The sequence below is a fragment of the Shewanella sp. UCD-FRSSP16_17 genome (assembly GCF_001675935.1).
Classification (GTDB): domain Bacteria; phylum Pseudomonadota; class Gammaproteobacteria; order Enterobacterales; family Shewanellaceae; genus Shewanella; species Shewanella japonica.
Map to the genome: position 1 here is coordinate 115344 of NZ_LZFV01000001.1, position 57671 is coordinate 173014.

50 protein-coding genes (2 of these 50 cut by a window edge) are annotated in these 57671 nt (G+C 38.6%); 32 read left to right on the forward strand and 18 right to left on the reverse strand.

The window, feature by feature from the left end; translation table 11 throughout:
- The 6 genes from sucA to A9267_RS00515 form a co-directional block, all read left to right on the forward strand.
- A protein-coding gene (sucA, locus tag A9267_RS00490) for a 2-oxoglutarate dehydrogenase E1 component (protein ID WP_055023357.1) crosses the window boundary here: on the forward strand, window positions 1–2420 show its 3' portion. 403 nt of this gene lie to the left of the window's left edge; only the last 2420 of its 2823 coding nucleotides appear in the window; the start codon falls outside the window, past its left edge; it ends in the stop codon at window positions 2418–2420.
- 27 nt (window positions 2421–2447) lie between these two features.
- Window positions 2448–3635, forward strand: a complete 1188-nt coding sequence (gene odhB / locus A9267_RS00495) for a 2-oxoglutarate dehydrogenase complex dihydrolipoyllysine-residue succinyltransferase (RefSeq protein ID WP_065107844.1) — start codon at window positions 2448–2450, stop codon at window positions 3633–3635.
- Window positions 3636–3713: 78 nt separating this feature from the next.
- Window positions 3714–4880 (forward strand): ADP-forming succinate--CoA ligase subunit beta, encoded by a 1167-nt coding sequence (gene sucC / locus A9267_RS00500; protein WP_065107845.1) that lies wholly within the window; start codon window positions 3714–3716, stop codon window positions 4878–4880.
- The gene (gene sucD, locus A9267_RS00505; protein WP_055023354.1) at window positions 4880–5752 is read left to right on the forward strand and encodes a succinate--CoA ligase subunit alpha; all 873 of its coding nucleotides are present in this window, start codon (window positions 4880–4882) and stop codon (window positions 5750–5752) included. Before sucC ends, sucD begins: the two co-directional genes overlap by 1 nt.
- A 219-nt stretch (window positions 5753–5971) precedes the next feature.
- Window positions 5972–6472, forward strand: coding sequence for a GNAT family N-acetyltransferase (locus A9267_RS00510; RefSeq protein ID WP_055023353.1), 501 nt, complete (start codon window positions 5972–5974; stop codon window positions 6470–6472).
- A 158-nt stretch (window positions 6473–6630) separates the two neighbouring features.
- Complete coding sequence (locus A9267_RS00515) at window positions 6631–7554, forward strand: hypothetical protein (RefSeq protein ID WP_065107846.1); 924 nt, start codon at window positions 6631–6633, stop codon at window positions 7552–7554.
- 81 nt (window positions 7555–7635) lie between these two features.
- Here A9267_RS00515 and fur read toward each other — a convergent pair whose 3' ends face one another.
- Window positions 7636–8067: a ferric iron uptake transcriptional regulator gene (gene fur, locus A9267_RS00520; protein WP_055023351.1), complete on the reverse strand. Its 432-nt coding sequence runs from the start codon at window positions 8065–8067 to the stop codon at window positions 7636–7638.
- Between the two features lie 324 nt (window positions 8068–8391).
- Between fur and cobB the strand changes: the two genes are divergently transcribed.
- Complete coding sequence (gene cobB, locus A9267_RS00525; protein ID WP_055023350.1) at window positions 8392–9150, forward strand: Sir2 family NAD+-dependent deacetylase; 759 nt, start codon at window positions 8392–8394, stop codon at window positions 9148–9150.
- Window positions 9151–9186: 36 nt separating this feature from the next.
- Window positions 9187–9645 carry an AAA family ATPase gene (locus A9267_RS00530; protein WP_065107847.1) on the forward strand — a complete coding sequence of 153 codons (459 nt, stop codon included), beginning with the start codon at window positions 9187–9189 and terminating at the stop codon, window positions 9643–9645.
- A gap of 92 nt (window positions 9646–9737) precedes the next feature.
- Here A9267_RS00530 and A9267_RS00535 read toward each other — a convergent pair whose 3' ends face one another.
- The 7 genes from A9267_RS00535 to ggt all read right to left on the reverse strand — a co-directional run bounded on the left by A9267_RS00535 (window position 9738) and on the right by ggt (window position 22821).
- Window positions 9738–11807 (reverse strand): bifunctional 2',3'-cyclic-nucleotide 2'-phosphodiesterase/3'-nucleotidase, encoded by a 2070-nt coding sequence (locus tag A9267_RS00535; protein WP_065107848.1) that lies wholly within the window; start codon window positions 11805–11807, stop codon window positions 9738–9740.
- A gap of 526 nt (window positions 11808–12333) precedes the next feature.
- The gene (locus tag A9267_RS00540) at window positions 12334–14400 is read right to left on the reverse strand and encodes a bifunctional 2',3'-cyclic-nucleotide 2'-phosphodiesterase/3'-nucleotidase (RefSeq protein ID WP_065107849.1); all 2067 of its coding nucleotides are present in this window, start codon (window positions 14398–14400) and stop codon (window positions 12334–12336) included.
- 293 nt (window positions 14401–14693) lie between these two features.
- Complete coding sequence (locus tag A9267_RS00545) at window positions 14694–16874, reverse strand: M3 family metallopeptidase (protein ID WP_065107850.1); 2181 nt, start codon at window positions 16872–16874, stop codon at window positions 14694–14696.
- A gap of 263 nt (window positions 16875–17137) precedes the next feature.
- Entirely contained in the window at window positions 17138–17533 is a 396-nt protein-coding gene (locus A9267_RS00550) for a phosphate ABC transporter substrate-binding protein (RefSeq protein ID WP_065107851.1), read from the reverse strand.
- Window positions 17534–17544: 11 nt separating this feature from the next.
- Window positions 17545–18747 (reverse strand): hypothetical protein, encoded by a 1203-nt coding sequence (locus A9267_RS00555; protein WP_065107852.1) that lies wholly within the window; start codon window positions 18745–18747, stop codon window positions 17545–17547.
- 68 nt (window positions 18748–18815) lie between these two features.
- Window positions 18816–20432: a methyl-accepting chemotaxis protein gene (locus A9267_RS00560; protein WP_065107853.1), complete on the reverse strand. Its 1617-nt coding sequence runs from the start codon at window positions 20430–20432 to the stop codon at window positions 18816–18818.
- A gap of 634 nt (window positions 20433–21066) precedes the next feature.
- Complete coding sequence (gene ggt, locus A9267_RS00565) at window positions 21067–22821, reverse strand: gamma-glutamyltransferase (RefSeq protein WP_065107854.1); 1755 nt, start codon at window positions 22819–22821, stop codon at window positions 21067–21069.
- An 89-nt stretch (window positions 22822–22910) separates the two neighbouring features.
- On the opposite strand from ggt, the gene A9267_RS00570 reads away from it, so the two are divergent.
- Together A9267_RS00570 and A9267_RS00575 are read left to right on the forward strand one after the other, a co-directional pair.
- Complete coding sequence (locus A9267_RS00570) at window positions 22911–24119, forward strand: GNAT family N-acetyltransferase (RefSeq protein WP_082972147.1); 1209 nt, start codon at window positions 22911–22913, stop codon at window positions 24117–24119.
- Window positions 24120–24261: 142 nt separating this feature from the next.
- Window positions 24262–25350 (forward strand): GGDEF domain-containing protein, encoded by a 1089-nt coding sequence (locus A9267_RS00575; protein WP_082972148.1) that lies wholly within the window; start codon window positions 24262–24264, stop codon window positions 25348–25350.
- Between the two features lie 68 nt (window positions 25351–25418).
- Here the strand turns inward: A9267_RS00575 and A9267_RS00580 are convergent, their stop codons facing one another.
- From A9267_RS00580 to sbcB, 3 genes are all read right to left on the reverse strand, one after another.
- Window positions 25419–26042 (reverse strand): LysE family translocator, encoded by a 624-nt coding sequence (locus A9267_RS00580; RefSeq protein ID WP_065107856.1) that lies wholly within the window; start codon window positions 26040–26042, stop codon window positions 25419–25421.
- Between the two features lie 197 nt (window positions 26043–26239).
- Complete coding sequence (gene cdd, locus A9267_RS00585) at window positions 26240–27130, reverse strand: cytidine deaminase (RefSeq protein ID WP_065107857.1); 891 nt, start codon at window positions 27128–27130, stop codon at window positions 26240–26242.
- Window positions 27131–27183: 53 nt separating this feature from the next.
- Entirely contained in the window at window positions 27184–28596 is a 1413-nt protein-coding gene (gene sbcB / locus A9267_RS00590; RefSeq protein ID WP_065107858.1) for an exodeoxyribonuclease I, read from the reverse strand.
- Between the two features lie 150 nt (window positions 28597–28746).
- Here sbcB and A9267_RS00595 point away from each other — a divergent pair, with 150 nt between their 5' ends.
- From A9267_RS00595 to A9267_RS00605, 3 genes are all read left to right on the forward strand, one after another.
- The gene (locus tag A9267_RS00595) at window positions 28747–29727 is read left to right on the forward strand and encodes a hypothetical protein (RefSeq protein WP_065107859.1); all 981 of its coding nucleotides are present in this window, start codon (window positions 28747–28749) and stop codon (window positions 29725–29727) included.
- Between the two features lie 98 nt (window positions 29728–29825).
- Window positions 29826–30644: a 23S rRNA (guanine(745)-N(1))-methyltransferase gene (rlmA, locus tag A9267_RS00600; protein WP_065107860.1), complete on the forward strand. Its 819-nt coding sequence runs from the start codon at window positions 29826–29828 to the stop codon at window positions 30642–30644.
- 278 nt (window positions 30645–30922) lie between these two features.
- Window positions 30923–31129 (forward strand): cold-shock protein, encoded by a 207-nt coding sequence (locus tag A9267_RS00605; protein ID WP_012155714.1) that lies wholly within the window; start codon window positions 30923–30925, stop codon window positions 31127–31129.
- 573 nt (window positions 31130–31702) lie between these two features.
- On the opposite strand, the gene A9267_RS00610 is transcribed toward A9267_RS00605, so the two are convergent.
- The 4 genes from A9267_RS00610 to A9267_RS00625 all read right to left on the reverse strand — a co-directional run bounded on the left by A9267_RS00610 (window position 31703) and on the right by A9267_RS00625 (window position 35119).
- Window positions 31703–32605 (reverse strand): ABC transporter ATP-binding protein, encoded by a 903-nt coding sequence (locus A9267_RS00610; protein WP_065107861.1) that lies wholly within the window; start codon window positions 32603–32605, stop codon window positions 31703–31705.
- Window positions 32602–33435: an ABC transporter permease subunit gene (locus A9267_RS00615; protein ID WP_065107862.1), complete on the reverse strand. Its 834-nt coding sequence runs from the start codon at window positions 33433–33435 to the stop codon at window positions 32602–32604. Before A9267_RS00615 ends, A9267_RS00610 begins: the two co-directional genes overlap by 4 nt.
- Before the next feature lie 113 nt (window positions 33436–33548).
- The gene (locus A9267_RS00620; protein ID WP_065107863.1) at window positions 33549–34208 is read right to left on the reverse strand and encodes a YceH family protein; all 660 of its coding nucleotides are present in this window, start codon (window positions 34206–34208) and stop codon (window positions 33549–33551) included.
- 77 nt (window positions 34209–34285) lie between these two features.
- A complete protein-coding gene (locus A9267_RS00625; RefSeq protein ID WP_065107864.1) occupies window positions 34286–35119 on the reverse strand; it encodes a CvfB family protein in 834 nt (277 codons plus the stop codon).
- Window positions 35120–35608: 489 nt separating this feature from the next.
- Here A9267_RS00625 and speE point away from each other — a divergent pair, with 489 nt between their 5' ends.
- The 9 genes from speE to A9267_RS00670 all read left to right on the forward strand — a co-directional run bounded on the left by speE (window position 35609) and on the right by A9267_RS00670 (window position 43754).
- On the forward strand, window positions 35609–36487 hold the full coding sequence (gene speE, locus A9267_RS00630; RefSeq protein WP_065107865.1) for a polyamine aminopropyltransferase: 879 nt from the start codon (window positions 35609–35611) through the stop codon (window positions 36485–36487).
- 27 nt (window positions 36488–36514) lie between these two features.
- Complete coding sequence (gene speA, locus A9267_RS00635; protein ID WP_055023330.1) at window positions 36515–38428, forward strand: biosynthetic arginine decarboxylase; 1914 nt, start codon at window positions 36515–36517, stop codon at window positions 38426–38428.
- Between the two features lie 51 nt (window positions 38429–38479).
- Window positions 38480–39409: an adenosylmethionine decarboxylase gene (locus A9267_RS00640; RefSeq protein WP_055023329.1), complete on the forward strand. Its 930-nt coding sequence runs from the start codon at window positions 38480–38482 to the stop codon at window positions 39407–39409.
- A 31-nt stretch (window positions 39410–39440) separates the two neighbouring features.
- On the forward strand, window positions 39441–40373 hold the full coding sequence (gene speB, locus A9267_RS00645) for an agmatinase (RefSeq protein ID WP_065107866.1): 933 nt from the start codon (window positions 39441–39443) through the stop codon (window positions 40371–40373).
- A gap of 235 nt (window positions 40374–40608) precedes the next feature.
- Window positions 40609–41247 (forward strand): pyridoxamine 5'-phosphate oxidase, encoded by a 639-nt coding sequence (pdxH, locus tag A9267_RS00650; protein ID WP_065107867.1) that lies wholly within the window; start codon window positions 40609–40611, stop codon window positions 41245–41247.
- 53 nt (window positions 41248–41300) lie between these two features.
- Window positions 41301–41750, forward strand: a complete 450-nt coding sequence (locus A9267_RS00655) for a YaiI/YqxD family protein (RefSeq protein WP_065107868.1) — start codon at window positions 41301–41303, stop codon at window positions 41748–41750.
- Window positions 41751–41840: 90 nt separating this feature from the next.
- Window positions 41841–42431: a YceI family protein gene (locus A9267_RS00660; protein WP_065107869.1), complete on the forward strand. Its 591-nt coding sequence runs from the start codon at window positions 41841–41843 to the stop codon at window positions 42429–42431.
- 53 nt (window positions 42432–42484) lie between these two features.
- Window positions 42485–42835 (forward strand): DUF3802 family protein, encoded by a 351-nt coding sequence (locus A9267_RS00665; RefSeq protein WP_055023324.1) that lies wholly within the window; start codon window positions 42485–42487, stop codon window positions 42833–42835.
- A gap of 40 nt (window positions 42836–42875) precedes the next feature.
- Window positions 42876–43754 (forward strand): putative ATP-dependent zinc protease, encoded by an 879-nt coding sequence (locus A9267_RS00670; RefSeq protein ID WP_055023323.1) that lies wholly within the window; start codon window positions 42876–42878, stop codon window positions 43752–43754.
- Window positions 43755–43831: 77 nt separating this feature from the next.
- Here A9267_RS00670 and A9267_RS00675 read toward each other — a convergent pair whose 3' ends face one another.
- From A9267_RS00675 to A9267_RS00685, 3 genes are read right to left on the reverse strand one after another with little or no spacing between them, the layout of a single operon-like run.
- The gene (locus A9267_RS00675; protein WP_065107870.1) at window positions 43832–44275 is read right to left on the reverse strand and encodes a hypothetical protein; all 444 of its coding nucleotides are present in this window, start codon (window positions 44273–44275) and stop codon (window positions 43832–43834) included.
- A gap of 21 nt (window positions 44276–44296) precedes the next feature.
- Window positions 44297–46357: a bifunctional diguanylate cyclase/phosphodiesterase gene (locus tag A9267_RS00680; RefSeq protein WP_331711987.1), complete on the reverse strand. Its 2061-nt coding sequence runs from the start codon at window positions 46355–46357 to the stop codon at window positions 44297–44299.
- Window positions 46358–46367: 10 nt separating this feature from the next.
- On the reverse strand, window positions 46368–46964 hold the full coding sequence (locus A9267_RS00685; protein WP_065107872.1) for a transglutaminase-like cysteine peptidase: 597 nt from the start codon (window positions 46962–46964) through the stop codon (window positions 46368–46370).
- A 1215-nt stretch (window positions 46965–48179) separates the two neighbouring features.
- Here A9267_RS00685 and A9267_RS00690 point away from each other — a divergent pair.
- The 10 genes in view from A9267_RS00690 to A9267_RS00735 are tightly spaced (at most 37 nt apart) and all read left to right on the forward strand, a layout consistent with a single transcriptional unit that may run on beyond the window.
- Window positions 48180–49175, forward strand: a complete 996-nt coding sequence (locus A9267_RS00690; RefSeq protein ID WP_065107873.1) for an acyltransferase family protein — start codon at window positions 48180–48182, stop codon at window positions 49173–49175.
- A gap of 28 nt (window positions 49176–49203) precedes the next feature.
- A complete protein-coding gene (locus A9267_RS00695; protein WP_065107874.1) occupies window positions 49204–50169 on the forward strand; it encodes a glycosyltransferase family 2 protein in 966 nt (321 codons plus the stop codon).
- Window positions 50166–51080: a polysaccharide pyruvyl transferase family protein gene (locus A9267_RS00700; protein WP_065107875.1), complete on the forward strand. Its 915-nt coding sequence runs from the start codon at window positions 50166–50168 to the stop codon at window positions 51078–51080. The genes A9267_RS00695 and A9267_RS00700 overlap by 4 nt, the downstream gene beginning before the upstream one ends.
- 17 nt (window positions 51081–51097) lie before the next feature.
- Entirely contained in the window at window positions 51098–52513 is a 1416-nt protein-coding gene (locus A9267_RS00705; RefSeq protein WP_156669073.1) for an oligosaccharide flippase family protein, read from the forward strand.
- On the forward strand, window positions 52500–53645 hold the full coding sequence (locus tag A9267_RS00710; protein WP_065107877.1) for a glycosyltransferase: 1146 nt from the start codon (window positions 52500–52502) through the stop codon (window positions 53643–53645). The genes A9267_RS00705 and A9267_RS00710 overlap by 14 nt, the downstream gene beginning before the upstream one ends.
- Entirely contained in the window at window positions 53642–54535 is an 894-nt protein-coding gene (locus A9267_RS00715; RefSeq protein ID WP_055023314.1) for a glycosyltransferase family 2 protein, read from the forward strand. The genes A9267_RS00710 and A9267_RS00715 overlap by 4 nt, the downstream gene beginning before the upstream one ends.
- 1 nt (window position 54536) lies before the next feature.
- Complete coding sequence (locus tag A9267_RS00720; RefSeq protein ID WP_065107878.1) at window positions 54537–55646, forward strand: glycosyltransferase; 1110 nt, start codon at window positions 54537–54539, stop codon at window positions 55644–55646.
- Window positions 55643–56374 carry a WecB/TagA/CpsF family glycosyltransferase gene (locus A9267_RS00725; protein WP_065107879.1) on the forward strand — a complete coding sequence of 244 codons (732 nt, stop codon included), beginning with the start codon at window positions 55643–55645 and terminating at the stop codon, window positions 56372–56374. The genes A9267_RS00720 and A9267_RS00725 overlap by 4 nt, the downstream gene beginning before the upstream one ends.
- A gap of 37 nt (window positions 56375–56411) precedes the next feature.
- Window positions 56412–57098 (forward strand): heparin lyase I family protein, encoded by a 687-nt coding sequence (locus A9267_RS00730; RefSeq protein WP_197495491.1) that lies wholly within the window; start codon window positions 56412–56414, stop codon window positions 57096–57098.
- Window positions 57089–57671: the 5' portion of an O-antigen ligase family protein gene (locus A9267_RS00735; RefSeq protein ID WP_156669074.1), read on the forward strand. The gene runs 662 nt beyond the window's last position; the window shows 583 of its 1245 coding nt (coding positions 1–583); the start codon lies at window positions 57089–57091; its stop codon lies off the right edge, out of view. Before A9267_RS00730 ends, A9267_RS00735 begins: the two co-directional genes overlap by 10 nt.

Genomic DNA, 57671 nt, shown 5'->3' on the forward strand with positions numbered 1-57671 from the left:
TAGATGCTGAAGATATGCAACGTGAATTCAATACAGGTTCGTTTGCATACGGTAGCGACACATTGAAATTAGCCGACATCGTTAAAGCACTTAAGAGCACTTACTGTGGCTCAATCGGTGCTGAGTACATGCATATTACTGATACGGATGAAAAGCGTTGGATTCAACAACGTCTTGAACCATCTTTAGGTAAAGCTAATTACGACATCAGCACCAAAAAACGTATCTTAGAAGGCCTAAATGCTGCTGAAGGTATGGAAAAATACCTTGGCGCAAAATTTCCAGGCGCAAAACGTTTTTCTCTTGAAGGTGGCGATGCATTAGTACCAATGATGCGCGAAATTTTATACCGCGCAGGTGAAGCTGGAACGAAAGAAATCGTAGTTGGTATGGCTCACCGTGGTCGTTTAAACGTACTTGTAAATGTACTGGGTAAACGTCCTGCAGAATTATTTGATGAATTCGCTGGTAAACACGATGAAGTTCAAGGCTCTGGTGACGTTAAGTATCACCAAGGTTTCTCATCAGATTTTGAAACACCAGGTGGTAATGTTCATTTAGCCTTAGCGTTTAACCCATCTCACCTTGAGATTGTTAATCCTGTTGTTATTGGCTCTGTTCGTGCTCGTCAAGACAGACGTGGTTGTAAAGATGGCTTACAAGTTATGCCAATTACTATCCATGGTGATTCAGCAATAACAGGCCAAGGTATTGTTCAAGAGACATTCAATATGTCTCAAGCTCGTGGCTTTAAGGTTGGCGGTTCGATTCGTATCGTTATTAACAACCAAGTTGGCTTTACCACTTCTAACCATGAAGATGTGCGTTCGACAGAGTACTGTACTGACATCGCTAAAATGGTGCAGGCACCCATTTTCCACGTTAATGCTGACGATCCAGAGGCTGTTGCCTTTATTTCTCAGTTAGCCGTTGATTACCGTAACGAATTTAAACGTGACGTTGTTATCGATTTAGTTTGTTACCGTCGACATGGACACAACGAAGCTGATGAGCCAAGTGCAACGCAGCCGTTGATGTATGCAAAAATCAAAAAACATCCTACGCCACGTAAGATTTATGCCGATCGATTAATTGAAGAAAGCAGTATTTCAGCGGATGATGTAACTGGTTTAGTTAATACGTACCGTGACTCATTAGATGCCGGTGATTGTGTTGTTAAAGAATGGCGACCAATGACATTACATACTGTTGACTGGACGCCATACCTTAACCGTGAGTGGGACGAAAGCTACCAAGCGTCAATGGAACTTGAGCGTTTAAATAATTTAGCGCAAAAGATCGTTGATATCCCTGAAAGCCACAAATTACAGTCTCGTGTCGCTAAGATTTACAAAGACCGCGTATCTATGGCCGATGGTGAAAAACCAGTTGATTGGGGTTTTGCTGAAACCTTGGCTTATGCGTCAATCTTGGAAGATAAAAAACGTGTTCGTATTACAGGTCAAGATTCTGGCCGTGGTACTTTCTTCCATCGTCATGCGGTTCTTCATAATCAAAATGACGGTACCACTTATTTGCCATTACGTAATGTGGCTGATGAGCAAGGTGAAATTGATATTACTGACTCAGTATTATCAGAAGCATCAGTACTGGCATTTGAATACGGTTACGCAACAGCTGAGCCAGGCGGTCTGACTATTTGGGAAGCACAGTTTGGTGACTTTGTTAACTGTGCCCAAGTGGTCATCGATCAGTTCTTATCATCTGGTGAGCAAAAGTGGGGTCGTTTATGTGGTCTAACTATGTTGCTACCTCATGGTTATGAAGGCCAAGGTCCTGAGCATTCATCTGCACGTCTAGAACGTTTCTTACAACTTTGTGCAAACCATAATATGCAAGTGTGTGTTCCTTCTACGCCTGCACAGGTTTATCACATGTTGCGTCGTCAAGTTGTACGTCCTATGCGTCGTCCACTTGTTGTTATGTCGCCTAAATCATTATTGCGTCACCCATTAGCTGTTTCAACTTTAGATGAATTAGCTAACGGAAGTTTCCAAAGTGTCATTGGTGAACTTGATGCATTAGATGCAAGCAAAGTAGAACGCGTTGTCTTCTGTAGCGGTAAAGTGTATTTCGAGTTACTCGACAAGCGTCGTAAGCAAGAAATTACCAATATTGCTATTTTACGTGTGGAACAACTGTACCCGTTCCCACAAGAAGAAATGCAAGCAGCACTCGCTGATTATCAGCATGTTAAAGATTTTGTATGGTGTCAGGAAGAACCTCAGAACCAAGGTGCTTGGTATTGTAGCCAACATCATTTCTGGGCAGCGATTCCAGCTGGAGCTCAATTAACTTATGCGGGCCGTGAAGCATCTGCTGCACCAGCTTGCGGTTATCCAGCGCTTCATGCTCGCCAGCAAGAAGAATTAATCAATAGCGCATTAAAACTGTCGTAATAAAATTTATAAAAAGGAAAGCTTTCCATGAGTATCGAAATTAAGGTACCCGTTTTGCCAGAATCAGTTGCTGATGCAACTATCGCGACATGGCATGTGCAGCCTGGAGAACAGGTTTCTCGTGACCAAAATCTAGTTGATATTGAAACTGATAAAGTCGTACTTGAAGTTGTTGCGCCAGAAGATGGTTCTATTAGCGAATTATTATTCCAAGAGGGCGATACTGTCCTTGGCGAACAAGTTATTGCTAACTTTGTTGCTGGTGCAGTTTCTGGTCAAGAAGTGACTAAAGCTGAAGCGGAAGCAGCATCTCCTGCTGTTGAATCTGATGAATCAAACGATGCACTAAGCCCATCAGTGCGCCGTCTAATTGCTGAGCATAATGTTGATGCTAGCCAATTGAAAGGTTCTGGTGTTGGCGGACGTATTACTAAAGAAGACGTTGAAGCATTTGTTAAGTCTACTCCAGCAGCGAAACCAGCAGCTGCATCAGCACCTGTTGCGCCGCTTGAAGGTCGCAGTCAAAAACGTGTACCTATGACACGTTTACGTAAAACAATTGCTAACCGTCTGCTTGAAGCGAAAAATTCAACGGCAATGCTAACAACGTTTAACGAAGTTAACATGCAGCCAATTATGGACATTCGTAAGCAATATCAAGAAATCTTTGAAAAGCGCCACGGAATCCGTTTAGGTTTTATGTCTTTCTATGTGAAGGCTGTAACTGAAGCGCTGAAACGTTTCCCAGAAGTCAATGCTTCTATCGATGGTGACGAAATTGTTTACCACAACTACTTTGATGTGAGCATTGCAGTATCAACTCCACGTGGTTTGGTTACACCAGTATTACGTGACACTGACACAATGAGCCTTGCTGAAATTGAGAAGAACGTCCGCGAATTAGCGATTAAAGGCCGTGATGGTAAATTATCAGTAGATGATATGACCGGCGGTAACTTTACTGTAACTAATGGCGGTGTATTTGGCTCATTAATGTCAACACCTATTCTAAACCTTCCACAAAGTGCAATCTTAGGCATGCATGCTATTAAAGATCGCCCAATGGCAGTGAACGGTGAGGTTGTTATTCAACCTATGATGTACCTAGCACTATCTTACGACCATCGTATTGTTGATGGGCGTGAGTCAGTTGGATTCTTGGTTGCTATTAAAGACTTCCTTGAAGACCCAACTCGTCTATTGCTTGACCTTTAAGAGTCAACTAGACAATACCCTCGTAGCTGGCTCATAAGAGCCAGTAGGATTTTTTAAGAAGTATATGGATAGATCATCATGAATTTGCATGAGTATCAGGCAAAATCCTTATTTGCCGAATATGGTTTACCAGTTTCTGAAGGCTTCGCTTGCGATACAGCCCAAGAAGCGGTAGAAGCTGCTGGTCACATTGGCGGTGATATGTGGGTTGTTAAGTGTCAAGTACACGCTGGCGGCCGTGGTAAAGCAGGTGGCGTTAAAGTTACCGGCGATAAAGAAGAAATCAGAGCATTTGCTGAAAACTGGTTAGGTAAGAACTTAGTCACTTATCAAACTGACGAAAAAGGTCAGCCAGTTGCTAAAATCTTAGTAGAAAGCTGTACTGATATCGCAAACGAATTATACCTTGGTGCTGTAGTTGACCGTGCAACACGTCGTGTTGTTTTCATGGCATCAACTGAAGGTGGTGTTGAGATTGAAACTGTTGCTGAAGAAACGCCTGAGTTAATTCACAAAGCAATCATCGATCCACTAGCGGGCCCACAACCATACCAAGCACGTGATCTTGGCTTCAAGTTAGGTTTAAACCCAACTCAAATGAAGCAGTTCACTAAAGTGTTCATGGGCTTAGCTAAAATGTTCGAAGACCATGATTTCGCTTTACTTGAAATCAACCCACTTGTTATCACTGACGAAGGCAACATTCACTGTCTTGATGGCAAAATTGGTATCGATGGTAATGCTTTATTCCGTCAACCAAAAATCCGTGAAATGCACGATCCATCACAAGATGATGCTCGTGAAGCACACGCAGCTAAGTTTGAACTTAACTACGTTGCACTAGACGGTAATGTTGGTTGTATGGTTAACGGTGCAGGCCTAGCAATGGGTACTATGGATATCGTAAACCTACACGGCGGCAAGCCAGCTAACTTCTTAGACGTGGGCGGTGGAGCAACCAAAGAACGTGTTGCTGAAGCATTTAAAATCATTCTTTCTGATTCAAATGTTAAAGCCGTTCTAGTGAACATCTTTGGTGGTATCGTTCGTTGTGACATGATCGCAGAAGGTATTATCGGCGCTGTTAAAGAAGTGGGTGTTGAAGTACCAGTTGTTGTTCGTCTTGAAGGTACTAACGCTGAATTAGGTCGTGAAGTTTTAGCTAACTCAGATCTTGATATCATTGCAGCTACCAGTTTAACTGACGCAGCTGAGCAAGTTGTTAAAGCTGCGGAGGGCAAATAATGTCTGTATTAATTAACAAAGATACTAAAGTTATCTGTCAAGGTTTCACTGGCGGTCAAGGTACTTTCCATTCTGAGCAAGCAATTGCTTACGGTACTAAAATGGTTGGCGGTGTTTCTCCAGGAAAAGGCGGTCAAGTTCATTTAGGTCTGCCAGTCTTTAACACTGTTAAAGATGCTGTTGCTGAAACAGGCGCGACTGCTACTGTAATCTATGTACCAGCTCCTTTCTGTAAAGATGCTATCTTTGAAGCAATTGACGGTGGCATCGAGCTAATCGTTTGTATCACAGAAGGTATCCCTACGTTAGATATGCTTCAAGTTAAAGTTAAGCTTGAAGAAACTGGCGTTCGCATGATCGGTCCTAACTGTCCAGGTGTTATCACTCCTGGTGAATGTAAGATTGGTATCATGCCTGGTCATATCCACAAGCCTGGTAAAGTCGGGATTGTTTCACGCTCTGGTACATTAACGTACGAAGCGGTTAAGCAAACTACTGACGAAGGTTTCGGCCAATCAACTTGTGTTGGTATTGGTGGTGACCCAATTCCTGGTACTAACTTCATTGACGTATTGGAAATGTTCCAAAACGATCCACAAACTGAAGCAATTGTAATGATTGGTGAAATTGGTGGTACTGCTGAAGAAGAAGCGGCTGAATACATTAAAGCTAACGTTACTAAACCTGTTGTGTCTTACATTGCTGGTGTTACAGCACCAGAAGGTAAGCGTATGGGGCATGCTGGCGCAATTATCGCTGGTGGTAAAGGTACTGCAGAAGATAAATTTGCTGCACTAGAAGCTGCTGGCGTAAGCACAGTTCGCTCTTTAGCTGATATCGGTAAAGCGTTACGTACTAAAACTGGCTGGTAAATACTAGCAAGTGATATAAAAGGCGCTTCGGCGCCTTTTTTGTTGGGCAACAAACGGTTGATGATGAAATATTATTCATTTTATCATGTGGTTATTGATAAATAGTCAAATCTTGATAAGGTTATTTTACTAAAGTTAAACATGTAGTTAGCCCACAACAATTCAGAATAATAAAGGTTAAGGATAATCGTGTCTCATATAACGCCCGTGATCCCCGCTGTGATTGCAGAAACAGATCGTCTACTCATTCGTCCATTTAATCAGCACGATATAGAAGCTATTTTATTAATGAATAGTAACCCTGATGTGCTGACTTACATCCCACAATCGCCCTTAAAAAGCCTATTAGAGGCTGAACAAGTTTTCAAAGAGGTGATACAAGCAGACTATAACGATAAAGGTTTTGGACGCTGGGCGGTGTACCATAAAGAAGATAAAAAAGTGATTGGTTTTTGTGGGCCTAAATACATTCCCGAATACGATAAAGTGGAACTGGGATATCGCTTTCTTCCAGAATATTGGGGGCAGGGAATTGGTACAGAAGCAGCAAAAGCGGTAATGGATACCCTTAAGCCAATGTTTGATATTGATGAAGTTATTGCGCTCATCTTACATGGAAACGTAGGCTCCGAAAAAGTTGCAGTAAACAATGGCATGTCGTTGTATGAACAAAACATATACAAAGGCCATAAGGTACAGGTGTATCAAAGAATGCTATAAATTATCAACCTATCTGATTGCAATTTAATTTATACTTCGTTAGTTTATAGTCTTCTAAGTAAAGGTAGATATTGTTATTTCTATCTTTGCCTTAGAAGTATCCCCCAAAAACTCTAAGGAAAGAGTCGATCGCAACATTGCGATTTAGGAATAAAGATATGGATATTATCTTTTATGGCTCTTTCTTGTTATTTAAACAAGGAACAAATATGATTCAAAAAGGTTTATATTTAGCCATTCTCACCGCATTTTCTTCTTCTTTATCTACATTAGTGATGGCAGATGATGATTACCAACATGACGGCACAGTGACATATTTTGATCAAACAGAATCAAGTTCAGACGGAACCTTTAAACTCGATTACCGCTATTATTTCTCGTCGATAAATGACAATAAAATCCCTTATTTGCTATCAGGCTATCTTGGTCAGGTGTCAAATATAGGCGGGTTTTACTCAGGAATTGGGAATGATTTTGACCAATACAATATTTCTGGTGAATATGTGTTTGATTCAAAATGGTTTATCAAAGCACAATATTCTAATTTTGAAGCCGACTCTAGTTTCGAAAATGATAATTATGGTGCAACGCTTGGGTACTATTTCAATCCATCTAGTTCTTTTTATATTGAGTATATTCGTAGTTCAGGGGGCTATGATATCAGTGAATCATCATCTTTTAGAAAGTCTGATACTGAGCAAGATAGTATTACTTTAGGTGCTGATACTTACGTTCAATTTGATTGGACTGAAGGTTTGTATTTAAGTGGTCGATATACTTACAGTGATTACACCGTAGATTCAGTGTTTAACGACCCTGACATTAGTGATAGTGGTGGTTCCTATAGCGATAGTAATTCTACCGCTTTAGTGGAAGCGGATTGGTATGTCACTAATTCTTGGTCTGTAGGTGCTTCATATTTTTATGATTTTGATGAAAGTGAGTATGACAGCTGGTTATTAAGCACCGATTATTATTTACCTATAACTGACACAATGGCAGCGGTGTTTACCGCAGCAAAAGAGCTGGATTCTGATATTGATGGTTTCTCTTATAGTATTGGAGTGAATGGTCGATTTTAGTCGAGTCATTTTAGCGATAAAAAAAGCCAGCTTAATGCTGGCTTTTTATTTGTTAAAGTCAATTAACTAAAACAATAAATACTATTCGTCTGCATGATCACAGGTATCATTTGTGCAGTGACCATAGAGATATAAACTATGGTGCGTCAGTTTGATATTGTGGCGCATAGCGATTTCGTCCTGACGACGCTCAATAACTTCATCAGAGAACTCAATAACTTTGTCACATGTTAAACAAACAAGGTGATCATGATGTTTTTGAGTCGACATTTCAAAAACTGCTTTGCCGCTTTCAAAATGATGACGGTTTAAAATACCTGCATCGTCAAATTGGTTTAATACACGGTAGACAGTTGCTAAGCCAATTTCTTCACCAACATCGAGCAATTTTTTGTATAAATCTTCAGCACTGATATGTTGATTTTCAGGGGCTTGCATTAATTCTAGGATTTTAACTCGTGGCAGTGTAATTTTTAAACCTGCTTTTTTGAGTGCTTGATTTCCATCTGTCATTGCTAATCTCTTGATTGCAGAACCTAAAGGTTCATCCGTGGATAGTTAAGTTTATTATATGTGTTGAAATCAGAAACTGGAACCTTTGTTGAAGGTTAATCGACAATATAACTAGATTTTTCTGTTATCTACTAAATAAGCAGCTCATTTTAGTTAAAAAATACACAATAGTCTTACTTATACTAAGGGATTATTGTGAGTTTGCAGCATTTATATCACTATAGGGTTAGTATTTTACTCATGATTAGCAATATAAAATTTACAGTGATCTTTTGCTAAGCTAGTGATTGAGTTGCTTCATATTATAACAATAAGGAAATCAATATGTATCGGCAGATTGTAGTCTTAACTGGCGCAGGAATTTCAGCTGAGTCGGGGATAAAAACCTTCCGAGATCAAGATGGGTTGTGGGAGCAGCATCATATTGAAGATGTCGCCACACCAGAAGGCTATGCTCGAGATATTGATTTAGTGGAACGCTTTTATAATAGCCGTTGGGATAACCTTAACAGTGATGAAATTACGGTCAATCCAGCCCATGTTGCTTTAGCAAAACTTGAAGCGGAGTTTTCTGGCAAGCTACTTGTTATTACACAAAATGTGGATGATTTGCATGAGCGTGCTGGTTCTAAACGTTTATTACATATGCATGGAGAATTAAACAAAGGTCGTTGCCCTCAATCGCAGCAAACGTTCGTGTTACGCGAACCATTTAGTGAAGATAATTGCTGCACCTGTTGTATTCCAGCTAAACGCTTACGTCCTCACATCGTATGGTTTGGTGAAATGCCTTTTGGCATGGACAGAATCCATGATGCACTGGACAATTGTGACTTATTCATTGCAATAGGTACTTCTGGTACTGTCTATCCTGCAGCAGGTTTTGTCGATAGTGCTAATCATCATGGTGCACAAACCGTTGAGGTTAATCTGGCGAAGCCAGATCGACACAGTCAGTTTCAATATCACTTGACTGGAAAAGCAGGGGATATTGTGCCGCAATTAGTAGAAACTATTTTAGCAGGCGAAGTTGTAGGTAACCCATCATTCAATGAACAATTAGCCAATGCTTTATCGGCTTAAGTATTTAGACGTATGTCACTTTCGAAATAAGAATTAATGAATCAAACCAATATAAAGTTAGCCATTATCATGCGAGGTTTACCTGGTAGTGGTAAGTCATACTGGGTGAATGAATTTTTAACAAACCAGGGTATTGATACCGCATTACATGTAAAACAATATGGATATTTTTCAACGGATAAATACTTTGAGAAAGAAGGTCAGTATCTATTTAATCCTAAGTTATTAAGCCAATATCATCAGGCTAATTTAACGGCATTTATCAATGCGTTGGCAAGCAATGAACCATTAGTCATATGTGATAATACCAATGTGGCAAAATGGGAATATATGGCTTACGAGGCTGCTGCTAAAGCCCTAGGATATCAAGTTCGTGTCGTAGTTATCGGTGATCCTAAAGATAGTCAGCACCAAGCTTTGTGTGCTCAAAGAAATACACATAAAGTGCCACTGAACCATATCAAAACAATGGCGAGGTTGTTTGAACTTGATTAAGTTTTAATGAGAAAAAAGGCGCATTATGCGCCTTTTTAGTTAGCAGAAGTAATTAACTTTACAGGTAATTAGGTTAATAAACTGATTCTTATTTAGTTAGATACAGGCGTTTGCAAATCAATATTGTAAATTGCAAACCCAAACTCATCAGTTAAGTCAGTTCGTTTTGTCATTGGGCGCACTTGATAGTCTTCAACAAACTTATCGGCGATTGCACTGTCTTGAGTTTCAAAGCGAATATCAAGTGTAGTAGCAGTGTCGATAGTAACAAAGTCCCAATTATTATCCGCACTTGGGTCAACTTCGCCATGAGTCTCTGATTCTTCAGAAATATATTGAGCTAACGCCTCGCGGTTAGTATCTGGTAGCTCCATTACAACAAATTCAGCTCCCGTACCAGCAAATTTACCACCAAATGCTCGGTAGTTATTCGAAGCAATAATAAATTCTTTACTTGCTAGTTCATCCCCTGTAAATGTCATGCCATCAGCGTCTGTATAGCTTAAATCAACAATACGACTTGCATCAGCATTGACTACTGCGCAATCACCGTCAAATTTATTAGGCTGAGTCACATCTATCTTATAGTTAACGCCGTCGATAACATCATAGTTATATGTTCTATGAGTATCCCAGTTAATTAAGTTTTGAGCGGCAGTAGAAGTAGGATCAATTTGATTAAATTGATTCGCACTGCACTCAAGCCAATCTTTAACTTCAGCGCCTGTTACTTTAACTGCGACCATGGTATTTGGATAAAGATAAAGATCTGCGGCATTCTTATAAGTTAAATCCCCAGCAGGGACTTGCACATAACTGTCAGCATCAGATGTTGTACTGTGACGCCCACCGGCTTTAAACGGTGCAGATGCTGATAAAACTGGAATGCCTTTTAGAGCATCAACCTTTGAGGCTGCTTCAGCTACAGCGTCAATTTGGGCATTTGATACGATTTGCACGGTTGGATCATCTTGAACAAGCGAGAGGAAGCTGTACATGTCGGTAGATGATTTACCGATTGGCGCATTCACATAATCAAGGGTGGCGTTATGTTCAATTTCAACCATAGCGTGTATATCTGCATCAGGCTCAACAGCGAATTCTTCTGTGGTATCAGTCGCTTTTATAAAAATTGGCCGAGCATCAGATTGGCTGTTGACTACAGTCCAAGCACCATCTTCTTGGGTTAGCGTTAAATCGACTACACCTAAATTATCTCCCCAGCGGCCAGGCATGACCGCTGCAACACCATTAATGGTACCTTTGTCTAAATCAACATTTTCAACGTCAGCAAACTGAGAGCTTGGAAATACAGAGTGACTGTGGCCAAACATGATGGCAWCAATACCCTCAACAGTGGTTAATGCCCACGTTGCATTTTCTGCATTCATGTCACTTGGGTTTTCTGATGAGCCAATACCTGAATGTGGAATCGCGATAATAACGTCTGCTCCAGCGGCCTTCATTTGAGGTACGTAACGCTCTGCTGATTCAACGATGCCGCGTGCAATGACTTTGCCGTCAAGGTTTTGTTTGTCCCAAATTTTGATTTGTGGCGGAACGAATCCAATGTAACCAATTTGAATCGTATGCTCGTCACCATTTTTATCAACGACAAGTTGATCTTTAATGATGAAGGGGTCAAACAATGGTTCACCTGCTTTAACGTCTCTGAAGCAATCATCAACTTCACAATAGACGTTGGCACTGATATAAGGAAAGTTTGATTCTGCTGTGGCCTGATCTAAAAAATCTAAACCGTAGTTAAATTCATGATTACCTATGTTACCCACTTCATAATTTAAAGTATTCATTGCTTTATAAGCTGGGTGAGTATCGGCTAATTGGTTAGTCGATTTAAATTCATGAGCAATATAATCGCCCATAGGGCTGCCTTGAAGTAAATCACCATTATCGACTAACACACTATTACTGACTTCAGTACGTGCTTCATGAATTAGTGCTGCAGTGCGGGCTAAACCGATAGTTTTATCGGTTTGACCACTATAGTAATTATAATCCATGATATTGGCATGGATATCGCTGGTTTCCATGATACGCAAATCAACTTCAATGGTTTTAACATCGTCATCTGATGAGCTACAACCAGTAATACCTAATGCACCCGCAATAACAACTGCTAAAAGCTTTTTGTTCAACATAATAGTCTCTCTTTTAAACGCTTTTTTCTGACCCCGGAGCTTATTATTCTTTTGCTCCATATTGTTGTGAGCAATTTACAGAGATGAAATGTAAATTAATCAATAAAGATTGTATTCAAAATAAATCACTGTGTTGTGATCTAGGAACGATAATGTAAAGATAAGTTATTTAAGCTGCGATTGTGTTAACGGTTGAAGTTTGTGGTAGCTATTTAGCATTTTTTTAGTGTTTTAAACTTGAGTGTTCACTTAATTACCTTGCTAATCGCAATTGGTGTTAAATAAGAGGGCGTGTTTGAGTGATGAAGTAATGGAAAAGGGTTGATGACAATGCTCCTGATGTATAGGAGCATTGTCGTTAGCCTGTGGGTTTATCTTGGAAATTTTATTATCGCGCCTTGTTTAAATACTACTTAGGCACTCAAAAGTCGTTCGTATGAATATTGACATTAAACTATTGATTAAGCAGATTTTTATAGTTTTTAGCCAAAATGTCATCAAGTATTGTTGACATATTATTGACGCATTAATTTAAGTCGATACTTAAGTCGATACTATAAATCGCGAAACCAGAAATTATATTATCAGCTTCAAGTTTGGTCATAGGTCGCTGCTGGTTCTGTTTTATAAATGTATCTGCTAAAGGGGAGTCTTGAGTTTCAAAGCGAATATCAAGCTTAGTGCTTGATTCAATTGTTTTGAATTGCCAGTTGTTATTAGCGCTAGGATCCACTTCACCATTGAGCTCTGATAATTGTGTAATGTATTGAGTTAAGGCTTCTCTGTTAGTATCTGGTAGTTCCATCGCGATATAATCAGCGCCAGTGCCGGCAAACTTATTACCAAATGCGCGGAAGTTATTGGTCGCGACAAGAAAGCTTTTATTTGCAAACTCTTCGCCTTTAAAAATAGTGCCAAAATCATCTGTGTAACTTAACTCAACAATTCGATTTGCATCAGCATTGACCATAGCGCAATCACCATCAAATTTATTAGGTTGAGTCACATCAATTTTGTAGTTAACGCCATCAATGACATCAAAGTTATATGTTCGATGAGTTTCCCAATTAATTAAACTTTGGCTTGCTGCGGAATTTGGATCAATTTGATTGAACTGATTTGCACTACACTCTAACCAATCTTTAACTTGTTTACCTGTTACTTTTACCGCAACTAGGGTATTGGGATAAAGGTATAAGTCGGCAGCATTTTTGTATGACAATTCTCCCGCTGCTACTTGTACATAACTGTCAGCATCAGAACTTGTACGATGACGCCCGCCCGCTTTAAATGGCGCAGCTGCGGATAAAACAGGAAGGTGTTTTAATGTATCAATTTTTGCTGCGGCTCTAGTGACTGCATCTATTTGAGCATTCGACACAATTTGCACAGTAGGATCATCTTGAACAAGCGAGAGGAAGCTATACATATCCGCAGATGATTTGCCTATTGGGGCATTAACATAGTCGAGTGTGGCTTGATGGTCTGGAGCAACCTTTGTATGGATTTCTTTGTCTGGATTGACAGAGAACCCTGCTACTTTATCGGTCTCTTTTATAAAAATAGGGCGAGCCTGTGACAAGCTGTTGGATACTCGCCATTTACCTTCCTCTTGGCGTAATGTTAAATCGATAATACCTAAATTATCTCCCCAACGGCCTGGCATCACAGCGGCGACACCATTAATCGTGCCTGTTTCAATATTGACGTTAGCGACATCAGAAAACTGTGCACTTGGGAAAACAGAGTGGCTGTGACCAAACATGATGGCATCAATGCCTGCAACCGTGGTTAATGCCCAAGTGGCGTTTTCAGCATTCATGTCACCTGGGTTTTCTGATGAGCCAATGCCTGAGTGTGGAATCGCGATAATGACGTCTGCGCCTTGAGCTTTCATTTTAGGTACGTAACGCTCTGCTGATTCAACAATGCCTTTTGCGATAACTTTGCCGTCTAAATTTTGTTTATCCCATACTTTAATTTGTGGTGGTACAAAACCTATGTAGCCTATTTTGATGGTGTGCTTAGCGCCCTGATTATCTATAGCTTCTTGTTCTGTAATGATATAAGGCTTAAATAAAGGTTCACCAGCTTTGACGTCTCTAAAGCAATTATCAATCTCACAATAAACATTGGCGCTTATGTATGGAAAGTTGGCTGCTGCTGTTGCTTGATCTAAAAAGTCTAAACCATAGTTAAACTCATGATTACCAATATTACCCACAGCATAGTCGAGAGTATTCATGGCTTTATAAGCTGGGTGAGTATCGATTAGTTGATTATTTGCTTGGAAAGTATGCGCAATATAATCCCCCATAGGGCTGCCTTGGAGTAAGTCACCGTTATCGACTAACACACTGTTTTTAACTTCAAGGCGTGCTTGTTTTATCAAGGAAGCGGTTCTTGCTAAGCCAATGGTGTTATCGACTCGGCTCGTATAATAATTGTAATCCATGATATTGGCATGGAGATCACTGGTTTCCATGATTCGCAATTCGACTTCTACAGCTGATTTAATTTCATCAGATGAGTTGCATCCACCCAGCGTTAGTGAACTGGCGATAACAATGGCTAAACAGGTTTTATTTAACATAGTTTTTCTCTTACTTGACCCCAGAGCATGCTTTTAGTGCTCTTATTATGTTGATTAATCACATTTTTGTATTCTTTTTAATCGCTAGGAATTATATACAAAGTTAATTACAGAATGATAATTTAGCCAAAATAAAATTAACTATGTCGATTGAACGTACAAACGTCTATTTCATTAGGTTATTACTCTTATTTTTAAAGCATTTCAGGATTTAATGTTGCAGGCAGGGTTAAAAGAAAAATAATTAAGACAATAAAAAAGGCGCCGAAGCGCCTTTTAAAGGTTGAGATAAATTACTTATCTTCTAATAAACCACGGCTTCTTAACAATGGCTCAATACCCGCATCTTTACCACGGAATTGACGGTAAAGTTGCATAGGATCGGCGCTACCACCTTTAGACAGAATATTATCTCTGAAGGCTTGTGCCGTTGCTGGGTCGAAAATACCATTTTCTTTAAACGCTTCAAATGCATCTGCGCCTAAGATATCTGACCAAAGGTAACTGTAGTAACCCGCTGAGTAGCCACCCGCGAAAATGTGCGAGAAATACGTACTACGGTAACGTGGAGCAATTTCTTTAATCAGCCCCATATTGGCTAATGATTCAGCTTCAAATTTTGCTGCATCACGTACAGTGTTATCAGTTAATGTGTGCCAATCTAAATCCAGTTTTGTTGCTGCCATATATTCAACTGTCGCAAAACCTTGGTTAAATTTACTTGCTGCTTGGATTTTTTTGACTAATTCTTGCGGGATAACTTCGCCTGTTTGATAGTGCTTAGCAAATTGCGCTAATACTTCAGGTTGGGTCATCCAGTTTTCCATGACTTGTGATGGGAATTCAACATAGTCACGTGGTACTGATGTACCAGCTTGTGAGCGATATTCTACGTCAGACAAAATCCCGTGTAGTGCATGGCCGAACTCGTGGAATAAGGTGCTTGCTTCGTCAAACGTTAGCAGTGCTGGCTCATCACCCGTTGGGCGAGGGTAGTTCAGTACGTTTACAATGATAGGCTTTGATTCAACGCCATTCATGTTGTATTGCTGGCGGTATGAGTTCATCCAGGCGCCACCACGTTTACTGTCACGTACGTAGTAATCACCCATAAATACAGCTAAGAATGAACCATCTTTATCATAGACTTCCCATGTTCTAACATCTGGGTGATATTTTGGTAAATCAGTACGTTCTTTCACTGTGATGCCAAATAGACGGTTGGCTGTATAAAATACGCCATCTAAGGTTGCTTCAAGCGAGAAGTATGGACGTGTTTGTTGTTCATTGAAACTGTATTTAGCAACACGGATTTGATCTGAGTAATACCACCAATCCCACGCTTCTAATTTGAAGTCGCCACCTTGTGAGTCAATGAGCTTTTGCATTTCGACAACTTCAGCATTTGCTTGAGCAAGTGCTGCTGGCCAAACTTTGTCTAATAATCCATATACATTTTCAGGTGTTTTAGCTGTGCGCTCTTCTAGTACAAAATCAGCGTGGGTTTTGTACCCCATTAATTCAGCTTTTTCTGCACGTAATGAAGCAATTTTCGCTAAGGTTTTTTTGTTGTCATTCGCGTTGTCGTTATTAGCGCGTTCGATATAACCTTTAAATATTGTTTCACGCAGCTCACGGTTTTCTGCATAGGTTAAAAATGGTGTGATAGAAGGGCGTTGCGTTGTGAAAACCCATTTACCATCATGGCCACGTTTAGTGGCTGTCGCAGCAGCACTATCAATAATATCTTGTGGTAAACCTGCTAAATCAGCTTTGTTATCAATAATTAGCTCAAAAGCATTGGTTTCAGCTAATAAGTTATCGCCAAACTCAAGATTAAGCTTACCAATTTGCTCATTTAGTGAACGTAATGTGGCTTTGTCTTCAGCTGATAAGTTAGCACCGCCACGGGTAAAACGTTTGTAGGTGTCTTCAAGCAATTTAGCTTTAGCTGTATTGAGGTTTAAGCTGTCTTTTTGTAAATAAACGGCTTTAACACGCTTAAACAACTCATCATTTAATAAAATGTCATCGCTTGCTGCTGATAGCATTGGTGACACTTCTTTTGAAATTTCTTGAATCGCTGGGTTTGTATGCGCGCCAGTAAGGTTATAGAAAACACTAGCAACTTTTGTTACTAATTCACCTGAGAACTCCATTGCTTCGATGGTATTTTCAAATGTTGGTTTTTCTGGATTCGCAACAATAGCGGCTATTTCAGCTTTTTGAGCGGCGATACCTGCTTTAAAGCCCGGTAAGTAATGTTCATCTTTTATTTTATCGAAATCAGGGATTTCCATAAAAGTACCGTATGGTTTAAAGAATGGGTTGTTAGCATTTTGCTCGATGATATTGCTAGCCACGACATTTGGTGCTTGTGTCGTGTTGGTTTGTACATTGTCATTGGCACAAGCACTTAACATGACTGTGAGTGCCATAGCTGAAACAAGCGGTTTGAGGGTTAGTCCCTTCATAGTTATTTCCCTGTTTGCATAAGAATGGTTAAAAATGAGCTTTTAATCGAATGGTCGGTTTAAGCTTCTGTTTATCATTATTACATTATGATTTGTGACTAGTTTATCAAGTTTTGGTCGTAATCTTGTTTTAGTTTGTAACAAAAAATAAAGGGACCTGATGTTTATCAGATCCCTCTAGCATTTCAATTGAAGGGGGGAGTATGAAATGCTTAAAACACAATCACTAAAACTTAATTTAAGACTATGATGTTATGTCGTTTTTATGGCTTTAAAATCACTTTTACGCTGCCATCGACATCAGCTTCATCAATGTAGCCAATCGCATTAGGGTTTGAAGCTACTGCTGACTTCATCGCCGCGGCATCATTTACTGTTGCTGGTGGGTTTCCTTTACCAGTAAATACCTGCTTTGACCAGAATGCTTTCAGTTGTGAATCGGATTTGCCTGTGACAGCACCATGAAACTCTGAACGTGTTGCATTACCTTCAGCAAGTTCATAAACCACTGCAGATTTCGAGCCTTTACCTAAAAATAATTTTTTAGCATCTGATGCGCTAATATCTGCCGCTCCAGGTGCACCAATGACGACAACCGCTGCTTGAGCTGACATAACTGAACACACGCTAAGCGCTAAAATAGATAGGATTTTTTTCATTTTATCGCTCCTTAAAATACAACGTCGAACTGAACTGTGTACACTGTAGTGTCATCAAACTCTTGGGCTATGTTGGTATCAAAACCGCCAGAGGTGTCACCGAAGTCAGTGGCATGGGTTACGTCAAACTTAAGGGCTAAGTTATCCATAGCATCCCAACGAACACCTGCACTGTATGCTGTGCGCTCGCCGTTAAAAATTGCAGCGTGAACAGGATTAGTTCTTACGTCATTATCTTTAGTTTCGTAATAAGATGCAGTCACATAAGGTGTAAATGCATTGATACGGTAACCTAAAGTGACATAACCTGCGTCAGAATCTGGGTACTCTTCATCAGTTTCGATACGAGTCCATTCAGCAATTGCTAAGAAAGAGCCGTTGTCATAGCTTCCGCCTAGACCTACGAATGTACCTGTAGCATCATTAATGTCTAGAATATCAACAGTTACGTCAATAGAAATTGGTAAACCTGTTGAAGGGTCTGTTCCACCGTCTACTGACATTTGTCGTGTGACTGTGCCATCAAGAGTTGCTTGACCGTAAACCGCCCGCAAAGTCCATGTTAAATCAGTCCAGTTAACATTGGCGCCGAAAATATTTCCGATATCAATACCTGAGTCTTCAGACTGACCACCAAAAGCTTGAATTGTTAATGTTGAGTCATCAAACTCAATATCATAACTTGCATCACCGCCGGTGTAAGATGTGAAAGGAACCGCATCATAAACTTCTGAAGGTGGACGTACGAATGGCTGTGCGTAACCCACGTCTAAGTAATCAGAGTACATAAATAAAGGTACACGAAGTTTACCAGCACGAGCCTGAAGGCCATTTTCAAAACGGTGTGAGATATAAGCCCACTCAGCTTCTACTTCCCAATCATTGCTGCCTTTCATCATAAGCTGCATTACGGCTTGAGTTTGATCTGTAATGGCAAAGGTGCCTTGAAGACCAAACTTACTGCCGTCATCGAAGTTAGCAGAGGTAGTCGCACCTGCATAACCAGTGTTATTGTCAGAGCTGATATATGCACCAGTCATGAAGCCATTGAAGCTAAAACGTTCTGTTAAGCTTGCATTTTGGCTTGCTTGAAGTGATTGCACTTGTTGTTCAAGCTTGGCAATTTTCTCTTCACTTGTTTCTTCAGCTGCGACATAGGCAGGAAGCATTGCAACAGAAATAGCTAAGGGTAGCGCTTTCAAGTTGAATTTCATGGTGTAACTCCTGTTCATCTTTATCATTACTCAAGATAAATCTCGTTTATCTTAAAATATTATTATTGTTAGACTTTAAATTGACCTGTTATGTTTTGAAGCTGTTTACTAACACCTTCAATGTCATAACTGATCCCGCCCATTTCATCCGTGGTCATTTTTACTTTAGCGGCATTGGTTTCAATATCAGCGACATACTGCTGGATAAGCTCTGAAGTGTTATGTTGTTCTTCAGTGGCGGCAGCAATCTGTTCGTTAACGACGGTAATCGCACTCACTTTATTGGTGATACTGATTAATGCATCTCCGGCTAATGAAGTGGTTTTGACACCTTCTTCAGCGGTTTCAATTCCACGTTGCATTGCATCAACTGCTTGAGTTGAAGTAGAGCGAAGCTCTTGCAATACTTGTTGAATTTCTTGCGTTGACGCTTGTGTTCGAGAAGCAAGGGTTCTTACTTCATCGGCCACTACGGCAAAGCCTCTTCCTTGTTCACCTGCTCGAGCAGCTTCAATTGCTGCATTCAAGGCAAGTAAATTGGTTTGATCTGCAATACCACGAATGGTATCGAGAATATCGTTGACGTTACTGGTGAACGCCTCAAGTTGATTCACTACAACAGCAGTCGTTTGTACTTCTTCTGCTAATTTATTAATGGTAGTGATAGCTTGAGACACAACCTCTTGACCTTGTTTAGCTTCATCATTTGCATTGTCAGCTTCAGATGCAGCATTAGCGGCATACTCAGCAATATGTGCAACACTGATGAACATTTCACGCATGGCATTAGAGATTTGTTCAACGGACTCATTTTGCTCGATAACGGTGTTTTCACTATTTTTACAGCTTTCTAATAACGTATGAGATACTGCACTTAAACTGTCTGTAGTTTGTTTAGTGTCAGCAATTGAGATTTGTAATTTCGATACAAATTGGTTGAACCAATGTACGAGCGTCGCGATTTCATCTTTACCGTTATATTCAATCCGAGAACGAAGATCGCCTTCACCTTCTGATATATTCTGTAATGAATGGGTGACGTCCTGAATGGTGACTATGATTGAGCGATTCACTAGTACGCCAACGATCACCAAAAATAGTGAAGCGATAATACCGATAATCAACATCAATGATGCCGCATTATCTGAACTTGCTAAGGTCGTGCTAATACTTGTTGTGAAAGCATCTGAGTAATCTTGTTGTTTTTTAGCAAAAACCGCTGTTAGGGATTCAAATCGCTTGGCATTTTCTGAAGCCTGGTTTGTGATCTTGTTAAAGTCGACATCATCTTTTAAAAATTCAGCAACTAAGGTTTTGGCATTGTCATGATAAGTGGCCAAGTCGCGTTGCATATTATTGGCATCATTAGCTTCATGAGGTAATAAACCCTTAATAGTATTTAGATTACTATTAATTTGTTTAACCATATTTTCAGCAGTGATCAATGATTCTTCTTCACCGGTTGTTACTGCAGATTGAATATTTTGATTTAATTGCAATAACAAGCCATCGTTAATCGTGGCTAAATTTAATACTGGGTAAAGTTGTGATTGAAGTCCATTTAAACGTTCAGCATTTTGTTGCACGCTTTGATTGTTAATTACAAGTGAAATAACAAACGAAGAAATTGCAACGACTGTTAATAAAGCGATCCGGTGCTTTATTTTTAAGCTGTTTAACTTCATCAAGTTGAATCCTGCTGTTTTTTAATATTATTGAGTTATTTTTAGCGCATCATAATATGAATTTCATGCTAAAAAAATAGTCTATTTCAGTTAATTGATGTAACCATATGGGCATAAATAGTTATATCTATCGATATCAGCTAGTTAAGCTTACCGCCTGTATGAAATAAATTTTATTTGATAAAAATTTTAACATTTCAGGCATTAATTAAATTCTTTCTTTCTTGTTTTAATTGCCAGTATTTTGTCCTTGTCAAAATATTGGCGGGCTAAATATCGCTTACAACCTGTGTTGTTAATTAAACGCATCCGCAATTGGGTGTTTGTTAATTTTAATTAATAACCATATAACAGGTCTGTTCCTGCAATAACAATATCGGCATAAAGATAAAAAACTTTAATTGAAATAAATTTGGAATAACAAAAATCGATTCTTGATGTTGCTGTTTTGTTATTTGTGCGGGTTGTAATGATAGCTATTCTTATTTAGGGGAGGGGATCTAAACAATAAAAATGAGCAAGTGAGCAGGTTTATTTTGGAAAGGGAGTGAGTGTTTATTTTATCTTGTTTAAATTTAAGCTGTATCTACTCATCGCTTTTCGATACAGCACATTGTTATTATTTACGTTATTACTAATAACCTAGGGTTTCAGAACCTGCACGTCTAGGATCTGATGCTCCATAAACGCCTTTTTCAGTCACCACTATTGATTGGGTACTGCCCATGGCACTGCTGGACTTGATCGTATGGCCTTTAGCTTCAAGCAGTGAAATTGTATCTTTGTTTAAACTGGTTTCTACACCAATATAATCAGGAAGCCATTGATGATGGATTCTTGGCGCAGCAGTCGCTTCTGCGACATTAAGCTTATGATCAATCACGTTCATAATGAGTTGTAATGTCGTCGTGATAATTCTTGAGCCGCCTGGGCTACCTGTCACTAAGAAAGGTTTGCCTTCTTTCATCACAATGGTTGGGCTCATTGAACTCAATGGTCGCTTGTTTCCTTGAACCGAATTAGCTTCGCCGCCAATTAAACCAAAGGCGTTTGGCGTACCTGGCTTTGCAGAAAAATCGTCCATTTCATTATTGAGTAAAATCCCAGTGCCGTCTGCAACTAGTCCAGAACCATAACTAAAGTTCAACGTGTAGGTATTCGACACTGCATTTCCCCATTTATCAACAACAGAGTAATGAGTGGTTTGGTTACTCTCATAGGGAGCTATATTACCTGGCTTTATCTCAGCACTTGGAGTGGCTTTGTTGTAAGCTATTTTTTTGACCAATGAGTCAGCGTATTTTTGATCCGTCAACCCCTTCAAAGGGACAGGGTTAAAATCAGGATCACCTAAATACTCACTTCTATCGGCATATGCATGTTTCATACTTTCTACCATTAAGTGCAATGTTTGAGCCGTATTGTGGCCTAATTCATTGATAGGGTAGTTCTCAAGCATGTTCAGCATTTGAATGATATGAATTCCGCCAGAGGAAGGAGGTGGCATGGAGACAATCTCGTAACCACGATATTCTCCGCGAATTGGCTTACGTTCAACAACTTGATAGTTTTTTAAATCTTCCAAGGTCATAATACCGTTGGCTTGCTTAATTGAGGCAACGATTTTTTCTGCAGTTTCACCTTCATAAAACCCTTTACTGCCGTGAGTTGCAATTAAAGACAGTGAATGTGCGAGATCGGTTTGTACTAAGGTATCGTTTACTGCAAAGCTGTCACCGTTCTTTTTATAGAAGATTTTGGCTGAACTGGGCCATTGAGAAATTCGGCGTTTAAGTCCATCCAGGGAGTTAGCAAGATCTGGATTAACACTAATACCTTCTTTTGCTAACTTTATGGCTGGCGCAATCACCTCACTTAACTTCATAGTGCCATACTTTTCGAGCGCTAACTCAAAACCCATGACTGTTCCTGGGACACCGACAGCAAGACCATGTTCACGGCTTAATTTAGGGTTTGGCTTACCTTTTTCATCTAGAAATATATCTTTGTGCGCTTTTGAAGGCGCGGTTTCTCGATAATCGATAGCAATTGTTTTATTCGTTTCAGCGAGGTGGACTAACATAAAGCCGCCTCCGCCAATATTGCCAGCACGAGGAAGGGTGACTGCAAGAGCAAAACCTACAGCAACTGCGGCATCTACAGCATTACCACCTTGTTTCAAAATATCTACGCCAATTCGTGTGGCTAATGACTCTTGGCTGGCGACCATGCCGTGCTCAGCCCAAATTGGTTGTGCTGTTGCAGCGCGACTGTAAATTGACTGTTCGTTGGCAGCTTGTACAGAACTTGCGGATAGTGAAGTAAAACCAAGTAGTAACGCAATAGAAGTAGAAACAACGATAGGCTTTATCTGAGAAAAAACGCTCATTTTCAGTCCTTTGTAAGTATAATCATATGTTGCAATGTGCCATAAGTATGATCTAATACACAATATCTAAAACGGTATTCTGAGGAAATATGTCTGAAACTGGCTTAATTAGTGATTCATTAGCAGAGGACTCAGCACTGACAGCTCTTGATGATATTCACATTAGCTTTTACTATTCAGTTGAAGCTATTGGTAGGCAAGATTGGCTGCTGATGTTTCGTGATGATAACCCTTTTACTCAGTTTGATTACTTATTGGCTCTTGAGCAAAGTCAATGTGTTTGCCCACTTACGGGTTGGACACCAAAACATATTGTGGTTCAGGCAGGCGATAAGGTAGTGGCTATTTTACCATGCTATGAGAAGACCCATTCGTGGGGAGAGTATGTGTTTGATTGGGCTTGGGCTGAAGCATATGAGAGAAATGGATTACAATACTATCCAAAATTAGTCGCGGCTATACCGTTTACTCCTGTAACAGGGCAGCGTTTCGGGATAATGGAAGGGGCTAGTAAATCAGTTAGACATTATCTTATAAGCTGTATTCTCAACTTCCTTAATCGCAGTATAGAACAGGATTTTTCGTCTTGGCACTGTTTGTTCTTACCTAAAGATGATTTTAACTTTGCCAGTCAACAGTCTATTGCAAGGCTTGCTACACAGTTTCATTGGGGTAACCGAGGTTATCAGAATTTCGATGATTATCTTAGGCAGTTAGTCTCACGTAAGCGTAAAACCATTGTTAAAGAACGTCGTATGGTTTCTGAGTATCATTTTGAATTTATTACAGGCGAACAAGCATCTTCAGCTCAGTGGGAACACTTTATTGAGTGTTATCAGCAAACCTATTTAAAACGATCTGGTCATACAGGTTATTTATCCAGCGATTTTTTTGAGCAGCTAGCAGACACTATGGGTAATCAAATTCGCTTACTTATCATTTCTGATCCGCAGCAAACAATGGTGGCTTCGGCGTTATATTTTGTTTCTAAAACTCATTTATACGGGCGTTATTGGGGCTGCTTACAGGAGGTTGACGGTCTGCATTTTGAAGCCTGTTATTATCAAGGGATAGAGTATGCCATCAAACATGGATTAACGACGTTTGATGCTGGGGCACAAGGGGAGCATAAGGTTGCTAGAGGTTTTGAGCCTATAGAAACCTATTCGAATCACAATGTCGCACATGCCGAGTTTAGTCATGCTATTAATCACTATTGCCAGCAAGAACAAGTTCACATTAAGCAGTACATGACGCAAATGAGCGCAAAACTTCCGTATAAACAAAATTCAGAATAGCATGACAACGACTTAGAGGAGCTAAATCATCTTTATTTAACAATCGGCAATTGAATTAGGTACTCTGTTAACTGATATTCTGGATAGAACTAAATATAAATTGTGCTAAAGTTTACATGTCGTTAACTTATTTGTTACCCCCATGAACTTAAAATCAATTATTAATCTGGGCACGAATCAACAGTCATTTTCATCAGCTAACCGAATAAGAACTATGAATATCATAGGGTTAATTACGGCTGCTATCTCATTTTTATATTCGCTTAACTATATTTTGTTTCTTGATAATCCTTCTGTTGGCTTTATCAACCTTGGATTTACGTTTGCGTACTTCGTCACTAATGTACTTACCGCCAAACAGCAGCCTAAAATCGCTAAAATTTGGTTTTTTAGCGTGTTGATGCTGCATCTACTTGTGTGTACCAATGTTTATGTAACTAATGCGAGTGGTTTTCACCTGTATTACTTCCTTGTGCCAACTGGGGCTTTTTTGTTATTTGAATTAAGAGAGCGACTTGAGCAGGTGACATTAAGTACACTGGCAATGGTGTTATTTTTCTATTGCGAAAATACCGTAAACGAAGCACCATTAATTGAACTATCTGCTCAAGTTAACCATATGCTTTATCAATCAGTGGTATTTTTTACGATGCTGGAAGTGATTGTTGTCTTATATATTTTTGCTAAACAGATTGATAAAAACGAAAAGCAACTGACATTGCAAGCAAGTACAGACTCTTTGACACGATTGGCAAATCGACACTCCTTTTTTACCGAGGGTAAATCATTGCTCGATCAAGCTGTGGCGCATCAACTCCCATTCACTTTGGTGCTAATCGACTTAGACTTGTTTAAGACGATTAACGATAAACACGGTCACCTAGTTGGCGATAAGTGTTTAATTGAAGTGACTAAAACGATTAAAGCCTTGTGCCGTGAACAAGATTTATGTGCGCGGATTGGCGGGGAAGAATTTGTTATTGCTATGCCAAATACCCATTTGCATGATGCTAATAAAGTGGCCGAGCGAATGCGTGAACACATTGCTGAGTGTAAAATTCCGTTAACCGATTCTCAAAACCTCCAGTGCACAGCGAGCTTTGGTATCGCTGAAAAAACAGCATCTGCGAAAGAGCTTAAAGACTTACTTATGAGAGCGGATAAAGCCCTGTATATGGCGAAAGAAAACGGCAGAAACTGTGTTAAACCGTATTACGACAAAGCGGCGTAATCAAAAACATTATCGGCTTATTTTTATCTATACTTCTTTCGTTTAGCGATATTCAGTGTATTTAACGTTTAACCAAGTGCTAGCCAAAAACCGACGCAAATCATTAAACTGCCGGCAATACGGTTCATCAGTTTAATGTTATCGCCCCGAGATAAAAACATTCTTAAACTCTTACCGCCACTGGCATAAGCGAGCATTGATACGCTTTCTGTCAGCATAATAATCGCAAGTAGCCAAAACAACTGAGGTGCGACAGCTTTATCAACACTGATGAAGGGAGGTAAAAGTGAAATCATAAATGCCCAACCTTTGGGATTGGCAATTGCTGTGACAAACCCTTGGGAAATTAGCGCAATATTACTAATCGATTTGTCTGTTTGCTGCCCCTCAATAATGGCCATTTTGCCTTTCGAACGCCACATATTAACACCTATATACGCAAGATAAGCGCCGCCAAGCCATTTTAAAATGGCAAAGGCATCTGGGTAATTGAGCATGACGCTGGCAACGCCCATAACCGCAGCAATAGCAACTAAAGCAACACCCACTAATTCACCTGCCATCATCCACAGCGTTCTTCTAACACCAATACTCATGCCGAGTGTCATTGCTAATGTCATACACATTCCTGGCGTAATAGAAACAAAAAAGAATGTTGGAATAAATACAGCAAGTATTGCTAAATCAGGCATGGGCTAGAGTTCTTAAATCAATTCTTATATGAGAAGAGCAAGAGTGTAAGGCTTTACAGCTTTTGTGCAAACAAAAAAGTGAATACGTGCCTTCGAGGTGCTAAATAATGATTGGTAACAAAAAGCCTTTCTTAATATCGAAACTAAGAAAGGCTAATTCAGTGTAATTTCAATTAACGTGCAGCAAAATGATCTGTCTAGCTTGGGTCTACAACGATATGCTCAAGCTCAATTGCGGCAACAGCTTGTAGTGTATCCATAGTGGCATTAGCTAAACTGATTTTACCGGCAGATGATTCTATTAATACCACTCGATTAATATCGCTGTAGTCTCTGTTGTGGCGAATTAAGTTTGATAACGCCATTTGCATTGGCATCATTGACGGATTAAATGCCGCGTTTTCTGCGTACCGGCCGCAGTATGTTTTACCGTCTTTTGTTTCAATAACTACCGCTGCGTAGTTTTGCGTATAGGGGGCATAACTTAAACCTGCTTGGTCGACAGCTTCGATGATCATTGGGTCATCTGACTGTAAACTAAATTCGATATGACTTTTTGATAACAGTGGCTTAGTGACTTGTAGGTCTTTTGGCCCAAATGCATATGGTAGATAGTGTGCTAATTGCTGTGGCTGCTGACCAGGTAAGTGGATGTTAATATCGATACCGCTGACTAATTCATTGATGAACTGACGACAATGGCCACAAGGACTGAAGTTGACGACGATATCAATAATTTTTTGTTCGCCGTTTAGCCAGGCGTGGCTGATTGCACTTTGTTCGGCATGTACCGTGTGAAATAGCGCTTCAGAAGATAATTCAAAATTAGCCCCCATGTATATGTCGCCGCTTTCAGCTTTAGCGATTGCACCAACATAAAACTCGCTGATACTTGGTTTGGCAAGTGCTGCAGCGATTGGCAGTAAACTTAATAGAAGTTCTTCTTCTGTCATTTTACTGACATTGACAAGTTCCGTCAGTTGATTCGCATCGATGTGCCCACAAAAATCATCATTAAGTAATGGGATAAGCGCTGTTGCCAGTGGTTTGGGCAGTTGGGTGATGCTATCAATGAAACGATTTTGCATGACCAATTCCTTTTATTAATACAATAAGTACAAAGTAAGTTAATGATAAAAGCTTAAAGAGATTGCAGATATAAACATAGGGCTTTTAATAACTTTTGTTTGTGTTCATTCTCGCTGGTTTCTTCTAATAAGTTTTCGAGGTTTATCACATAATCAGCATCAGAAAGGCGTTGCTGACAGAACTCTCGCCATTGCATTGATTCATCATGGCTCAATGTTTCAGGGTAATTACGGGCTCGATAACGAAACAACATTTGACTGAGCCTAGGATCGTCAAAGTCGAGATTAAGAGCGGCGAGGTTTTCGGCTTTGGTATTGCGGATCATTTCCATTTTGGCTTTATCGGCGTGACTAAAAAAGCCTCCGCTATAGAGCATTAAATCAGGATCGGTTACTGCAGGGTGATCATTTACATCAAAAACCGCTTGCATTTTATCGCGAAGCTCAGGGTGCTGTTTGAATAATTTATATTGGCTGCGGGCAAAATCCATATCAAATTGATGCCTTTGTGCTACGGCTTCTGATAGTAGTTTAGGAGTACCAATAAACGGACATTTGTTTAAATGTATTTGCTTTAGTGGAATTGGCTGCTCATCTGGGGCTAATTCACTTCGAGGTGTATACATACGTTCGACGATTTCTGCCACAGTTAAGTCAATGAGCGGGCTTAAATCCATTGCCAAATTAATGCAAATCATCGCGTTCTTGTTCGTTGGATGAGGTGCTACAGGCGCAATTAAAGTGACGCAACCATTGGCAGCGCTAATCTTTGAACTCACATGAACAAGCGGCTGCATGAAGTCGCCTTGGATTAATTCTGCGACTTTTTTCTTATTTCGAAGCTCAAAATAGTAATCGTATAATTTAGGCTGCTTTTCTTTGATGAGTTTTGCAATAGCAATCGTTGCATAGACATCGCTCATAGCATCATGAGCTTGTTCATGGCTCAACCCATTAGCTTGGGTTAAATGCTCCAATTTAAAACTAGGTGAACCATCTTCTTTAAGCGGCCAATTAATCCCTTCTGGACGGAATGCATAACAGGCTCTAACTAAATCGATAATGTCCCAGCGTGAGTTACCGTTTTGCCACTCACGTGCATAAGGGTCAATAAAATTGCGATAAAAACCATAACGGCTGACTTCATCATCAAATCGTAATGAGTTATACCCAACAACACAGGTATTTGGTTGAGTGAAAATGGCATTAATGCGCCCCATAAACTCAGTTTCAACCATGCCTTTTTGATTCGCAAGCTGTGGCGTTATCCCTGTCACTAAAATGGCTTCTGGGGCAGGTAAGTAGTCTGTTGATTGCTTGCAATAAAAGTTTTCTGGCTCGCCAATGATATTAAGATCTAAATCAGTTCGAATGCCTGCAAATTGCGAAGGACGGTCTTTTGCTGGACTCACCCCAAATGTTTCATAATCGTGCCAAAAAAGGGTAGGTTGAAAAGCGCTTGCCATAATATAGAGTTATCCTATTTTTCGATTGCAAATATCTTAACACTGTTAATTACTAATGTTTACAGGGGGCGTTAGTGATTGAACGCTTTTTAAGTAGGTGACGTAAGTCAGTTTGATGGTTACAATTTATATAACGTCATCGGAGTCTATATGTACAACCATCTATTCAGCCAACCAATACAATATGAAATAAAGCCAAATCAATCTATTTTGGTCTCTTTGGCTGATGATGTCAGTGATTTTGTGTTGCTTCCTGCGCTGAGTCAGCCTTTGGCAGAAATTATTATTAGTGAGTTACCCTCTCATACAAATGAGCAGGGAGCTAGCATCATTCTCACTTGCCAGCCTTTTTTTACTGTCAATCGTGTTGAAAGCTTGGATGACAAAGATACTCATGGCCAAGACAGACTTGATAAAGAGCAACTTGACCAAGGGAAAGTTAATAAAGCGAGTGAGGCAACAACGTCAGCAGGTTATTCGCTAAATTCTGTTCCTGGCACAAGCCCCAGCTCTGGCACTATTTATCATCAATGTGACGTCAGTAAACATCTCGGTAAAGTAACAAGATCATTAGGTCAAGGTTGCCGCTTGTATGCCAGAGTCGGTATAGCGCCACGAATATCTGCCGCCATGCTAAGAAAAGGCGTTACATTAACGTTTTCTTTTATTCACTCTGCTCTAGGTGTCGTCATTGAATATGAACAATCGGTGTGTGAAGCGATTACACTAGAGAAAGATTTACGCCTTAATCAAGAACCCAAAGAATTGATCATGGCTAAAGCGATTTTAGCGAGAAACTTTGATTATGAAGAACCTCCAGCAACTATCGCTTTGAATATTAGTGAAATTGAACAAGTACGTGCTGATATTAGCCACTATTTATCTGAAGAAAGAAATAAAGTTCACGCCATTATCGCAGCGCAATTGTTAAAGCTTGATAATCTACTTAATCATAAACAACAATGGCTGTTACGAACGTATAGTCAATCACAGCAGCGAACTAATTACGCATCAGCAGCAAATGAATTGTCCAAAGATGTTGAAGATTTACAACGTAAATTAGAGTGCTTTGCGTTACTTGCTCCTGCAGATGTGAGTTTGATGGTTGATAAGTTAACCGAAGATAACTGACTTTTGGGTGCTCATTGCGTACCATTGTCATTTTTAGTGTCATGTTAAACGTTGCTCTTGTTGAGTAACCGTTATTTCAATTCCTTGTTGAGTAAAAAATGCAATATATTTGTCCTTTGTGCCGCACGGTGCTTACCCTAAATGCCAAATCATGGTCTTGTGAAAACCGTCATCAATTTGATTGTGCAAAAGAAGGTTATGTTAATTTATTGCCTGTGCAGAAAAAGAACTCAAAAGACCCTGGCGACAATAAAACGATGATGTTTGCCCGTCGTGAGTTTTTAAATAAAGGCTACTACCAAAAACTAAGTGATAGGGTAAATGAGCTTGCGACTGAATACGCAGCTAATGCTGAAAATATATTAGATATAGGTTGTGGAGAAGGGTACTACAGTCATCGGCTATTTGAAGCCATGGCGCAGACAAGGGAAGTAGATTGTGTACTGCAAGGGCTGGATATTTCTAAGTCTGCAATTAAGTATGCCGCCAAACGCTACCCTGATTTACATTTTTGTGTAGCCAGTGCCTATGAAATGCCTTTTGAAGACGGGTTATTTGATTTAGCGATGAGAATTTATGCGCCTTCTAAACTGGATGAGTTACAAAGGGCGATCAAACAAGATGGCGTACTAATTACTGTATCTCCTGGTCCTATGCACCATTTCGCGATGAAAAAAATCATTTATAGTGAGCCTAAACCACATGAAGCCTCAAAGGCAGAGCTTGAAGGTTTTACTTGTCTGCATAACGAAAGGCTTTGCTATCAATTGGATTTATCTGACCCTGTTGATATTGAACATTTTTTAAACATGACCCCTTATGCTTGGAAGTTGACGCAAGAACAAAAGACCCAAATTGCAGATCAAGGACTTAGCTGTGAGTTAGACTTTAGTATTGAAATTCATCAACGTAATTGATTTGTCATTTAAATTTGCTATTTTACTTTTTGAATCTGATATTTAGTTGGAAACAGCTATCGAATTCATGAATTTTGGGCATGGTAATAACTAATTGAATTAAAATGCTGATGTTAGTTGACATACCCGCAAAAAGGTTCATAATCTATCGGGCTTGAAGGTTGGGCTTAGTTTATGTGTTTCAATACGACCAGTTTCGTCCTGTGAACATAAGTAAAACCGGCATTTTCAGCTCTACCGCCGTTAAGGCTTTAATTTATATATACAGGATTTATATCATGTCTCAAGTTACTGGTGTTGTTAAGTGGTTCAACTCTGACAAAGGTTTCGGATTTATCGAGCAAGAGTCTGGCCCAGACGTATTCGTTCACTTCCGTGCTATCAACTCAGACGGTTTCAAAACTCTTGACGAAGGTCAAAAAGTTCAGTTCACTGTTACTCAAGGTCAAAAAGGCCCACAAGCTGAGAACGTAACTGTAGTTTAATTATTCCTAGCTTCGGCTAGTATAATTAAATAAAACTGTAGTCTATGACTGCAGTTTTTTTTTGCCTGAAAAAGTATAACGGGTCATCTTCATCGCGCTTTTTGTCGCTAGACCTTTTATTAATTTATCGATGGCTTTATCGATGACTTTAAAAGCATTGTTATAAATTCCTTAATACTCTTCCTATCCGTCTTTAGCAGCATTGATATAACACAGGCTATCGCATTCTATAATACGCCGTTCATCATTGTTTATGAGTCTATGTGGCCTTGTATGGCTAGTATTTAAGTTTGCTAACGCCTTTAGTCATGTTACTTGGCTAACACCGCCAAAAGCTGAGCTTATGATGCATATTTTGTTGTTGATTGTTGATTGTTGTACTGTCGTCATTGTCAGTTCAGTTATTAGTCGCGTGTCAGAAGTAGTGTTTCGGCCGTTATTAGTGTTTTGCCAATGTTGACGTGAAGGTGACATAAAAAAGCCCAGTAGAGATTACCAGGCTTTTTAAATATGAATAGTCATAAACAGTAATTGTGCTTATTGGCTCTAAAAACAACAAGCTGACTAGTTAATTTAACTTGAGAATAAGGTTTCCTCTAAGCTTCTTCCTTTCATCATGGCCTTATATTGCCAGTTGTTGTCAACAAATAGAGCCAAAAGTGACATTTCTAGGCGTAAACTCGTATCAATATGATGCTCAATGATAAGTTGCTCATCATTATTCATTTTGACATTAAGAATATTGGGTAACGCTCTGACCTTATCAGCCAGTTGCTCAATGTCAGCGTTTAGCATCGTAAGGGTTAAGAAGGCGGTTTCTGCATCCGCTTTCATAGAAACCGATTGTTGAAGCTCTCCTTGTTCGAGGTACAACACTTGATCACATAATTTTTCAAGTTCTTCAAGGTTATGAGAACTGATGACAAAGGTCGTCTTAGGTGATAAATCCTTAACGATTTGGCGGATTTTTTTGGCATTAGCGGGATCTAAACCAGCAGTAGGCTCATCCAGTAAAACTAACTTCGGGGAGCCAATTAATGCTTGGGCGATTGACACACGCTTACTCATACCATGGCTTAAGCTTTTTGGTAGCATTAAAGCGGCAGATGACAAATCAACAAGCTCTAAGACTCTCAACGCTTCTTGCTTAGCTTTTTGATTGTTAAAACCCTGCAGCTTCCCGAAAAAGGTTAACTGCGAGATAACAGTAAAATTGGGGTCTAATGCGGCATCTTGGGGTAAAGCTGATACCAGGTTTTGTAACTGCGGGCTACCCGGTTTTTCACCTAAAATCGTTATCTTGCCTTCAGATGGGTGAATGTAACCACAAAGTAAGCTAAATAGCGTTGTTTTACCCGCACCATTCGGGCCGACTAGCGCAATTGGTGCTCCGGTGTCTAAGGACAAGTTAATCTTGTTTAGCGCCGTTTTTGTGCCGTATTGTTTGCTGACACCTTCACATGTAATTAGCTTCATAATGCACTCCGTTGCATGTAAATACGCCCAGCGATAAGAATTGCGACAGCTTGAATAAGAGGTATTGGTGCGTACATTAATGATTGCAATCCTTGAGTATCAATCATGAGAGATAGCTGAGAGCCTGGGAGTGCCCAGCTTAAGAAAGACAGGGCTGGTAATTGGCTATTAATAATTGCGATCAGAATAAAGCTGACAAGGCCTAAAATAATAGCGTAGATACTAGCTTGTCTTGCGCTACTGGCATACCAAGACAAAACGGCCATTACGGCTGTATAGGGTAGCAGAGCAATAAAGACATTGATGAATACTGACACTGCGCTGACTAAAGCGTCCATAAATAAGTCTGTATCACGGCTGAGAACCAATACTATCGTCGCTAGAATGGTAAGTAATAGCAAACAGCTTTGGATTAGCATTTGTCCAAGAAAACGGCCAAAGAAGATACTGTCACGACTGACACGTAAACTTAAAAAACGGAATGAGCCACGCTGCTTATCTGAGCTGAATTGATCGGCACTAATGAAAATACTGAACATTGGAAAGACATATAAGGCAATACACCAAAACACAGCAAACTCAGCGACTTTCCAACTAAATAATTGATTAAGTGCATCTGGGCCATAAATATGTTGCACCAGTTCTTTAAAACCAGGCTCTAGCATATAAACTGAGGCGCTTTGAACTGGATATAATAATATTATCGTCCAAAGTAATGAAAAAGCGATAAGCGCTGCAATACCTTTGGTATTGGTAAATCGTTTGCTAACTTCATAACTGGCAATTAGCCAGGTTTGACGCAAAGACGATGAACTGGGTGTTGAGTCCATTTACACATTTCCTTGAGAAAGAGATAAAAGAAAAGCCATCATACGCTATGGCTCATGCTTTAGAGATTAATTATTGTTAAGCCAATGTTACTTTGTACTTTTTACTCATTAGCTTAATCAAGTAGTTGTTCAAGTTCGGATAAGCGCTTTGTCAAATCGGCGACCTGTTCTTCTAAAGTGGTTACTCGCTCTTGCAGTATTTGGTTCGTAGACGTTTTTGCTGCTGGCGCTGTATTGACTTCAAATTGCGTTGTCCCTTGTTCTAGATAATGCTTATCAGAGAAGAGTTGAGCATAGCGGCTATCTCGGCGATTGGCTTCACGAGGAAGTTGCACAACTAAAGGTTCATCTCGTGAGGCTAAAGAGTGAAGGGCGCTTTCAACTTGTTGTGGGCTCTCAAAATCAAATAGTCGATTACAGCGTGTTTTGAGCTCCCCTGGCGTTTGTGGGCCACGTAGCAATAACACGATGATGACGGCTAGTTGTTCTGCAGAAAACTGTAAGTCGCTAAATTCAGTATTACAAAAGCGATGCTTATATTTAACGACTCTACTGCCAAAGCCTGTTTGTTCACTGATAAGACGTTTTTTAGTGAGGCTATCGATGATGTCTTGAGTTTCTCGCTCTGACAAGCTCATCACTGGTTCACGGCTGCTTTTTTGGTTGCATGCCATAGTTAAACTATTGATTGAAAGCGGGTACTGTTCTGGGGTAGTAATTTCTTTTTCTAATAAACAGCCGATGACTCGGGCTTCTTGATTGCTAAGTTCCATAAATTACTCCAAATAAAAAGCATGGTTTGTTATAACAGAACCATGCTTTTTATCAAATAATTCAGCAGTATTGTAGACTATTTGAGCAATCTGATGCCATCATCCTCGATACTGATTTGGCCCGCTTTAAATAAACCGCCGATACTGCGCTTGAATGCTTTTTTACTCATCGCCATCTGATCATAAATGATTGCTGAATCGGTTTTGTCATTGAGCGGTAAAAAACCACCTGCGCGATGCAATTTATTAATAATCGTTTCAGCATTTCTATCAAGGTTTTGCTTATCAGCTTTTTGTAAAATTAAATCAACTTTGCCATCAGCACGTACTTGTTTGATATAACCTTTGATAGATTGACCAAAACTTAGACGTTGGAATACTTCATTTTGAAATAACACGCCCCAATGAGCGTTATTAATGATGGCTTTGAAACCTAAATCGGTGGTGCCACCAATAATAAGGTCGACTTGTTGACCTACGGTGTATTCAGCCGGGGTTTTATCTAAAAACTTATCCACTTTAGATGACGCCATAATACGTTCATCAACATGATTGGCATGGACATACACTAAATAAGATTTACCTTCTTCTATGCTACGGTGCTGTTCACCAAAAGGCAGAAGTAAATCTTTTTCTAGTCCCCAATCCAAAAAGGCACCATAAGGTCCTGTTGCAATTGCTTCTAGGTAAGCAAATTCGCCTACTTGAGCATAAGGTTTCTGGGTTGTTGCAATAACAATGTCTTCAGAATCTAGATACAGAAAGACATCTACCATGTCGCCGACTTGACAGTCTTTAGGCACAAATTTGTTTGGTAGTAATACTTGTCCTAACTCTTGGGCATTAACATATACACCAAAACTAACTTGCTTAACGACTTCTAAAGAATAACGCTTTCCGATTTGTATCATTGTTGACTCTATTTGACTTAAAGATAATGTAAAAACACGCTAATTATATACTCAATATGCAAGGCATGTAACTTGGGTTAGCCAACTAAACAAATATAATCAGTAACAGGCGTGCAATTCGTTAAATAAATGCAGTTGTTCATAAAGAAAAAAGATTGCGAAATGACTGGTTTTTAACAAAAAAAACATATGTCAAAGCGATGATAGAAATATTGAATTAAATTTATACTAAAATAGGTTTTTCTTACTTGCATTATACTGGTTTGCAGGGTTTAATTGCGCCGCTTTTTTGTTTGAGCTCAATGAGTGTTTTAGAGTTTGAAAAAGTCGGGTTTAGCTTGACGGATTAACTGTTATGGCTACCAAAGAATCGAAGCTCATGGATAGAGACTCAATCACCATCGTGGTTGAATTGAGTCGACATTGTTATTTTTACTTAAATCTACGTTGTTAATGTCTGGATATTAGCGACAACGTTGGACAATATACATGCTAAACAAATCAAATATTTATTACGAAACATTACATCCGGCTTATGGCCAATACTTTGAAGTTGAACACGTTCTTTTTGAACAGAAAACGGAACAGTGGCATTTAAGTATTTTTGAAAATAAACACTTTGGCCGTGTAATGGCGTTAAACGGTGCAATTCAGACTACCGAAAAAGACGAATTTGTTTACCATGAAATGATGACTCATGTGCCTATTATTGCTCATGGTGATGCTAAAAAGGTGTTGATTATTGGTGGCGGCGATGGTGGTATGCTGCGCCAAGTACTGAAGCATAAACACGTTGAGCAGGTTACTATGGTAGAAATCGATGCTAACGTAGTCGAAATGTGTAAAACCTATTTCCCACAACATTCTCAGGGCGCATTTGATGACGATCGAGTATCGTTAGTGATTGATGATGGAATGCATTTTATCGAGCAATGTCAGCAGCAATTTGATGTAATTATTTCAGATTGCACCGATCCTATTGGCCCTGGCGAAGTATTATTTAGCTCTGCATTTTATGAAAACTGTAAAAGATGCCTCACTGAAAAAGGGATTTTTGTCGCTCAAAATGGGGTTGCATTTATGCAACCAGAAGAATTACAAGACACAGTAAGGCGGTTAAGTCCTTATGTAAAAGATTGCTGGTTTTACAATGCTGCCGTACCTACTTATATTGGTGGCACAATGGCGTTTGCTTGGGCAACTGATGATGTATCGGCCAGAGAACTTGACTTGACTAGCCTCAAGCAACGTTTTGAAAAGGCGAATATTAGCACTCAGTATTATACGCCAGCTCTACACATGGCGAGCTTTGCTTTGCCCGCTTTTGTTGAAACTGCAGTGAAGTCCGCACAGTCGGTAACTGCATAATCTGCTTGAATAGACGGAATGGATAATATGAAAGATTGGTCTATCGAAAATGCTCGTGCAAGTTATAACGTGACACATTGGAGTCAACAGTATTTTGGTATTGATGATAGTGGCGAGGTGACAGTAACCCCTGATCCGAATAAACCAGAATGCACTATCGGATTAAATGAGCTGGCTAAAGATATGGTTAAAGCAGGGGTTGCTTTACCGGTTTTAGTGCGTTTCCCACAAATTTTACATCGCAGAGTTGAAAACTTATGTGATGCCTTTAATGCGGCGATTCAAAAATACGAGTATCAAAATGATTACTTGTTAGTGTATCCGATTAAAGTAAACCAACAGCAAACCGTTGTTGAAGAGATTTTGGCTAGCCAAAAGTCAAAGGAAGTGCCACAACTAGGGCTGGAAGCAGGTAGTAAGCCTGAGTTAATGGCCGTACTTGCTATGGCGCAAAAAGCCAGCTCAGTTATCGTTTGTAACGGTTACAAAGATAAAGAGTATGTGCGTTTAGCACTCATCGGTGAAAAGCTTGGCCATAAAGTTTACATCGTCATCGAGAAAATCTCTGAGCTTAAGTTGATTCTTGAAGAATCTAAAAATTTGGGAGTGACGCCAAGACTGGGTATCCGCACTAGACTTGCTTTTCAAGGCAAAGGTAAGTGGCAAGCCAGCGGTGGAGAAAAATCAAAGTTTGGTTTATCTGCAGCGCAAGTGCTTAAGGTGCTTAATGAATTAGAAGAGCTCAATATGATGAGTTCGCTGCAATTAATTCATTTCCACTTGGGTTCGCAAATCGCCAATATTCGAGATATTCGCCAAGGTGTAAGTGAAGCTGGCCGCTTTTACTGTGAGTTGCGTAAAATGGGCGCACTTATCGATACCTTTGATGTGGGCGGCGGCTTAGCTGTAGATTATGACGGTACTCGAAGTCAAAGTAATAACTCGATGAATTATGGTTTGACTGAATACGCCAATAATATCGTCAATGTGTTAACTGATATTTGTAATGAATATGAGCAGCCAATGCCACGTATTATTTCTGAGTCAGGTCGTCACTTAACAGCGCATCACGCGGTGTTAATCACTGACGTTATTGGCACTGAATCATACAAGCCTGAGGACATTCAACCGCCTGAGGAAGATGCGCCGCAGCTACTTCATAATATGTGGATGTCTTGGACTGATATGAGTGAGCGTCCTGATAATCGGGCTATTATTGAGATTTATCATGATACTCAAAGCGATATTGCTGAAGCGCACTCGTTATTTTCTGTCGGGCAACTGACATTAATGCAACGTGCTTGGGCTGAGCAAACTAACTTGCGTGTTTGTCATGCTCTTAAGAGTTTGTTGAGTAATAATAACCGTTATCACAGACCCATTATTGATGAGTTGAATGAAAAGTTAGCGGATAAGTTCTTTGTAAACTTCTCTTTATTTCAATCTATTCCCGATGCATGGGGGATTGATCAAGTATTCCCTGTTTTGCCATTGAGCGGACTTGATAAGCCACCAGAAAGACGGGCTGTGATGTTAGATATTACCTGTGACTCGGATGGTATTGTTGATCAATATGTAGACGGTCAAGGTATTGAGACTACGTTACCTGTTCCTGCTTGGACACCTGAAAGCCCTTATTTGATCGGCTTTTTCATGGTTGGTGCTTATCAAGAGATTTTAGGTGATATGCACAATTTATTTGGTGATACCAACTCTGCTGTCGTTAGGGTTGAAGAAAGCGGTATTCCAAATATTGAGTCAGTTCTTGCTGGTGATACCGTTGCTGATGTACTTCGCTATGTGAACTTAGACGCCGTTGCGTTTATGCGAACTTATGAAGAATTGGTCAATCAGCATATTGCTGAGGATGAAAGAACATCAATACTAGAAGAGTTACAGTTAGGTCTTAAAGGTTATACCTATTTAGAAGATTTTTCGTAATACGAGTACCCGCAGAGCCGATAAAATGGCTCTGCTTTTGTAGGTTTTAATATGTTTTTTGAAGGTTCAGAGAAAAAGATTGAAGTCATTATTGCTGACTCATCTTTGAATATACGTGAATTTGGACAAGCATTCTGGGCTGATATTGTCGCCTGCGCTAATGCAGAAATTCTGTCATCGATCAGTAATGAAGACTGCGATGCTTATTTACTCAGCGAGTCTAGTTTATTTGTCTGGCAAGACCGTTTTGTAATGTTAACCTGCGGCACTACAACACTGGCTGATGCTGTGATGTCATTCATCGAACATGTTGGTGAAGAGTCTATTGCATTTGCCAGTTACCAACGTAAAAATGAATATTTGTCTCACTTACAATCAAGCTCTTTTCAAGATGACTTGAAAAAAATACGCAAAACAATTGCAGGAAATGCATATCGAATTGGCCACTTAGATTCACATCACCACTATATGTTCAGTACAAAGCGGCCATTTATTGCACCTGATTCAGACGTAACCAATGAATTACTCATGTACCACATTAACGGTAAGGCTGCGGATTATTTACGTGGCGTAAACCAAAGTAAACAAGGTATACGGGATTTATTAGCGTTATCTGAACTGTTTCCTGATTTCGCTGTTGATGACTTTTTATTTGAGCCATTTGGTTATTCAATTAACGGCATTAAAGGCAATGAATATTTTACTATTCATATCACACCTCAAGAGAAAAGCTCTTATGTGAGCCTTGAAACCAATGTTAATTTGGCCAATCACAGTGTCGATATTTATGCGCGTTTACTGTCAATTTTGAACCCTGGCAGTTGGGATGTGATYGGGTTTAATTCACCTAAGAATACCCAAGGATTTCCTGCTCACCTTTGTTTAGGCAGTTGCTCTTTGGCAACCGAACAAGGTTACAACATTGATTTCAGTCATTATCAGCAACTTTGTCATGAAGTACTGATCCCAGAATATTTGTAGTTATTGGCTTATTGCCTTTACGGAGAGTTATATGAGCACTTTTGCTGAAAAAGCAGATTATTCACTGTATTCCAATGCATTTGGATATTTACGTCAGCCATTAAATTTTAAACCAACAGAAACCGATGCGGATGTTGTTGTCATCGGTCTACCTTTTGATATGGCAACGACAGGCCGCTCTGGCGGGCGTATGGGACCTGAAGCCATTCGCCGTGCATCTGTTAACCTGGCTTGGGAGGAGACTCGCTGGCCTTGGGATTTTTCTATTAGCGAAACCATTAATGTCGTTGATGCGGGTGACTTAGTTTTTGATTGTGGCGATCAAGAAGATTTCACGACTCGTCTAGAAGCATTTGCAACGCGCATTTTAGAGAGTGACAAAGCCTTGCTAAGTTTTGGTGGTGACCATTTTGTGACATTGCCTTTGCTACGTGCTCATCACAAAAAGTACGGAAAAATGGCATTGCTGCATTTTGATGCTCATACCGATACATATAGCCAAGGTAGTAAGTATGATCATGGCACCATGTTTTATCATGCGCCTAATGAAGGCTTGATTGCGCCTGAAAACTCAATTCAAGTGGGGATCAGAACCGAGTACAACAAAGCGGAGCACTTGTTTGATGTTATTGATGCAGCACAAGCGAATGAGTTAACTGCAGATCAAATCGTCGCGCAAATTAAACAGCGGGTAGGTGATATGCCTTTGTATGTCACATTTGATATTGACTGTTTAGACCCTGCTTATGCGCCAGGTACTGGTACGCCAGTGTGTGGTGGCCTTACAAGTGATAAAGCAATGAAAATCATTCGTGGATTACGTGGCATGAACATTGTCGGAATGGACGTAGTCGAAGTTGCTCCAGCATATGATTCTGCTGATATTACCGCGCTAGCAGGCGCAACACTGGGACTAGAAATGCTGCACGTATGGGCAGAAGGTAAAGGTTTGGTGAAAAAGTAGCACCAAGGTTTATAGCTAGATTAAAGCCAGCGATTATTGCTGGCTTTTTTATATTTTAGAGGTTGAACCTTATTTAGCGTCGTTATGCAGGCGCCGTGTTATGGCTATATTCAGAGTGAAGCCTTTTGAAATGACTCGAATCGTCGAGCTTAATGGTTCCTTGAATTTATCCAGTATGGAATGATCATATATCAGTATCTTTGAGTATAATGATGAGAATAAAAGAGGGATATTAATGAATGATTTAACTGATATCCGCCGAGAGTATACTCAAGGTGGATTACGCCGCAAAGACTTACCTGAAAACCCACTTGTGTTATTTGAAAAGTGGATTGAGCAGGCTAAACATGCTGAGTTAACAGATCCCACTGCGATGTGTGTTGCGACAGTGGATGCTGATGGTCAACCCTTTCAGCGCATTGTGTTATTAAAAAAATTTGATAATGATGGTTTTGTATTTTTCACCAACCTTGAAAGCCGAAAAGCCACCCATTTAGCGAATAATGCAAAAACCAGCTTATTGTTCCCATGGCATCCTCTAGAGCGCCAAGTGGCTATTACCGGAGAAGCTGAGCCATTATCGATGATGGAAGTGACTAAGTACTTTATGACAAGGCCAAAAGATAGCCAAGTTGCTGCATGGGTATCAAATCAATCAAGTAAAATTAGTGCACGCCAAGCATTAGAAACCAAATTTAACGAAATGAAAGCCAAGTTTGCAAAAGGCGATGTGCCACTTCCCAAGTTTTGGGGAGGCTATAGAGTTAAGCCGCAAAGTATCGAGTTTTGGCAAGGCGGTGAAAAACGCTTACATGATCGATTTATATATCAAAAGTTACCATCCGGTTGGAATATCGATAGATTAGCGCCTTAATTTTCTTAGGGAAGCCAGATTAATGAGCCAGACTTTACTTTAAAGAAGAAAAAATGAGCCATAAAATATGGGTTGATGCAGATGCATGCCCAAACCCAGTAAAAGACATGTTATTTAGAGCGGCAGACCGTAAAACGATTCCTCTCGTACTTGTTGCTAATCAGTTAATTCGAGTACCTGCTTCACCTAATATTTCTGTTGTTAGAGTGAGCTCTGGCTTTGATGAAGCAGACAACTACATTGTTGAGCAGCTTAACGCGGGTGATTTGGTGATCACTGGTGATATTCCTTTGGCTGCAGATGCGATAGACAAAGGCGCTGTCGTGTTTAATCCAAGAGGTGATATATACACTATTGACAATATAAAACAAAGATTAACTATGCGAGACTTTATGGAAGAGCTTCGCAGCAGTGGTGTCCATACAACGGGACCAAATAGCTTTTCTCAGGCAGATAAACATGCATTTGCACAGGCGTTAGATAAATGGCTGAGCCGTTTATAAGTTCAGAAAATAATAGCTTGGCTGATTCCAGCCGAGTTAATAAATTTTAATCTATAATTTAACTGTTTTTATTCACAAAAGGGATTAATGATGAAAAAATGGCTAACAGCGTTACCAGTGGCATTAGTGTCAACAGCGCTATTATCTGCATCGGCGTTCGCCGCTGACTGGCAGGTCAAGCAAGGACACTCAAAGGTCAGTTTTATTTCTGTTAAAAAAGGCGATATTGCAGAAGTACATGACTTTAAACAGGTCAGTGGCAGCTTAACCCCTGAAGGATCATTCAATTTAACGATTGAATTAGTCAGTGTAGATACAGGGATTGAAATACGTGATGAAAGAATGCAAACCATGTTATTCGAAGTGGCTAAATACCCACAAGTGAAATTAAATTCAGTGATTAACCCGAAATTGCTGGCAGATTTGAGTGTCGGCTCAACGTTAATGACACAAATTGATGGCACAATTGATTTGCATGGTAAAACCCGCCGAATGTCGTTTGATGTATTGGTGGCAAAGCTTTCTGATACCAAAATGGTAGTAAGCAGTTTAGCGCCAGTCATTGTACAGGCGAATGATTTCGATTTAGTAGAAGGGGTTAACAAATTACGTGAAATAGCTGGATTAAGCAGTATAAGCTTAGCTGTTCCCGTATCGTTTGTACTCACTCTGTCTCAATAATTATACAATGTGGCTTATAGTTAACAGCTTAAGCCACGTTAATAGGGCATTTAATGGTCACTGATAAAGACGGCTATATTCACTTAATTCAATATTTAACAGAACACCTTGGTTTATTTGAAGCTTCAGAAGATACCAGCATCAATAATCAAACGGTGATGGAATTATTTGAAGATCAACTCTCTGCACAAATCATCATGGTTTGTGGTCAAAACCCTAATTTATCTTTCGCGCAACGTAATAAAGTGATTCGAGAAATCGACGCTATTGTCTATGATCTTGAAGAAATTTTAGCAAGTGTAGCTAGCCATAATGCCACGCCAGAGCAATCAGTTTTTATTACAGAGTTTTCTGGTTTAATCAAAAACCTTTTTGATAAAGAAATCGAACAAATTTTACGATAAACCCGCTCCTTGTTTTTAAAAGTCATAATTAGGAATCCAAATGCTTAAATCTGTCATTGCCGCACTATTAATAGGTGGAGTTTCTTTTTCAAGTTTTGCTGTAGACAAACAAGTCTTAGGACAAACTGAGATGATGTCAGTTAGTGCTGATGGCATTGTGTTTGAGGCAAGAATGGATACCGGTGCAGTGAACTCATCATTACATGCATTAGATATTTCTGTTGCTGGTGGCAGCGCAACTAAAATGAAAGATAATGTGGGTAAAGACGTTACTTTCACTACGTTTAATGAAAAAGGCGAGAAGCAAGTTGTTACTGCTGAAATTGTTGGTACATCTACGGTAAGTAACTCTCAAGGTACAGAAACACGTTATGCAGTAAAGTTACCGATTAAGTTTGGTGATAACACGCGTAAAGTTAAGGTTAATTTACGAGATAGAACAACCATGGATTACAAACTACTTATTGGTCGTAATTGGCTTAAAGGAAAGTATGTGGTTGATGTTTCAGAAAAAAAATTTATCGGTCCAACAGCGGGCATTAGCATTGTTGAGTCTGGTTTGATGTTTGATACTCGTATTGATACTGGTGCGGTAGAGAATTCACTTCATGCAACAAACTTAAGAATTAAAGATGAAGATAAAGAAAACATGGAAAACAATGTCGGTAAAGATGTGACATTTACAACCATGAATGAGAAAAATGAAACAGTAGACGTTACTGCAAGAATTCATAGCACGTCACTTATTCGTAATGCTCAGGGTAGTGAAATTAGATATATGGTGACGTTAACCATTGGTGAACCAGGTCAAGAATTCAAAGTCGATGTTAACTTAAGGGACCGAAGCAAAATGACCTACAAATTACTTATTGGTCGCAATTGGCTTCAGGGGCATTACATTGTTGATGTGGACATGTAGTTAATTCAGTTTTGATAGTTATATATTAAAAATGGTACAAAAAAACCTGCATAATGCAGGTTTTTTGTGTAAGGCGATTAGTTACCCGAAATTGTTCCGCCACCACCGCCAGAACCGCCACCTAATCCTAGTGCACCTGGTGTTGGGGCTGCGCCCAGTGCAAATGCACCCGCTGCAGTTTGAGTTTCTTCGATAACCTCAGAAACGATAGAAGGGTCAATGCCATTGGCTAGCGCGATAGCTAGAATTTCATCTGGATCCATTCCACTATCAAGGGCTGCAGCTAGGACACTTTTAACGATTGCCATATCGCTATCAGCAGCAATTAAAGCAAAACCAAGTATGTCGGCACTATCAGCAGGATTATTTTGCATTTGAGCCAGAGCGTACTGCGCAGGGGAATTGCCTTCAGCAGAGGCAGTGACCAAACCAGCAGTGAATTCTTCTTGGTTCACTTCTGCATATGCTCCAGATATACATAGTGAAGATATAGCTAATGCTAATAATTTTTGCTTTAACATTATCGTTCCTCGATAAATAGATTAATTAAAGTCTGCTAAGTCTAGCATGGTTGCAGTATTGATTGTTAGTCCATCAATATGATTAAAATTCTTCACAGCGAATAAACCGTTGCCTTGAAGGCCATCAATATTCATGTGTAAACAGTGCTGTGATACTTGTTCTGTTTCGATTTGTGGTGCAATAACATCGATTCCAATGCCGTGACAAATCTGTGTCACCGTTTGAATGAAAAATTGCGTATCTGCCTGCTCTATGTCTCGGATATAGCTGCCATCTAATTTGACAAAATCGATGTCCATATTCTTTATATATTGGAAAGAGGTCAAACTAGAGCCAAATCTTTCGATCGTAATCCCAATACCAGCACTTTTCGCCTGAGAGATAAATTGCTTCGTGGAATTTAGCGATACCATAGCTGCTGTTTCATTAAATTCAAATAAAATTGGCGGTAAGCGGTGTTGCAATTGGCGATATAAAGTAAATAACCATTGATGAAAGTTAGCATCATGGAGGGCTGTATTACTGATGTTGATGGCAACAGTAGTTTGCTTAATTTGTTGTAGTTTGAGAAAAATAAAGCTTACAACAGCACGCTCTAAGTTATCGAGTAATCCAAGGCGTTCTGCCATGGCAAAAACATCAACAGTGGGAAGCTCTTTACCGTTATGCTTAAAGCGAACAAAAGACTCAACATATAAAATATTATTATCTTTATCGACTACAGGTTGCATAGTGAGATCAAATAATTTTTCCAATGGGATGCATTTAATACTGAAATCAGCACTACTCGCATCTGCTATTTCATTTTGATAATAGTCAGTGAACTCAGAAATAATATTGACCCATTCGGAGCGCGAACGTGCTTCGTTGGGAGTCGCAATATTGGTCGTCATCGGAGAAGCTAAGTAATTGTCGTGTGTGAGTAATGTATCTAAACGCTTTGTAACGTCGGTAAAAGAATCTGTTAACGACACTTTAGTAATAACTTGGTTAGCAAAACCCTCTTCGAAACGAGAGGAATTGGCAATGTTGAAGGCATCTAGCATATTTTGGCTAAATTCATTTGCTATCTCTTCAGTGACATAAGCCAGAATTGCAAATTCAGAACCTGAAATTCGATATACATCGATACCTTCTATATTATGACTTAGAGATAAAAGCAGCTCCGATCCTTCACTAATATAGCTATCACCGCTGCCATAGCCCTCATTACTATTAATTGATTGGAGTGAGGGCATTGATACTAAACTGACAAAAAAACGATCCCCTTGTATCTGGGCTTCAGCTTGTAACGAATCAAATCTTTTTAGCAGTGCTCTGCGGTTAGGGAGATGAGTTAACGAATCAACATATACTTCTTGTGATAGCTGTTCTGCAAGTGCTGTTTGTTCAGAAAAGGAACGCTGAATATTGGCAACCATGGTATTCATAGCATTGACAACAGTACGTAACTCAGTTGTAAAAGGCTTCGAAGGGTTAAAATTAAATTGTTTTTGAGTCACTTCTTTTGCTTGCTTTTCAATAGAAAGCAGCGGGATAAGCACCGATTTTAAGATGAAGTATGAAAAGATTAGGGCAATGAATAACTGTAAAAGTGTCGATTTTAATGCGCTGATACTATGATCATAAAGTGCTGTGTAGGATGTCCCTGCATTAGATTGTACTTTTAATATTCCAGCTAATCGCCAACCGTCACTCACTTCACTTTGCATGATAGGAGGTTGTAATGTGAACCAGTTCATAAACCATTGTGGTACTCGGTGAGCTAACGTTGGGTTCGTTCGCTCAAATAGAATATTGTCATCAAAATCAGTGAATCGGATAAATTGATAGTAACCTGAATCGAAAATGGCATTAGTCATTATCTCTGCTGTCACTAAGCCTTCTTCATCCATGTATGGTGAAATAGATAACCCTAGATTATGCGCAGCCCCTTGTGCGTGAGAGGCCAGCTGATCATTCAGATAATCTTGCATGTTTGATACATTATTATATAAAGACGCGCTCAAGGTAAAAATACATAAACTTGAAACCAAGATATAAAGTTGTGCTCTGAGTGAAAGTCCATTTGAAAAATTCAAGTTATACCTCTTAATCGCCTTGTTCTATTCGTTTGAGTAACTCGGTCCAATTTTTATTACCGGTACTAGTCGGTTTAGCATTTCCAAGTCCTTGAGCCTTTGCTAGCCATAGACCTTGGCCATTAAATGAATATATCGGCTTCAGATCAGTTCTTTTATTGGCTGGTAAAATTTTAGTTTTAAGGTTATCTAATACTAATGGCATGTCTCTCAAGTTTTCGAAATAGACTAAAACCATATGGGGCTCGTTTATCGTTAATGCTCTAACGTACATTAAACGCAGTTTGGACTCATCAACCCCCATTGCCTTTAAAGTAAAAAATTTAAAAATGGCATAATCTTCACAGTCCCCACCTCGGGTACCTAAAGACTCGATAGGTGTTGCCCAGTAATCACTTTTACCCCAGTGATCAATATCTAAGCGATACCTTATCTTTCTATTAGCAAATTGATTTACCAGATTGAGACGGCTAAAGTCATCTAAATTTTCACCATCTTCAATCAATTGTTGCCAGTCTTTAAAATCTTGAACACTGTTAATGCCATAACGGTTTTCAATGTCTTGATAAAAATTGTCGGTAAAAAAGTAATCGGCAACCGTAGCCATGCAAGTCAAACTAATAAGACTTACAACACTAAGCGCTTTGATTTTCAACTGAATAAAATGCCTAAGTTGATTTATATTGCGACTAATTAGCAAATTTTCGATTGTCCACTTTTATCATTGATGGCGTAACTGAGTGAATGTCTAAACAATCATAACGTAACGGCATTAGAATAAAAACCATACTTATAGTAATTGAATCAATATATTACACAGCCACGCCAAGTGTGTCTGGTTGTTTTATTGAGCTAGTTCTCGTTATTTTAAACTTTAGTATTGGATACAAATATTTCTGTTTTATTGCTATCTCATCAAAATAACCCATCAGAATTCATAGAATTAACAACAAGGTGTTTACCTTGTTGTTAAGTCAGTCAGCTACATTAGACCCGCGTTCTCTGTCACTTTTTCCTCTGATTGAGGTGAATTTATCATCTGAATGTTAAATTAAACCTCTCCTTAGTAGCTATTTTTATGTAATTAAATAACGTAAAAGAAATTTTTTATCACAAGAAATTAACTAATGTTGCTCATTGTTGTACCTTGTGTTTGGCGAAAAATTGACGGAGTTATGTGCAAAAGTCATCGGGCATGATACCAACTTTTGGGATTTAATAAGCAATAATAATAATTTTTTTGTTCAATCCCATAATTTCGCGAGTTGGCATAAGTATTGATTGCATAAACGTTTACAGGGTTTTGAGTAATAGAACGTTTTTTGATCTTACTTATATTGTTGAAAAGAAATGTATTTTATTTTTTTTGAAACGGGTGCTGAAAATGTTGGTGCTTTGGTGCTTCATTGTAGTGCAATTTAATCTAGTCGTAATAAACAAAAAATATAATCGTTTTGAGCTAAACAGGATTAATTGGCAAAAAAATAAAAATAACCTTTCACCTGCGTCAAAAACTTGACTATAATGATCGCTTTTTTGAAGCCAAGAAAGTAAATGATAGCTAAGTCGTTAAAATATAACGGTATGCGACAAAGTGTTACATCAAGATCTTTTTTAGTGTTTCTTTGTTGATGTTTTGTTGTGATTTAGCGTTGGTTTTCAGAGTTTATCGCCATGCTTAGTAACGATTAACTAAGTGGAATTTTCGATATCAAGAAGATTGTTCTTAAGTAGCATAACCAAAATTTGGAACTCCTAGCGCACTGGAAGCTATAAATTCAGGGGCGGTAGCGTGGCCAAATAACCTTGCAAGGTGTGTAAAATGACGGCGGCCATTACAATCAATTCTAGATTTCAAAGTAACATTGGCTGTCTAAGAGGGTTAGCATGTTTTTTGTTGGTCTTGTATCACGTCATTGGATCAACACCAGAGTATGGTTTAAAAATTGAAAACGGTTTCTTAAGAGAACTGAATGATATTTTTATCTATGTAAGAATGCCGCTTTTTGGTTTGTTGGCTGGTTTTGTTTATGGATTAAGGCCTGTTTCGGCAAATTATCATAACTTTGTCATTAAAAAGGCAAGAAGGCTTTTACTGCCCATGTTGTCGGTCGGTACGTTATTTGCGATTACTCAATGGTTAATTCCTGGTAATAATAGTGAAGAAAACCTGTTCCTTATCCATATTTTACCTGTAGGGCATTACTGGTTCATTGAGTCGTTATTTCTCATTTTTTTGTTTGTAGTGTTAATTGAAAAGCTATTCTTTTCTATCAGTAATAATGCCAAACCCTACTGGCTTATATTATTAGTCATCATGACTTCTATATACATTTTAGGTGTAAACATAAAATACTTTTCGATAGAGGGGGCTTTCTATTTATTGCCATTTTTTTTAATAGGTAGTTTATTCTCTCGCTTTCGTATTGATTTCAGTTTGTTAATCAAAATTACGCTGATTTGTTTTTGTTCGCTGATAGTTTCTCATCTTTTTCTTAGCGAGTTTGCAGAAATGCTAGAAAGAGCGAATAGAGTGTTTATAAGCCTGCTTGTTTGTATTCTATTGTATGTGTTTAATTTTAAATCAAGAACATTTAGTGCCATAGGTCGCTTTTCATATAGCATTTTCCTGTTTCATGTTTTTTTTACAGCTGCTACGAGAATCGTTAGCCATAAACTTGGTATAGAAAATACATCACTCATCATTTTTACAAGCTTATTTACCGGTATTCTTGGACCGATAATTATTGAGTTTGTTTTTAATAAAAATAAGTATTCTGACTTTATTTTCTTCGGGAATAAATTAAGTTCAAATTAGTTTCTACTTGGATAAGCTGGACCCTTAAATGACAATTGATAAAAAAGTTGATGTGATTATTCTTTCCTGGGATCGTGCAGAAGATACTAAGAAAGCCATTATTAGTGCAGTAGAACAACAAAATATAGATTTAAATGTTTATATAGTCGATCAAGGTTCCAAGATTGAATGTGTTCAAGATATTGAGACGCTTGTAAATGTATATCCAAATGTTCATTTACAAAAGAATATAACGAATACAGGGGTACCAGAAGGGCGTAATCAAGCTTCGGAATTAGGTAACGGGGATTATATTGTATCACTTGATAATGATGCTGAATTTCTAACGCCTTTTGAATTAGAAAAAGTAGTAAAAGCGTATGATACTAGGCCAAAAACTGCTGTTATTGCTTTTAATATAAAAAGGTTTGGTACAGAAAGTAATGATGAGTCAAGTTGGTCTTATGGTTTATCAAGCGTTGATTGGTCCAATAGGGATTTCTTTACTACGCGTTTTGTTGGTGCTGGTCACGCAATCAGAAGATCTGCTTTTGAACAAGTTAATGGCTATGATAATTCATTATTTTTTCTCCATGAAGAAGTTGACTTATCGAGACGGTTCATCAATTTAGGTTATGAAATAGAGTATTTACATAATATTGGCGTTGGTCACAAGGTCTCTGCTGAGCACAGGGTTGCATGGAATGCGGGTCGTTGGACTTATCATGCTAGAAATAAAACATATTTATCTTTAAAGCTGAAATCTCCAATGCTGAGCGTCGTGTTTCATTCATTTCTGTTGCAAATAGATGGCTTAAAAAAAGGGATGCCTATCGATACATTAAAGGCAACGTATGCTGGTTTTAAAATGTATCAAAAAAATAAGTTTTATTTTAACCTTGCTGAATGTGCATTTAACCCTGATTCAGAAGAGTATTACAGGAAGTATACCCCTGGTGCAGATGGCAGTGTACCAACAAGGATTTTAAGACGGATTAAGGGAATTATAAAGTGATTGAAGTGAGTTGCAGCGTTAGTAAGCTGCTAGAGCAAAAAGAAGAGTTACTGACGGTTTTTAAGCCACTTCTTGAGAATAAAAAAGTCTTGTTTCTTGATGTTCCTGTAAATTTAAATGTTGGTGACAGCCTGCTATATCTAGGAACACTGGAACTGTTTAAATTATTAAATGTGACAGTCATTGATTCTATTTCAGCTTATGAACCAGCGAGATTAGATAAACTACAAATTGAGGAAGATGTTGTTTGCGTATTGCAAGGTGGAGGTAATTTCGGAGATATTTACTCCTTACATCAAAACTTTAGACATTTAGCTCTGTCTAAATTCCCTAACAATCAATTTGTTTTGATGCCGCAGTCTATACATTATAGTAACTTAAATACGTTTAAAGATGATTGTGACTTTTACAGAACATGTAGAAACTTCAGCATTTTTGTCAGAGACGAACACTCTTTTGAACAGTTTGTGTCTGAAAATGTCAGTCAAGTAACACTTTGTCCTGATATCGCGACTGTTCTTTTTGGAACGTTTAACCCATCAGAAGCCGCTATAGATTCTAAGCTGTATTTTCTAAGAAAAGATGTTGAAGCGGCACCCAATACAGAAACTGCAATATCTGTTGACTGGATAGACATTATTCCAAAGCATCTCAATAGGTTATTTGAAATAAGCAAGTTTATCATTAAGAAAAACAATAGACTTAATATTCGCGGTTTAACTGGATTTCTTGTAAAGAATTTACATACAAAATTGGTACATAAAGCCTATAGCTATTTTATTGGGTTTAAAACAATCAAAACGGATAGATTACATGGGTTGATTTTAAGCCAGTTACTACAAATGAATTGTGAAGCTTTAGATAATAAATATAAAAAATTAGAGCGATATATTAAGCGTTGGTACGCTTAATATAGTTGGAGATTAAGTTGTCTAAAAGTTTCTATTCTATTATTTGGATAATATCGGAAAAACTCGGCGCGTCATTTATTTCAATGACCTCGTTTTTTATTTACGCATATTTTCTAACGCCAACTGAAATTGGTATCGCAACTATGGTCTTAGCCGCATCTATGGGCTTGGGGCAGGTTGTTGGTACTTTATTTCAAGATCCAATGGTGTGTGTTAAGAAACTCGAAAAGCAAGCAATTAATACCGTTTTTATCGGAGGACTAACGTTATCCTTATTGACTGCTTTGCTTCTCGTTCTTGTTAGCTTTTGGGTGACAGAGAGTGTTGATTATCAGCAATTAGCCCTTACTTCATCTGTGCTTATTCCAATACTGTTTCTTAATGCTATATATACAGCGCTGTTACGCAGAAGACATGCATTTAAGTCATTATCTCAGCGCTTATTGATTGGTAAATTGCTGGGAGCGTCTTTAGGAATAATAGGGGTGACGTTAGGGTTTGGCGCCATGTCCATGGTAATCCAAGCTATTTTAATAGAGTTTTTCGGGCTTATCTTTTTAATTAATGCTCAAAAGATTACTTTGTCAGGTCGGATGGACTTCAAAGAGCTTATTAACATTACTCATTTAGGTGTCTCTGTAGCACTGCGTAAATTAAGCTGGGAAGGGTATATCAAAGGGTTACCATTACTAATTGGTGCAACCCTCGGAGCAGGAGCCGTTGGTGTATTTGCTTTTGCATGGCGAATTGTGGACATGCCAAGGACTGCATTAATGAGTGGTGCAATTTCTTATGCACTACCAACTTTTTCTGCACATAAAACATCGACTTGTCTACTTGCTGATTTTATAAAGTTTTCAAAAGTGTCGATGTTAATTTTTGCCCCATTATTTGTCGGCTTAGCTTTGGTTGCTGAACCTTTAATTTTAACGATATTTGGCGAAAAATGGATTGATGCAGTTCCTATCATCATAGGATTAGCTATTTGTACTGTTGTGTCATTAACGACGATGTATATTCCAACAGTCTTGACTGCGCTGTTAACACCAAAAACAACGCTAAAAGTTGATATTTTATCAAGCGTTATTTCGCTATTACTGTGCTACTTATTAATTCCACATTTAGGTTTATATGCTGTTGTAATGTCAATTTTGTTTAGGTCTTTGTTTAATTTACCATTTACGACATATCAGATGAGTGTTCGATTAAATATACCTGTTTTAAAACAGTTCACTATACATACTAAAACGTTTATTTCATTGGTTTTTATGTCATTACTGGTGTTAGTGGCACAAGATAACTTTGTGCTAAATAATTTCTACATGTTAATGGCATCAATTGCTATAGGTGTATTGATTTATAGTTCGTTCATTATGTTGCTTGAAAAGAGCTTCTTAACCACGTTTTTAAGGCGTTCTAATGAAAGCAAATAAGTTAACAGTGGCTATTAACACTAATAAGTACCTGCCTTACTCTGAAACATTTATAAAAAATCACATCGAGGGCCTACAGCAATTTAACGCTGTTGTATTGGTCAGTGAAAAATTATCAGATGGATTATCGGTAAGGTGTGACAATGAGCTAGTTTTAAATACTAATTTATTCGGGAAAATAAAAGATATTATTTATAAGCTTGGTATCAAGCTTCCATCTATTAGTCGCTTTTTTAAAGATAATAATGTAAGACTTGTTCATAGTCATTTCGGGCAAAACGGTTATGCTTCAATTGGCATAACAAAAAAAAATAGTATTCCGCATATTACAACTTTTCATGGGTTGGATATTTCCCTTGATCACGTTAATTCACAAAAACATGGAAAACTGTTAAATAAATTTCATAAGGATATGGGTAAACTTGCTGATAATGGTGATGTATTTATTGCAGTATCAAATTTTATAAAACAAAAATTGATAAAAAAAGGATTTCCGGAACATAAAATTATCACCAATTATATTGGAATAGATACAGCATACTTTACAAATAATAATGCTGATAAAGAGAAAAAAATATTATGTGTAGCAAGGAATGTTGAATACAAAGGTTTATCGTATTTGATTGATGCTATGGCAATCATATTAAAGTATCACCCTGATTGGGAATTGGTCATTATCGGCGATGGTATTTTACATGATTCATTAAAAAAACAAGCAAATGCCATTTCTCCTCAAATTAAATTGAAAGGACGTCTTTCAAGCTATGAGGTGAAACAAGAATTAAGTACAGCAAGTCTTTATTGTCAACCGAGTATCCAACTTGAAAATGGCCATGAAGAAGCCTTGGCTCTCACCATTGTAGAAGCACAATCTATGGGGATCCCTGCGGTTGTTTTTGACTCTGGCGGAATGCCCGAAGCCATTATCAATAATCAATCAGGATATGTGGTCGAACCCAAAAATACGCAATTACTTGCCGAAAAACTGATTTATCTAATTGATAACCCATCAATTAGAGAGGCATTTAGTACTGCAGCGATTGAGCAAGTTAAAACAAGGCATTGCTTTAATAAACAAATAGTAAAGTTAGAAAAAATTTATAACGAAGTCATTGGAGTACAAAAAACATGATGTTGTCAGTTGTCATTCCTTCTTATTGCGCAGAAAAGAACCTAGATCCTTGCTTGCAATCAATAGATAGTCAAAAGGATGAAAATGTCGAAGTCATCGTGGTTGATTGCTCTCCACACGATGAAGTTAAAAGTATTTGTGAAAAATATCAGTTTGTTACCTTTATCAAGTCAGAGGTTCGGTTTAACCCTGGTGAAGGCCGCAATATCGGTGCTAAAGCAAGTAAAGGCAGTCATTTAATATTTATTGATGCTGATGTTGTTTTGGAGCAAAATGCCATTGCTAACATACGCCGAAATATTACTAACGGATTCAATAATTTTGGCGGTGCTTTAGAGTTAAATCGTGATATCAATAATGACTTTTCAGCTAACGTAGAGCACTTCTATTTCAATCATGAATCTCAATCTACACGAAAAGTTAAAAAGCGCAGTAATTTAAGTTCAGCATTTATGATCTTCGATAAGTCAGTGTTTCTTAATTACGGTGGATTTAAAGATATACCTAGAATGCAAGACACTGAGTTAACAGAACGTTTGGTTTCTAATGGTGAAACGTTATATCTAGCCCCTGATGTTATTGGCTATCAAATTCAAGACTCTCCATTAAAAAAAGTACTTAAAAAGATTTCAATAACGGGTAATAACCTATATTTCATTCGTTACGGTAATCACTCAGAAAAAGTGTTATGGAAAATTTTGATGGCGATGATCTTGCCATTATTGATGTTAGCTAAAGTGACTCGTATTAACGTTCGTCAATTAAAGTATGCCTTTAGTGTTCCGAACTTACTTATTTACAGCCCATTTATGTATGTTTGCGGTGTTTATTGGATGCTCGGATTCTATCGCGGCTTGATTGTGAATGATGGAATAGCTTCAGGGCGATAAAATGCACATATTTTTCTTTTCAACTTCTGAAGATTTCTCAAGTTATCATAGAAAACGCGAAGTCGAGGCAATTTCAGAAAAGTTGGATGGTGGTTGTACGTTCTTTAATCGACCAAGGTTTTTTTTAGGCTCTCGTAACAATAAAAACGCGCTCGCTAAAAGCTCATCTAAGGTAACTGTACAAGAGTTATATACATTATTGCCTCTGTCTATCGCTTTTAAGCATAGTCTTTTGCTGTTTTTATTTGTTAAGTTGCCAATCTTATGCCAGCTAACGCTATATCGAATGAAGAATGATATTTCACAATCCTCATTATTTCACTGGATATATAAACCAGATCAATTTTTGTACCTTCCAACCGACAATTTAGTGTATTTACAATACGATAACTATAAAGATGATAAAGGATATTTTTACAGCCGGAATGACCGATTTGATGAGACTGTCGAACAATGTATAAATACCAGCTTAGTAAGCTTATTTACCAGTAATAGGTTACTTCAACAAGAAAGTGTTAAACGCAGTCATTCTTTCTACTATCCAAATGCAATATCTCGAAGCTTAATTAACGAGAATGTACCTAATAATTTAGTGGTTAAAGATAGCGTCACTATTGGATTTATTGGTCAAATTGATAACAGTTTTAGCAGTGAAATACTTGAGTCAATTGCCTCACAGTACCCTCAATATCAGATAGTGCTTGTTGGTCCGGTATCGAATGCTAAGGCGCAAGAGGTTATTGATAGCCATTCAAATATTATCGAGAAAGGTTATGTGCCTTATGAAGAATTAAGCGAGTTAATCTCTACTTTTGATATTGGCATTTGTCCATATTCTTTCGACACATTTAACACATATCGCAACCCGTTAAAGGTATATGAGTTTTTCTCGTATGGTCTACCTGTCGTTTGTACCAATTGCGATGTCGATGAGAATGCAAAGGGTTACCTGTCTGTTACTTCTTCGGTAGATGAATTTATTCAAAAAATTTCATATGAATTAACGACAAACACAGTAGCGAAAAAACACTTTCGCATCAATTTTGCGAAAAATAATTGCTGGGATAACCGCGCTGATTTCGTGATTAAAAAACTAAAGGCTTTTACGTGAGTTCAACTTTTAAAACTTTAGCTGAGAAATTAACTATTTATTCTCAACCAGAACAAGCTATTCAATCCATTCAAAATGCATTAGAAGCCAAAAAAACGGTGACTGTTGCGTTTGCTAATGCTCACGGTTTCAACTTAGCAAAACAAAATAAAGACTTTTATCAGCACCTTTTGAATAGTGATTTTGTTTTGCGAGATGGAATAGGGGTCAAATTGTTATTTAAAAATTTGAATATGGATTTTGGTTTTAATTTAAATGGCACTGATTTCATTCCTCAATTATTAAGCCATTTGGCAAACAAATCATCGCAAAGCTCCACACCGCTGAAACTTGCAATCTTTGGTACTAGCGATGAAATCCTTCAATCTGCTAAACCCGCTTTTGAAAAACTAGGCCTAGAAGTTGTTACTGTAAAGAATGGTTTTGCAAGCGCCGAAGATTACGTTTCACTGTCTAAATCTGTGCAAGCTGATATTTATTTGCTTGCGATGGGAATGCCAAAACAAGAAATGGTGGCAATGCAGTTAACCACAGAGTTAGATAAAGGATTAATTATATGTGGTGGGGCAATAGTTGATTTTCTTGGTGGTAAAGTGAAACGTGCCCCTTCATTTATCAGAAATATGGGGCTTGAGTGGCTTTACAGGCTTCTAATAGAGCCAAAGCGGATGTTTAAGCGCTATGTAATTGGTAATGTTAAATTTTTATACTCAACTTTACATGCGTAATATATACCTAGCCCTATTTTTCGCTTGCGGCCTGTTCATGACTTTAATGAGCGCTGCACAATCGCAAACATCGCAGAGTTTTAACGAGTGGGGACGCGAATGCAGTTCAAGCGAGCATCAAATAAATACCGATAATTTTTACTCGTCTTTAGGTTACCGAGAAAGAAGTAAGAAACGTTGTGAAATAACTAATCAGGCAGATTTAGTGCTAGATAAACCTTTTAGTCTTTCATTCAGTTTCTCAACAAGCAGTGTAAATAAAACAGATAGTCAGTGGCACAGTATTTTCCAAATACATTCATTTCCAGATAAAAAAATGGGTGAAGACTGGCGTTGCCCTGTCATGGCATTAGAAGTGTTAAACGGTCAATTACGTATGTTTAATCGTTGGGATAAAAGTCAGCTATCAATAACTGATTCTGGTCATTGTTCAAACTCTGGAAATACTATTTCTTCTCGGTTATTTTTTGCTGATTACGACATTGAACCTGACAAAATCTATGAGTTCGAATTAAAAGGAATATTATCAATATCCGATTCAGCATGGCTAACAGTTAACATTAATGGTGAGCAAATTGCTTCTTTGAAGGGGCCGAATACGTTTAATGACAACAAAGGCCCATTTATTAAATTAGGTATCTATAAACCTACTTCATGGCGCTTAGGTGATCGATTTAACTATTCATATTCGGATTACATATTTGAGGCAATATCTTGGGATTAACTAGGGATAGATTAGAATACATTTTGCTTAGTACGATGCTTTTCCTGGTATTTTTTAGAACTTCAGGAATCGGCATTGGTTATCCAAATGTTGAGTCTCAATTGGGTTCAGCAAGTTATCTACCTCAAAAACTTGCTCAGGCGTTAATTTTGGGGCTAATCATTGTATATGTTTATATTTACCCTAAATGTTTGCAGGCTCTGCGTTTTAACTCAGTTTCATTAATGCTGCTTGGTCTAGCTATAGTCTTATCTATTGTGCTGTCGCATTACAAAGGGCTTTCGGTAAGATATTTATTGTCTTTTGTTGTGGTGATTTTGCCGTTATGTTTTTACCGTGCACGATTTGGTATAAATGCAATGGTACATAATTTCTCCGCCTTTGTTTTTTTGGTATTAATCTGCAGTTTTATTTATGCTTTGCTTCTTCCACAATATGGCATTATGGCAGCAAATCATGCTGGGGCGTTAAGAGGGCTTTTTTTACATAAAAATGTATTTGGCTTCTTTTGCGTATTAACCTCACTATTTTGTTTGTATTATATAATTTCAAAAAATGCGAGTAATAATAAAT

Bases quoted from the DNA above. Each gene is read 5' to 3' on its own strand.
- A9267_RS00710 (WP_065107877.1), top strand. From the start codon at position 52,500: ATGAAAGCAAATAAGTTAACAGTGGCTATTAACACTAATAAGTACCTG.
- ggt (WP_065107854.1), bottom strand. From the start codon at position 22,821: ATGAGCGTTTTTTCTCAGATAAAGCCTATCGTTGTTTCTACTTCTATT.
- A9267_RS00580 (WP_065107856.1), bottom strand. From the start codon at position 26,042: ATGCCTGATTTAGCAATACTTGCTGTATTTATTCCAACATTCTTTTTT.
- A9267_RS00540 (WP_065107849.1), bottom strand. From the start codon at position 14,400: ATGTTAAATAAAACCTGTTTAGCCATTGTTATCGCCAGTTCACTAACG.
- A9267_RS00730 (WP_197495491.1), top strand. From the start codon at position 56,412: ATGACTTTAATGAGCGCTGCACAATCGCAAACATCGCAGAGTTTTAAC.
- A9267_RS00560 (WP_065107853.1), bottom strand. From the start codon at position 20,432: ATGAAGTTAAACAGCTTAAAAATAAAGCACCGGATCGCTTTATTAACA.
- A9267_RS00655 (WP_065107868.1), top strand. From the start codon at position 41,301: ATGAGCCATAAAATATGGGTTGATGCAGATGCATGCCCAAACCCAGTA.
- A9267_RS00675 (WP_065107870.1), bottom strand. From the start codon at position 44,275: ATGTTAAAGCAAAAATTATTAGCATTAGCTATATCTTCACTATGTATA.
- A9267_RS00615 (WP_065107862.1), bottom strand. From the start codon at position 33,435: ATGGACTCAACACCCAGTTCATCGTCTTTGCGTCAAACCTGGCTAATT.
- A9267_RS00695 (WP_065107874.1), top strand. From the start codon at position 49,204: ATGACAATTGATAAAAAAGTTGATGTGATTATTCTTTCCTGGGATCGT.
- A9267_RS00575 (WP_082972148.1), top strand. From the start codon at position 24,262: ATGAACTTAAAATCAATTATTAATCTGGGCACGAATCAACAGTCATTT.
- A9267_RS00570 (WP_082972147.1), top strand. From the start codon at position 22,911: ATGTCTGAAACTGGCTTAATTAGTGATTCATTAGCAGAGGACTCAGCA.
- speB (WP_065107866.1), top strand. From the start codon at position 39,441: ATGAGCACTTTTGCTGAAAAAGCAGATTATTCACTGTATTCCAATGCA.
- A9267_RS00715 (WP_055023314.1), top strand. From the start codon at position 53,642: ATGATGTTGTCAGTTGTCATTCCTTCTTATTGCGCAGAAAAGAACCTA.
- sucD (WP_055023354.1), top strand. From the start codon at position 4,880: ATGTCTGTATTAATTAACAAAGATACTAAAGTTATCTGTCAAGGTTTC.
- A9267_RS00720 (WP_065107878.1), top strand. From the start codon at position 54,537: ATGCACATATTTTTCTTTTCAACTTCTGAAGATTTCTCAAGTTATCAT.
- A9267_RS00555 (WP_065107852.1), bottom strand. From the start codon at position 18,747: ATGAAATTCAACTTGAAAGCGCTACCCTTAGCTATTTCTGTTGCAATG.
- A9267_RS00625 (WP_065107864.1), bottom strand. From the start codon at position 35,119: ATGATACAAATCGGAAAGCGTTATTCTTTAGAAGTCGTTAAGCAAGTT.
- A9267_RS00550 (WP_065107851.1), bottom strand. From the start codon at position 17,533: ATGAAAAAAATCCTATCTATTTTAGCGCTTAGCGTGTGTTCAGTTATG.
- A9267_RS00545 (WP_065107850.1), bottom strand. From the start codon at position 16,874: ATGAAGGGACTAACCCTCAAACCGCTTGTTTCAGCTATGGCACTCACA.
- cobB (WP_055023350.1), top strand. From the start codon at position 8,392: ATGTATCGGCAGATTGTAGTCTTAACTGGCGCAGGAATTTCAGCTGAG.
- A9267_RS00605 (WP_012155714.1), top strand. From the start codon at position 30,923: ATGTCTCAAGTTACTGGTGTTGTTAAGTGGTTCAACTCTGACAAAGGT.
- A9267_RS00665 (WP_055023324.1), top strand. From the start codon at position 42,485: ATGGTCACTGATAAAGACGGCTATATTCACTTAATTCAATATTTAACA.
- odhB (WP_065107844.1), top strand. From the start codon at position 2,448: ATGAGTATCGAAATTAAGGTACCCGTTTTGCCAGAATCAGTTGCTGAT.
- A9267_RS00670 (WP_055023323.1), top strand. From the start codon at position 42,876: ATGCTTAAATCTGTCATTGCCGCACTATTAATAGGTGGAGTTTCTTTT.
- A9267_RS00685 (WP_065107872.1), bottom strand. From the start codon at position 46,964: ATGGCTACGGTTGCCGATTACTTTTTTACCGACAATTTTTATCAAGAC.
- speA (WP_055023330.1), top strand. From the start codon at position 36,515: ATGAAAGATTGGTCTATCGAAAATGCTCGTGCAAGTTATAACGTGACA.
- fur (WP_055023351.1), bottom strand. From the start codon at position 8,067: ATGACAGATGGAAATCAAGCACTCAAAAAAGCAGGTTTAAAAATTACA.
- cdd (WP_065107857.1), bottom strand. From the start codon at position 27,130: ATGCAAAATCGTTTCATTGATAGCATCACCCAACTGCCCAAACCACTG.
- pdxH (WP_065107867.1), top strand. From the start codon at position 40,609: ATGAATGATTTAACTGATATCCGCCGAGAGTATACTCAAGGTGGATTA.
- A9267_RS00595 (WP_065107859.1), top strand. From the start codon at position 28,747: ATGTACAACCATCTATTCAGCCAACCAATACAATATGAAATAAAGCCA.
- sbcB (WP_065107858.1), bottom strand. From the start codon at position 28,596: ATGGCAAGCGCTTTTCAACCTACCCTTTTTTGGCACGATTATGAAACA.
- A9267_RS00530 (WP_065107847.1), top strand. From the start codon at position 9,187: ATGAATCAAACCAATATAAAGTTAGCCATTATCATGCGAGGTTTACCT.
- A9267_RS00515 (WP_065107846.1), top strand. From the start codon at position 6,631: ATGGATATTATCTTTTATGGCTCTTTCTTGTTATTTAAACAAGGAACA.
- sucC (WP_065107845.1), top strand. From the start codon at position 3,714: ATGAATTTGCATGAGTATCAGGCAAAATCCTTATTTGCCGAATATGGT.
- A9267_RS00690 (WP_065107873.1), top strand. From the start codon at position 48,180: ATGACGGCGGCCATTACAATCAATTCTAGATTTCAAAGTAACATTGGC.
- A9267_RS00660 (WP_065107869.1), top strand. From the start codon at position 41,841: ATGAAAAAATGGCTAACAGCGTTACCAGTGGCATTAGTGTCAACAGCG.
- speE (WP_065107865.1), top strand. From the start codon at position 35,609: ATGCTAAACAAATCAAATATTTATTACGAAACATTACATCCGGCTTAT.
- A9267_RS00610 (WP_065107861.1), bottom strand. From the start codon at position 32,605: ATGAAGCTAATTACATGTGAAGGTGTCAGCAAACAATACGGCACAAAA.
- A9267_RS00620 (WP_065107863.1), bottom strand. From the start codon at position 34,208: ATGGAACTTAGCAATCAAGAAGCCCGAGTCATCGGCTGTTTATTAGAA.
- rlmA (WP_065107860.1), top strand. From the start codon at position 29,826: ATGCAATATATTTGTCCTTTGTGCCGCACGGTGCTTACCCTAAATGCC.